This is a genomic window from Pasteurella testudinis DSM 23072 (genome assembly GCF_900176075.1).
Classification (GTDB): domain Bacteria; phylum Pseudomonadota; class Gammaproteobacteria; order Enterobacterales; family Pasteurellaceae; genus Chelonobacter; species Chelonobacter testudinis.
This window is the reverse complement of record NZ_FWWV01000005.1, coordinates 1-57,671: the sequence shown is the minus strand read 5'-3', so window position 1 is coordinate 57,671 and position 57,671 is coordinate 1. Positions and strand designations below refer to the sequence as shown.

General features: G+C 47.3%; 56 protein-coding genes, 1 pseudogene and 1 riboswitch (1 of these 58 running past the window's edge). Of the genes and pseudogenes, 22 read left to right on the top strand and 35 right to left on the bottom strand.

The features are described from left to right. From moaE to moaA, 4 genes are all read right to left on the bottom strand, one after another. Window positions 1-52: the 5' end (the start) of a molybdopterin synthase catalytic subunit MoaE gene (gene moaE / locus B8880_RS03855; RefSeq protein WP_084256103.1), read on the bottom strand. 404 nt of this gene lie to the left of the window's left edge; only the first 52 of its 456 coding nucleotides appear in the window; the start codon lies at window positions 50-52; its stop codon lies beyond the left edge, outside the window. A 1-nt stretch (window position 53) separates the two neighbouring features. Beyond that, the gene (moaD, locus tag B8880_RS03850; RefSeq protein WP_084256102.1) at window positions 54-299 is read right to left on the bottom strand and encodes a molybdopterin synthase sulfur carrier subunit; all 246 of its coding nucleotides are present in this window, start codon (window positions 297-299) and stop codon (window positions 54-56) included. A 33-nt stretch (window positions 300-332) separates the two neighbouring features. Continuing rightward, window positions 333-812 (bottom strand): cyclic pyranopterin monophosphate synthase MoaC, encoded by a 480-nt coding sequence (gene moaC / locus B8880_RS03845; RefSeq protein ID WP_084256101.1) that lies wholly within the window; start codon window positions 810-812, stop codon window positions 333-335. A 45-nt stretch (window positions 813-857) separates the two neighbouring features. Further along, window positions 858-1,889: a GTP 3',8-cyclase MoaA gene (gene moaA / locus B8880_RS03840; RefSeq protein ID WP_084256100.1), complete on the bottom strand. Its 1,032-nt coding sequence runs from the start codon at window positions 1,887-1,889 to the stop codon at window positions 858-860. After that, a riboswitch (molybdenum cofactor riboswitch) is annotated at window positions 1,880-2,021 on the bottom strand. (Overlaps the previous gene by 10 nt.) 179 nt (window positions 2,022-2,200) lie before the next feature. Here moaA and B8880_RS03835 point away from each other — a divergent pair. Then, the gene (locus B8880_RS03835) at window positions 2,201-3,121 is read left to right on the top strand and encodes a gluconeogenesis factor YvcK family protein (protein ID WP_084256099.1); all 921 of its coding nucleotides are present in this window, start codon (window positions 2,201-2,203) and stop codon (window positions 3,119-3,121) included. Window positions 3,122-3,257: 136 nt separating this feature from the next. Here B8880_RS03835 and hutZ (B8880_RS03830) read toward each other — a convergent pair whose 3' ends face one another. The 6 genes from hutZ (B8880_RS03830) to B8880_RS03805 all read right to left on the bottom strand — a co-directional run bounded on the left by hutZ (B8880_RS03830) (window position 3,258) and on the right by B8880_RS03805 (window position 11,252). Further along, the gene (hutZ, locus tag B8880_RS03830; RefSeq protein WP_084256098.1) at window positions 3,258-3,803 is read right to left on the bottom strand and encodes a heme utilization protein HutZ; all 546 of its coding nucleotides are present in this window, start codon (window positions 3,801-3,803) and stop codon (window positions 3,258-3,260) included. A gap of 3 nt (window positions 3,804-3,806) precedes the next feature. Continuing rightward, on the bottom strand, window positions 3,807-4,301 hold the full coding sequence (gene hutX / locus B8880_RS03825) for a heme utilization cystosolic carrier protein HutX (RefSeq protein WP_084256097.1): 495 nt from the start codon (window positions 4,299-4,301) through the stop codon (window positions 3,807-3,809). A gap of 1 nt (window position 4,302) precedes the next feature. Next, a complete protein-coding gene (gene hutW / locus B8880_RS03820) occupies window positions 4,303-5,619 on the bottom strand; it encodes a heme anaerobic degradation radical SAM methyltransferase ChuW/HutW (RefSeq protein ID WP_084256096.1) in 1,317 nt (438 codons plus the stop codon). A gap of 32 nt (window positions 5,620-5,651) precedes the next feature. After that, window positions 5,652-7,097: a surface lipoprotein assembly modifier gene (locus B8880_RS03815; RefSeq protein WP_244165598.1), complete on the bottom strand. Its 1,446-nt coding sequence runs from the start codon at window positions 7,095-7,097 to the stop codon at window positions 5,652-5,654. 66 nt (window positions 7,098-7,163) lie between these two features. Continuing rightward, the gene (locus B8880_RS03810) at window positions 7,164-7,964 is read right to left on the bottom strand and encodes a Slam-dependent surface lipoprotein (protein WP_084256095.1); all 801 of its coding nucleotides are present in this window, start codon (window positions 7,962-7,964) and stop codon (window positions 7,164-7,166) included. A 147-nt stretch (window positions 7,965-8,111) separates the two neighbouring features. After that, window positions 8,112-11,252, bottom strand: a complete 3,141-nt coding sequence (locus B8880_RS03805; protein ID WP_084256094.1) for a TonB-dependent receptor domain-containing protein — start codon at window positions 11,250-11,252, stop codon at window positions 8,112-8,114. A 384-nt stretch (window positions 11,253-11,636) separates the two neighbouring features. Here B8880_RS03805 and ansB point away from each other — a divergent pair, with 384 nt between their 5' ends. Further along, complete coding sequence (gene ansB, locus B8880_RS03800) at window positions 11,637-12,680, top strand: L-asparaginase 2 (RefSeq protein ID WP_084256093.1); 1,044 nt, start codon at window positions 11,637-11,639, stop codon at window positions 12,678-12,680. A gap of 80 nt (window positions 12,681-12,760) precedes the next feature. Here ansB and sohB read toward each other — a convergent pair whose 3' ends face one another. Genes sohB through B8880_RS03785 form a run of 3 tightly spaced genes read right to left on the bottom strand, consistent with a single transcriptional unit; the run spans window position 12,761 to window position 14,409 of the window. Beyond that, complete coding sequence (sohB, locus tag B8880_RS03795) at window positions 12,761-13,819, bottom strand: protease SohB (protein ID WP_084256092.1); 1,059 nt, start codon at window positions 13,817-13,819, stop codon at window positions 12,761-12,763. A 52-nt stretch (window positions 13,820-13,871) separates the two neighbouring features. Continuing rightward, window positions 13,872-14,159, bottom strand: a complete 288-nt coding sequence (locus B8880_RS03790) for a type II toxin-antitoxin system RelE family toxin (RefSeq protein ID WP_084256091.1) — start codon at window positions 14,157-14,159, stop codon at window positions 13,872-13,874. Further along, the gene (locus B8880_RS03785; RefSeq protein ID WP_084256090.1) at window positions 14,152-14,409 is read right to left on the bottom strand and encodes a type II toxin-antitoxin system Phd/YefM family antitoxin; all 258 of its coding nucleotides are present in this window, start codon (window positions 14,407-14,409) and stop codon (window positions 14,152-14,154) included. Before B8880_RS03785 ends, B8880_RS03790 begins: the two co-directional genes overlap by 8 nt. Before the next feature lie 170 nt (window positions 14,410-14,579). On the opposite strand from B8880_RS03785, the gene trpE reads away from it, so the two are divergent. The 9 genes from trpE to trpA all read left to right on the top strand — a co-directional run bounded on the left by trpE (window position 14,580) and on the right by trpA (window position 22,908). Continuing rightward, window positions 14,580-16,130 carry an anthranilate synthase component I gene (trpE, locus tag B8880_RS03780; RefSeq protein ID WP_084256089.1) on the top strand — a complete coding sequence of 517 codons (1,551 nt, stop codon included), beginning with the start codon at window positions 14,580-14,582 and terminating at the stop codon, window positions 16,128-16,130. Window positions 16,131-16,139: 9 nt separating this feature from the next. Further along, the gene (locus B8880_RS03775; protein WP_084256088.1) at window positions 16,140-16,727 is read left to right on the top strand and encodes an aminodeoxychorismate/anthranilate synthase component II; all 588 of its coding nucleotides are present in this window, start codon (window positions 16,140-16,142) and stop codon (window positions 16,725-16,727) included. Further along, the gene (locus B8880_RS03770; RefSeq protein ID WP_084256087.1) at window positions 16,724-17,107 is read left to right on the top strand and encodes a tautomerase family protein; all 384 of its coding nucleotides are present in this window, start codon (window positions 16,724-16,726) and stop codon (window positions 17,105-17,107) included. Before B8880_RS03775 ends, B8880_RS03770 begins: the two co-directional genes overlap by 4 nt. 3 nt (window positions 17,108-17,110) lie before the next feature. Next, on the top strand, window positions 17,111-18,118 hold the full coding sequence (trpD, locus tag B8880_RS03765) for an anthranilate phosphoribosyltransferase (protein ID WP_084256086.1): 1,008 nt from the start codon (window positions 17,111-17,113) through the stop codon (window positions 18,116-18,118). 1 nt (window position 18,119) lies between these two features. Further along, window positions 18,120-18,767: a glutathione S-transferase family protein gene (locus B8880_RS03760; protein ID WP_084256085.1), complete on the top strand. Its 648-nt coding sequence runs from the start codon at window positions 18,120-18,122 to the stop codon at window positions 18,765-18,767. Between the two features lie 32 nt (window positions 18,768-18,799). Continuing rightward, window positions 18,800-20,200, top strand: coding sequence for a bifunctional indole-3-glycerol-phosphate synthase TrpC/phosphoribosylanthranilate isomerase TrpF (gene trpCF / locus B8880_RS03755; protein ID WP_115306458.1), 1,401 nt, complete (start codon window positions 18,800-18,802; stop codon window positions 20,198-20,200). 129 nt (window positions 20,201-20,329) lie between these two features. After that, the gene (locus B8880_RS03750) at window positions 20,330-20,788 is read left to right on the top strand and encodes an REP-associated tyrosine transposase (RefSeq protein ID WP_244165597.1); all 459 of its coding nucleotides are present in this window, start codon (window positions 20,330-20,332) and stop codon (window positions 20,786-20,788) included. A 108-nt stretch (window positions 20,789-20,896) separates the two neighbouring features. Further along, entirely contained in the window at window positions 20,897-22,099 is a 1,203-nt protein-coding gene (trpB, locus tag B8880_RS03745; protein WP_084256082.1) for a tryptophan synthase subunit beta, read from the top strand. Continuing rightward, complete coding sequence (trpA, locus tag B8880_RS03740) at window positions 22,096-22,908, top strand: tryptophan synthase subunit alpha (RefSeq protein WP_084256081.1); 813 nt, start codon at window positions 22,096-22,098, stop codon at window positions 22,906-22,908. The genes trpB and trpA overlap by 4 nt, the downstream gene beginning before the upstream one ends. Window positions 22,909-23,016: 108 nt before the next feature. On the opposite strand, the gene mdh is transcribed toward trpA, so the two are convergent. Then, a complete protein-coding gene (gene mdh, locus B8880_RS03735; RefSeq protein ID WP_084256080.1) occupies window positions 23,017-23,952 on the bottom strand; it encodes a malate dehydrogenase in 936 nt (311 codons plus the stop codon). Window positions 23,953-24,171: 219 nt separating this feature from the next. Here mdh and argR point away from each other — a divergent pair, with 219 nt between their 5' ends. From argR to mrcB, 3 genes are all read left to right on the top strand, one after another. Continuing rightward, a complete protein-coding gene (gene argR, locus B8880_RS03730; RefSeq protein ID WP_084256079.1) occupies window positions 24,172-24,642 on the top strand; it encodes a transcriptional regulator ArgR in 471 nt (156 codons plus the stop codon). A gap of 79 nt (window positions 24,643-24,721) precedes the next feature. Then, window positions 24,722-25,621: a TIGR01777 family oxidoreductase gene (locus tag B8880_RS03725; RefSeq protein ID WP_084256078.1), complete on the top strand. Its 900-nt coding sequence runs from the start codon at window positions 24,722-24,724 to the stop codon at window positions 25,619-25,621. Between the two features lie 102 nt (window positions 25,622-25,723). Further along, a complete protein-coding gene (gene mrcB, locus B8880_RS03720) occupies window positions 25,724-28,186 on the top strand; it encodes a penicillin-binding protein 1B (RefSeq protein ID WP_084256077.1) in 2,463 nt (820 codons plus the stop codon). 84 nt (window positions 28,187-28,270) lie between these two features. On the opposite strand, the gene hutZ (B8880_RS03715) is transcribed toward mrcB, so the two are convergent. Beyond that, window positions 28,271-28,810, bottom strand: coding sequence for a heme utilization protein HutZ (gene hutZ, locus B8880_RS03715; protein ID WP_084256076.1), 540 nt, complete (start codon window positions 28,808-28,810; stop codon window positions 28,271-28,273). A 397-nt stretch (window positions 28,811-29,207) separates the two neighbouring features. Here hutZ (B8880_RS03715) and B8880_RS03710 point away from each other — a divergent pair, with 397 nt between their 5' ends. Next, window positions 29,208-31,502: a TonB-dependent hemoglobin/transferrin/lactoferrin family receptor gene (locus B8880_RS03710; RefSeq protein ID WP_084256075.1), complete on the top strand. Its 2,295-nt coding sequence runs from the start codon at window positions 29,208-29,210 to the stop codon at window positions 31,500-31,502. A gap of 64 nt (window positions 31,503-31,566) precedes the next feature. On the opposite strand, the gene B8880_RS03705 is transcribed toward B8880_RS03710, so the two are convergent. The 6 genes from B8880_RS03705 to thiI form a co-directional block, all read right to left on the bottom strand. Then, window positions 31,567-33,018 (bottom strand): NAD-dependent succinate-semialdehyde dehydrogenase, encoded by a 1,452-nt coding sequence (locus B8880_RS03705; protein WP_418889024.1) that lies wholly within the window; start codon window positions 33,016-33,018, stop codon window positions 31,567-31,569. Window positions 33,019-33,061: 43 nt separating this feature from the next. Beyond that, window positions 33,062-34,402, bottom strand: coding sequence for a replication-associated recombination protein A (locus tag B8880_RS03700; protein WP_084256125.1), 1,341 nt, complete (start codon window positions 34,400-34,402; stop codon window positions 33,062-33,064). Window positions 34,403-34,423: 21 nt separating this feature from the next. Then, window positions 34,424-35,035, bottom strand: coding sequence for an outer membrane lipoprotein periplasmic chaperone LolA (gene lolA, locus B8880_RS03695; protein WP_084256073.1), 612 nt, complete (start codon window positions 35,033-35,035; stop codon window positions 34,424-34,426). Window positions 35,036-35,154: 119 nt separating this feature from the next. Then, window positions 35,155-38,013, bottom strand: a complete 2,859-nt coding sequence (locus B8880_RS03690) for a DNA translocase FtsK (RefSeq protein WP_084256072.1) — start codon at window positions 38,011-38,013, stop codon at window positions 35,155-35,157. 12 nt (window positions 38,014-38,025) lie between these two features. Beyond that, window positions 38,026-38,517 (bottom strand): leucine-responsive transcriptional regulator Lrp, encoded by a 492-nt coding sequence (gene lrp, locus B8880_RS03685; RefSeq protein ID WP_084256071.1) that lies wholly within the window; start codon window positions 38,515-38,517, stop codon window positions 38,026-38,028. A gap of 177 nt (window positions 38,518-38,694) precedes the next feature. After that, window positions 38,695-40,143 carry a tRNA uracil 4-sulfurtransferase ThiI gene (gene thiI / locus B8880_RS03680; protein ID WP_084256070.1) on the bottom strand — a complete coding sequence of 483 codons (1,449 nt, stop codon included), beginning with the start codon at window positions 40,141-40,143 and terminating at the stop codon, window positions 38,695-38,697. 165 nt (window positions 40,144-40,308) lie between these two features. Between thiI and xseB the strand changes: the two genes are divergently transcribed. The 3 genes from xseB to dxs are packed head-to-tail and all read left to right on the top strand — an operon-like array spanning window position 40,309 to window position 43,346. Continuing rightward, window positions 40,309-40,545, top strand: coding sequence for an exodeoxyribonuclease VII small subunit (gene xseB / locus B8880_RS03675; protein ID WP_084256069.1), 237 nt, complete (start codon window positions 40,309-40,311; stop codon window positions 40,543-40,545). Between the two features lie 2 nt (window positions 40,546-40,547). After that, window positions 40,548-41,441: a (2E,6E)-farnesyl diphosphate synthase gene (gene ispA / locus B8880_RS03670; protein WP_084256068.1), complete on the top strand. Its 894-nt coding sequence runs from the start codon at window positions 40,548-40,550 to the stop codon at window positions 41,439-41,441. Between the two features lie 36 nt (window positions 41,442-41,477). After that, entirely contained in the window at window positions 41,478-43,346 is a 1,869-nt protein-coding gene (dxs, locus tag B8880_RS03665; protein ID WP_084256067.1) for a 1-deoxy-D-xylulose-5-phosphate synthase, read from the top strand. 189 nt (window positions 43,347-43,535) lie between these two features. Here dxs and B8880_RS03660 read toward each other — a convergent pair whose 3' ends face one another. The 5 genes from B8880_RS03660 to ribH are packed head-to-tail and all read right to left on the bottom strand — an operon-like array spanning window position 43,536 to window position 46,681. Then, window positions 43,536-44,174, bottom strand: a complete 639-nt coding sequence (locus tag B8880_RS03660; protein ID WP_084256066.1) for a LysE family transporter — start codon at window positions 44,172-44,174, stop codon at window positions 43,536-43,538. Beyond that, the gene (locus tag B8880_RS03655; protein WP_084256065.1) at window positions 44,174-44,677 is read right to left on the bottom strand and encodes a phosphatidylglycerophosphatase A family protein; all 504 of its coding nucleotides are present in this window, start codon (window positions 44,675-44,677) and stop codon (window positions 44,174-44,176) included. Before B8880_RS03655 ends, B8880_RS03660 begins: the two co-directional genes overlap by 1 nt. A gap of 35 nt (window positions 44,678-44,712) precedes the next feature. Beyond that, window positions 44,713-45,735, bottom strand: coding sequence for a thiamine-phosphate kinase (gene thiL, locus B8880_RS03650; protein ID WP_084256064.1), 1,023 nt, complete (start codon window positions 45,733-45,735; stop codon window positions 44,713-44,715). 39 nt (window positions 45,736-45,774) lie between these two features. Continuing rightward, window positions 45,775-46,191, bottom strand: a complete 417-nt coding sequence (nusB, locus tag B8880_RS03645; protein WP_084256063.1) for a transcription antitermination factor NusB — start codon at window positions 46,189-46,191, stop codon at window positions 45,775-45,777. Window positions 46,192-46,207: 16 nt separating this feature from the next. Then, a complete protein-coding gene (gene ribH / locus B8880_RS03640) occupies window positions 46,208-46,681 on the bottom strand; it encodes a 6,7-dimethyl-8-ribityllumazine synthase (RefSeq protein WP_084256062.1) in 474 nt (157 codons plus the stop codon). A 314-nt stretch (window positions 46,682-46,995) separates the two neighbouring features. Between ribH and potA the strand changes: the two genes are divergently transcribed. The 4 genes from potA to cdd all read left to right on the top strand — a co-directional run bounded on the left by potA (window position 46,996) and on the right by cdd (window position 50,902). Next, window positions 46,996-48,114: a spermidine/putrescine ABC transporter ATP-binding protein PotA gene (gene potA, locus B8880_RS03635; protein ID WP_084256061.1), complete on the top strand. Its 1,119-nt coding sequence runs from the start codon at window positions 46,996-46,998 to the stop codon at window positions 48,112-48,114. Further along, window positions 48,095-48,955, top strand: coding sequence for a spermidine/putrescine ABC transporter permease PotB (gene potB / locus B8880_RS03630; RefSeq protein WP_084256060.1), 861 nt, complete (start codon window positions 48,095-48,097; stop codon window positions 48,953-48,955). Before potA ends, potB begins: the two co-directional genes overlap by 20 nt. After that, window positions 48,955-49,722: a spermidine/putrescine ABC transporter permease PotC gene (gene potC, locus B8880_RS03625; protein WP_084256059.1), complete on the top strand. Its 768-nt coding sequence runs from the start codon at window positions 48,955-48,957 to the stop codon at window positions 49,720-49,722. The genes potB and potC overlap by 1 nt, the downstream gene beginning before the upstream one ends. A gap of 259 nt (window positions 49,723-49,981) precedes the next feature. Further along, window positions 49,982-50,902 (top strand): cytidine deaminase, encoded by a 921-nt coding sequence (cdd, locus tag B8880_RS03620; protein WP_084256058.1) that lies wholly within the window; start codon window positions 49,982-49,984, stop codon window positions 50,900-50,902. A gap of 51 nt (window positions 50,903-50,953) precedes the next feature. Here the strand turns inward: cdd and B8880_RS03615 are convergent, their stop codons facing one another. The 9 genes and pseudogenes from B8880_RS03615 to B8880_RS03575 all read right to left on the bottom strand — a co-directional run. Further along, window positions 50,954-51,286 carry a helix-turn-helix domain-containing protein gene (locus B8880_RS03615; RefSeq protein ID WP_084256057.1) on the bottom strand — a complete coding sequence of 111 codons (333 nt, stop codon included), beginning with the start codon at window positions 51,284-51,286 and terminating at the stop codon, window positions 50,954-50,956. A gap of 241 nt (window positions 51,287-51,527) precedes the next feature. Continuing rightward, window positions 51,528-51,743, bottom strand: coding sequence for a YgjV family protein (locus B8880_RS03610; RefSeq protein WP_084256056.1), 216 nt, complete (start codon window positions 51,741-51,743; stop codon window positions 51,528-51,530). A 306-nt stretch (window positions 51,744-52,049) separates the two neighbouring features. Beyond that, window positions 52,050-53,561, bottom strand: coding sequence for a glycerol kinase GlpK (gene glpK, locus B8880_RS03605; protein WP_084256055.1), 1,512 nt, complete (start codon window positions 53,559-53,561; stop codon window positions 52,050-52,052). A gap of 21 nt (window positions 53,562-53,582) precedes the next feature. After that, on the bottom strand, window positions 53,583-54,380 hold the full coding sequence (locus B8880_RS03600) for an MIP/aquaporin family protein (protein WP_084256054.1): 798 nt from the start codon (window positions 54,378-54,380) through the stop codon (window positions 53,583-53,585). 307 nt (window positions 54,381-54,687) lie between these two features. Next, window positions 54,688-55,008: a stress response translation initiation inhibitor YciH gene (gene yciH, locus B8880_RS03595; protein ID WP_084256053.1), complete on the bottom strand. Its 321-nt coding sequence runs from the start codon at window positions 55,006-55,008 to the stop codon at window positions 54,688-54,690. An 8-nt stretch (window positions 55,009-55,016) separates the two neighbouring features. After that, the gene (gene pyrF, locus B8880_RS03590; RefSeq protein ID WP_084256052.1) at window positions 55,017-55,709 is read right to left on the bottom strand and encodes an orotidine-5'-phosphate decarboxylase; all 693 of its coding nucleotides are present in this window, start codon (window positions 55,707-55,709) and stop codon (window positions 55,017-55,019) included. Window positions 55,710-55,808: 99 nt separating this feature from the next. Continuing rightward, window positions 55,809-56,993, bottom strand: coding sequence for a lipopolysaccharide assembly protein LapB (lapB, locus tag B8880_RS03585; RefSeq protein ID WP_084256051.1), 1,185 nt, complete (start codon window positions 56,991-56,993; stop codon window positions 55,809-55,811). A gap of 5 nt (window positions 56,994-56,998) precedes the next feature. After that, window positions 56,999-57,292 carry a LapA family protein gene (locus tag B8880_RS03580; protein WP_084256050.1) on the bottom strand — a complete coding sequence of 98 codons (294 nt, stop codon included), beginning with the start codon at window positions 57,290-57,292 and terminating at the stop codon, window positions 56,999-57,001. 239 nt (window positions 57,293-57,531) lie between these two features. After that, a pseudogene (locus B8880_RS03575) lies at window positions 57,532-57,671 on the bottom strand (IS200/IS605 family transposase); the annotation flags it as partial.

The window sequence follows — 57,671 nt, the reverse complement described above, 5'->3', positions numbered from 1 at the left end:
CACTTTGATCAAATTCCTCGTTTTGCACCGCAATCCGAACTTCACCGTTCATCTTATCCCCCCGTGACCGGCGGAAAAAACGCCACTTCGTCGCCGTCTTGAATCGGGCTGTCCAGCGGCATCAAGGTTTGGTTGATCGCCACCAACAGTTTTCCGCTTTGTAACGCCAACGCCCATTTGTCGCCTTTGCCGGCTAAATGTTGGCGTAGCTCTTCGGCGGTGGCAAATTCCGCCGCCAGTTGCAGTTCGTCGGTATCGATCAATTCACGCACTTGTGCAAAAAACAGCACCTTAATCATTTCGCTTCTCCTGTTTTTTCCATTGTTTTTTTATTATTTTTCAATCGAAAAATCGCCCGATTTGCCGCCGCTTTTGCTCAACAACCGCACTTGCTCAATCACGATGTCTTTTTGCACCGCTTTACACATATCGTAAATGGTCAGCGCCGCCACTGAAGCCGCTGTCAGCGCTTCCATTTCCACGCCGGTTTTGCCGCTTAAACGGCACAGGCTTTCGATCCGCACTTGGTTGCTTTGCGGAAGTGCGGTCAGGTTGACTTCCACTTTGGTCAGCAACAACGGGTGGCACAGCGGAATCAATTCCCATGTGCGTTTCGCCGCTTGAATACCGGCAATGCGTGCGGTGGCGAACACATCGCCTTTATGGTGATCGCCGTCCAAAATCATTTTTAGGGTTGCGGCCGCCATGCTGACCAACGCTTCGGCACGGGCTTCGCGCACGGTTTCCGCTTTGTTGCCGACGTCCACCATATTGGCTTCGCCGTTGCTATTGATATGGGTAAATTGTTGCATACATTCTCTTTAAGATAGGTCGGGCATTCGCCCGATATTGATAATTCAACCGCCGATCGACGCCAAGTGCGGTCGCACACCGCTGTCGCCTTGGTGTAAATAGTGATGCTCGCGTTTTTGCTGCAATGCCGAATACAGCCTCGCCTGCAACGGCGCTTGCTGCCAATCCTGTTGCAGCAGATCGCGCAACTCCACGCCCTCTTCGCCGAACAAACAGAGGTGCAACTGCCCTTTGGCGGATACCCGTAAGCGGTTGCAATCGGCGCAGAAATCTTTGGAATACGGCATTATCAAGCCGATAGATCCTTGATAATCCGCATGTTTCAGCACTTTGGCAGGTCCGTCGGTGAGTGCGCGTTTTTGCAGCTGCCAGCCGTTTTGCAGCAACTGCTCCATCAACACTGCGCCTGATAAATGGTGACGGCTGAAGAAGTGATCCATTTCGCCGGTTTGCATTAACTCGATAAAGCGCATTTCAATCGGGCGATCTTTGATCCACGCCAAAAAAGCGGCGAAATCCTTATCGTTCAAGCCTTTCATCAGCACCGAATTGACTTTGATCTGCCGATAACCGACCTCAAACGCCTTATCAATGCCGTTCATCACTTGGTGAAACAGGTTTTCACCGGTAATTTGATGAAACATTTTCGGATCGAGGCTGTCCACGCTGACATTAATCGCGTCCAAACCGGCAGCACGCCAATCGGCAACCGATTTCGCCATGCGGTAGCCGTTGGTGGTCAAGGCGATTTTTTGGATTTTATCGTTGGCACGCACGGTTTCGATAATTTGCGTGAAATCTTTACGCAAGGTCGGCTCGCCGCCAGTGACCCGCACTTTTTCCGTGCCCATGGCGGCAAACGCGTTGATCAAGCGCCGAATTTCGCTTAACGTCAGAAACGAGGGTTTATCCGCTTGCGGCCGATAGCCGTCCGGCAGGCAATAATTACATTTGAAATTACACACGTCCGTCACGGACAGGCGTAAATATTGGTATTGGCGTTGGAAGCGATCCACCAAAGACGGCGCTTCATTAACCCAATGAACGGGAATTTGTTTGTTAAAAGACGATTGCATTCTGACACCTTTCTAAACACGAGCGGACAGACCGTTTCCAGCGTATCCGGCGTAGCGCAAACAACCTGCGCTAACAGGCTTGCCGCCCTATTTTTTCAAACGTAGGCAAAACAAGCTCGGAGTAATATGCGTTGTTAAATTTGGATTGATTCTATCATTCCTATCGGCGAGCGCAATCCCCACAACGGCGTAAATTGCGGCTATTTTCGACATTTGTGATCTGACCACGTTTCAAAGTGCGGTTATTTAGCGGATAATACGGCAAGACAATAAAAAACACATGGATTATCACAACCTGATCAGGCATTTGCATGAATTATCACTCTGACCGTCTTCCTCATCTTACCGGATTACAACAGGTCGTTGCCATTGGCGGCGGGCACGGTTTAGGACGACTGATGTCCTCGCTCGGCTTTCTCAAAGAGCGCTTGACCGGCATTGTCACCACCACCGATAACGGCGGCTCGACCGGACGGATCCGCTTGCAACACGGCGGCATTGCTTGGGGCGATTTGCGCAATTGTATCAATCAGTTGATCACCGAACCCAGTACCGCTTCCGCCCTGTTTGAATACCGTTTCAGCGGCAACGGCGATTTAGCCGGACATAATCTCGGCAATTTGATGTTGAAAGCGCTGGAAGATATGAAAATCCGCCCGTTAGAAGGGGTGAATTTGATCCGCACTTTACTGCGGGTGCGCGCCCAGCTGATCCCGATGTCGGAAACGCCGGTGCATTTGGGGGCAAAATTACATTCGGGGGCGACTGTGGTCGGTGAGGTCAATATCGATAAACTGGACGAACTGCCGAAACGCCTGTTTTTGATTCCGCAAGTCAGCGCCACGCCGGAAGCGGTCACGGCGCTGCAACAAGCGGACTTGATTCTGCTCGGTCCCGGCAGCTTCCTCACCAGCATTATGCCGCCGCTGCTGTTGCCCGAAATCGCACAAGCACTGCAAAACAGTGCGGCAAAGATTATTTTTATCGATAATCTCGGCGTCGAGCACAGCCCTGCGGCGAATTTGTCGCTTAAAGATCGGATTGAGTGGATCGAAAGTGCGGTCAGTGCAACTACGGTGGACGGCGTGATCACCTACCCCGAAGCGGATTATCATAAATTAGCCGGCAAACAGGTTCTGGCACGGCAATTGAACGATGATGATATCAGCTACCGCCACAACCGCACTTTGCTGTGCCAAAGTCTGGATCAGCTATTGGCATTATTAACCTGAAGCGCATTAAAACCCTCGCCCTATATATCTGTCAGTTATGATAAATAGCGAATAAGTCTAATTATTGCGCTATTTATTCCCATTGTTATTATTCACTCTTTGCGCATTTTAATACTTAATTAACAAGTGAACAAAATCAGCGGATGATGCCTTGGTGCTCTGTATTTTCTCGAATTGAGTGTCCCTGCTGTAAATGAATTGCGCCAATCAAATCGTCTGCGCCAACTCGAAACGCCTGTCCGAAACCTTTTACAAATAATCCTTGCTGCGGAATTAAATTAAACAGAGTGAAGTCCTTCATTTCAGTTAAATTTTCAACAATTTTTCCGTGGCGTTCCAATAGTGCTGCCGTGCCATGATGCCATTCTGCGCTATCGTGCGAAATGATTTCCGATTTGGCATCAAACGAGAGGCGGCGGCGGGCAAAAATTTGACGGCTGTCGGCTTCATCTTCAATCAGCATTAGCGAAACTTGATTATTGCGTTTTAAATTGCGTGCATGGCGCGCAATATCGGAAATAAAAACGTAATACCCCTTTTCATTGCTGACAAAAGGCGCATAGCTCACGTTCGGTTTCCCCTCTTCATCAACGGTTGCCAACATAAGTGTGCGGCAGCGTTGTTTCAATTCCTGAATTTCAGGGCCTAAGCGATTTTGCAGGCGTTGTTGGCGATCGTCCATATTTTATTCCCCCTCAACAATGGTATAGTGTTGCATTTGCTCGAAATGCTGTAATTGCTCGTTTAACAGTTGGCGGTGCGAATCACGTCCGACAAAAATTTTGCACATTGCCTGTCCTTGATGGTTTAAAAAAATGACGCTCGCCGTCTCCGCCCCCATAAATTGCCGTTTTAAGAATGCAATCTTGGCACAATGTTCAAAGCGGATATGCCCTGAAAGCCCCTCTTTTGAACGTAAATTAAAAAATCCGTGGCGATAAGTACCGGTCGGCAATTTGCCACCCCATTCCCAGATGCCGTCGGCGGTATGCACGATTAACGTCATACAACGCCATTCGGCGATTTCATGCCATACACGATCAAATAACGCCCCTGAAATCATCGGGCAATCCAGCGCCTGTAAAATCTGTTCTAAACTCACCTGATGTTGCGAAGCAAACTCCTCTAACACCATCGGCTGCTCTTCGTTCAATTTTTGTTTTAAAATGTGTAAATCCATGTTAAGACCTCGATTTAATAAACGTTTGTAATGCGCCTAATAATTGGCTTGCCCAAAACCGCCCTTTGGTGGTCAAAACCAGACGGTTAATTTCTGAAAATTCATTGCTGTATTCACATAAACCGCACGATTGCCATTGCTCAAACAATGGGGACAAAATAGCCAGCTCGGTTTGATCAAAGTGTTGTTCGCAACGCAACACGCCTTTCTCGATCGCCCCCTGTAATTTGGCATTGCGAGTAGCATACGGTGGTCGCCGAAACAGCATCGCAATCGGTTTTTGCCCCAGCTCAACCTGTTTGTAATACTCATCCAATTGACGCTGTTGCATAAAATTCCAATTTCCGCTGTTGCCGCCCGCCCCACAGCCAAATGCCAAACAAGTTGCGTTGTCTTTGATCCAAAGGTTATACAGATTGCGCTCACGCGTAGTTTTCGCCCAATGACTGTTGCTTATTTGCTGCCAATGATATTCCGCCAACCAATCGCTACCACACTGATACATCGCGGCTCGCTCAACAAAATCAGCCACTTGTATCTTATTGTTCGCCACTGCTTTGCCTAAAATCGTCTTCGGCAGAATATTGAGCGCATAAAGATCAACACCATCCATTTGCAAATCATCAATCAATGCCAAATCATGCAATAGTGTCTGCTGCGTTTGATTCGGCAAACCGAACAACAGATCGCAAACAATTGCACCTTGATCTAATGCAATAAGATAGGCAATAAAATCAATAATCTGCGCCTCTGTTGATTTACGCCCCAATCCCCGTCGAATTTGAGTATCGAATGTTTGTAAGCCAATTGAAATCCGGTTTGCACCGGCTTCAAAACACGCTGCCAGCTTCTCTTTATTACTTTCGGCAACGCGTGTTTCAATGGTAATTTCACAATCTGCCGCCAACGGAAACCGCTGCTTCAATAACGTTAAAATTTTAACCAGCTGCGCTGCCGAAAGTGCGGTCGGCGTCCCTCCGCCAAAGTAAACCGCTTGAATCGGCGCACTCTGCGCAAAAACGCTGTCGCTCTCTTGTTCAATTTCACGACAAAGAAAATCGGTGTATTGCTGTGCCGCTCCTGCCGCATAGCGATTCTGATAAAAACCACAAAATGTACAATGCGTTTCACAGAACGGAATATGCAAATACAGTACACGCTTATTTTTCTGCGGCTGTTCATTTTGCAGTGCTGCCCATTGCGTTTGGATTAGATCAGGTTGAACCGGCACACTGTCGCCCCAAGGCATACTCGCTTGCCGGGAGGGAAACGGCAACTCTCCCTGTTGTGCAAAAAATGATGAAATATCAAACGGCATCTTTATTTTTCTCTATCTCATTCTTCTTAATATTAAAACCGAAATTCCAAGTTAAATTGAATTTCATTTTGTTTATAGGAATATAACCAGTCCACATTGCTGCGATTGCGCGTGTGCTTTAAGGTGAGGTTTGGCGTGATCCCATGATATTCCCACTTCGGCACTTTAAAAATCGCCATATAGATTTGTTGCCGATCTCGACGCTTGGCTTCTAATGCTGCGGAATAGCCCTGATAACCGGTAATGCGCCACAAACCGATTAACGTAGTGTTCAAGCCAAAGCGGAATTGGTGATTAATCCCTGCACGAATGCCGCGAAGATAATAACGGTTCACATCATCTGAGGCGTTGCGATAAGTCCAGTCTGCACCGGCAAACAGCGTGCTGCGCTCGGAAAGACTGTAATATAACGTGGCGTAAGCCGAATTTAACCGCACTTTGTCCAATCCCGAGCGGACAGTGGCATAACGCTGATATTTTTGTTCTAGCTGAAGATTGAAAAAATACCGCGCTGATAGCTCTTGGGACCACGCCACCAGCAGCCCGACCCCATGCTGATATTTATGGTTTGCCGACGTTTGATATTCCACAAGCGGCGCAAGGGTAAGTGCGGTTTTGGCATTTTGAAAATGATAGCCCCCATAAACCCGCAATGTATTTTCGCTATATTGGTGTTGGTGCGGATAAAATTGTCCGTAACTGTTGAGGCTAAACTGAATGCCATGATTGCCCGACACGGAAGTGTGTTTTTGCAGCGCCAAATCATAACGCCAGCCTTTTGCATTCAATGCCGTCGGCGCAGTGCGCTCTACCAAACAACGATGATTACTCATCAATAAGCAACTGTTTTTACGTGAAGATTGATTGATATTGGCACTATATTGATAGCCGACACTCAATGTCCCCTGCCATTCATCACGTTGTTTCACGCTGTATTGATACTGCTGCAGTGTCTGTTCAATGGTCGGCGGCAACCCGGCTTGGCGCAATTGGGTGAAAAGTGCGGTTGCTTCGCGGTTTTTATGGTTTTCAAATAAAATCCGTGCCAAATCAAGCTGCCCGCGCACAAAATCCGGTTGTGCATTCAATAACAAACGGTAGTAATGTTCGGCTTGATCCAACTGCTTTTGTTCTCTTGCCAAAGCGCCTTCGGCAAACCAAATTAACTCTTTTGTCGCGGTGGGAAAGGTTTTATATCGGCTTAAAAAAGGGGCGACATAGTGCCATAAATTTTGATTAAGTGCGATATACAGCGCTTGCCCGATGGCTTCCGCATTATTTTCCACCTCGAATGATTGCCCGTCTAGGGTGATTTCATCAGTTAGCGACGACTGTTCAGCAGGATTAGGTCGATTCAATTGCTGTTCGTGCTGTTGCCACAGGCGCACGGCTTGATCGTCCTGCGGGTTGGCGTAAACGCCCTGAACCGAGAAACAAGCAACAACCATAAAAGAAAGTGTACGAGCATTTTTTATCATCAGATCACCATAAAAAAGAAACACCAAAAATGCAGAAAAGGGGGAATCACTTTCCCCCTGTTGGTTTTATTGTTTTGTACCGCCAAATGCGGTGTCAAACTGGTTATTACCGTCAAATTTGGCAACACCGGCTAACGCCGCGGCATTATTGCCGAAGAAGTTACCTTCGGTTTGACCGTTAATGCCATTGGCTTTTGCATTACCTTTGAAGCTAGCCTCAGCATTATTAATGCCTGCATCAATAGAAATTAACAAACCACTCTTACGCATATTGCCTTTCAGCGTATTTGCATTAAAGTCAGCATTTAGAGACCCAGTTAGCAACGGTTGATTCAATTCAGTATTTTTATTAATACCACTCACACTGTAAGTTGCTTTTCCACCCGTCGGCATATTCGCCGTTTTGTTATTACCGGCATAGTAAACTACACGATCTTGATTAATATCGCCGTCGCGCACTAGCCATTCCCCGTAATACAGCTCTTCTGCCCCAACTTTTTTAAAGGCAAAATTGCCCAGTTTGTTATGGAAACCAGGCACCCAACTTGGCATATTATTCATTTTCAGCACAACCACATCATTATCATCAATACCACCAAATACACCTAAAAACTCTGTACGTTTGGTTACACCCGTTAATGATTTGAAACTACTTACTTTTGTACTTACACCTTTAATATCAACACCAGGTAATCCTTCCTGATCTGTATGAAACCAACCATTATGCTCCGCCGATCCTTTCTCAGGTAACGTGAACACCTTACCTTTATCGGTTGGCGCATTAATTCCGGCAGTGACCGTGGCTTGCGCTACGCCCATGCTAACCAGTGAAGCTAAAAGTGCGGTGGAAAAAATTACTTTTTTCATATCGTATTTCCTTATTTTTTGTGGGATAATCCCACGCTTCAATATCACACCAAAATGGTGTGGCTATTCAAGGCAGTAAAACCTGATTAACGGTCGTGGTTTTATTGCCTTTCTTATTTAGGAACAGGGCTTATTTATGCCATTTTCCTAAAATTTTGCTGTTAAACCCAATTTAACGGTTCTGCCCGGTGCAGGGATCATCGAACGGGTCATCGGATCTAAATAGTAACGGTTGGTTAAATTAGTGCCGGTTAATTCAAGGGTCAGGTTTTTATTCACGGCATATTTAATATAAGCGTCCAGTGTCAGCACCGGCTGCCAAGACATTGGACGATTCCAAACCCCCTCATTCAGCACTCCTTTCTCCCATAATCTGTCTTCATCACGGTTTTTGGCTTTGCTGTGATAGAGCCAGCGTGTCCCCACTTCCAGCTTACGATCGAAGAAGCGTGCCCCCAAATTGCTGCTGATCGAATATTTTGGTTGTAACTGAGTACGCAAATAGCCCCAGGCAAAACCACCTGTCATACAAGAGGGTACACGCAGCTCAACCGGATCCATTTCCATCGCGGCATTGACATCACACACTTGATTTTTAAGGTTATACACCACGCCTAAGTCGCCAAAAAAGCTGCCGTTGTCGTAACGCGCCTGCAATTCAATTCCCTCTAAAACCCGTTTATCCAGTTGATAAAAGCGGAAATCAGTACTACGGTCGATCACATTTTTGGTCACATTGTGGAAATAACTCAGTTTCAAATCTGCTTTACTTGGTCGACTGAAAAGAGCCGAAGCATCATATACATAACCCACTTCAATATTTTTCGCTTTTTCCGGTTTCAGATAGTTATCTTTAAAACGCGCTGAGGTGTCGCTACTGGAAGAAAAGCCGATCGTATCTTCAAAAATACTCGGCATGCGGGCATATTCGGTATAGCGCAGATAAACCCGATGTTGATCGTTGATAAATGCCGTGGCAGAAAATGCCGGTGAGAAGGCTCTGCCGCGACGTTTTTTTACTTCGGTCAATTGCTCTGATTTTTTCAACGTCGTGTAATACTCTCCACCACTACCGACTTGCTGATATTTGGCTTCACTTTTGCCGGTTAGCGGATTGATTACGGTTTCGTTTTTCAATGTACCATTCACAAATGGATTATCGGCAGCGCGTGGACGCCCATCACTGTGAAAAGGCAGCTTAAATGTTTGTACTTTGTCTTCCATACCAAACTTACAATTATTGCTGCACCCCATATCAGTCAGTTTTGTACGAATCTCTTTGCGCAATTCTCCATATCCTCCAGATTTTTGCTTATCTAATGCCCAAATTTGCTTGCTGATTTCATCAACTTCATCATCAGATAAATTAGGATCTAGAACTTTTTCCCATAATTCTGCTTCTTTTGCTTTAATCACTTCATTTTCTGCATCTTCCTTTACATAGGATTGATCATAATCACGAACAAGTGCACTTCGGGTATCCCATTCCTTCTGCGATAAAACACGCTCGTAAGCAATTGAGTGACCTGCCGCAGCTCTCGGCTCACGATAAGTGCCTCCTATTTGATAACCTTTATACAAATCTCCACTTGCAAGCAATTTATTTAAATAATCATCAAACGACCAATATTCGTTGTAACGCGCGCCGGCAGTGAGAATTAGCCAATTGGTCGGGCGGTAGTTGAAATTAAAGGCAATATCCCATTCTTGACGACGCCCCATGCGCGGTGGCGATTCCCATGTGCTGTTGGGATTCGGGGTCGACTTAAAATGGTTGCTGGTCAAACGCTCTTTCTGAAATGCGCCGGACAACGTGAGATCCAACTGTTCGGTTAAATTCATCGTGTTACTTAAATTGAAACCGCGTCGGGTGTTATAAGCATTCACTTGTGCCGCATTGACATAACTGTATTTGCCGTTGGTATTCGGATTTGCCGCAATCCAACGCCCTCCTTTGGCGGCTAAACAGGCATGGTCAATTAAAAAATAATCATGCGGTGTAGTGGGATTAGGATTAACCCGCACACAACCACTGGTTGCCAGTGTCCACTCTACATCGCGGTTTTCCATTTCACGCGGATTGCCGCCGGAGGTATTGGTGTCACTTTCGGTCTGGGTGTACCACACACCGGCTTTGAGATTGACCCAACGGTTGTCCTGCGGATTGTAGGCATAATCGGCATTAAACGCCTTTTGCTTGACGGTTGCCAACGGCCATTGCGGCACAAACCCGTGAAACGCTTTGAAATCCAAACGAGAAGGCATAATTTCACCGTAGGTGATTTTAGTGTCGCGATAACCCAATTTTAAATTCTGTTCCGGAGTAAAGTGCAGTGTCCCCTTTAATAAATAAGACTCCATCACGCTGGAGGTATTGGGAATTTCACTACCGGGGCGGTAAATTGAGGCGGCAAAAGGCAGATTCGGCTCCATTTGTTTCAGTGTACGCCCGCCGTCTTTCAGATCGATCTCGCCCTCATACTTATGTGCACCGCCTTTACCGGCTAAATAGTTGCCTTTGCTGCGGTAGCTGTATGCCGCCAATAGATCAAATTTCTCCTCTTTGACCCCCACCGCCAAACGCATTGCATTATCTTTGAAAAATTGCCCCTTTTGTTTTGGTTTCACCAAGGTTACCGCAGAAAAATCTCCCGGTGTGCCATCACCGGCTTCACGATAATCTTGCCCCCATTTAAAATCCGGAATCCGCTCTTTCACCGAATTATTCGCAGTCTCCAATTTCAGCTCCACACCGACTTTTTGCCCTTCACGAACAATATCATCGGCATCAAGGGTGCGCATTTTGATTGAACCGCCGATACCGGACGCATTACCGGAGGCGATATCCGGACCTTTTTCAACCGTAATATTGCTGATTAAATTCGGATCTAAATAGTTGCGGTTATTCGCTCCATTGTATCCACGCCAAGTCGTGATTGCCTGCTCTGTGCCGTCAATGGTCACCGGAATGCGCCCTTGTCCCTGCACCCCGCGAATATTTGGATCGACCGCACCGCTGTTGCGCGCATCACCGCTGTAAACCCCGTTAAATTCTTGTAATAAATCTGCCGGCGATGCGCCTTTATAACGCTCTACGGTTTCTTTACCGGCATACATATTGGTAATATTGCGGTAATAGACATCATCTTTACCCTGCTCGTCCTTTTGTTCCGTATTATTAGCAGTAACATGAATAGTATTGAGGGTTTCGGAGGAATTGGCTTGAGCCAGAGTGGCGCTAGCTAAAGCACAAAATAGCAACAACGTGACTGTAGTGGAATTATCCATTTTCTCATCCTTTCAACTTATTGACAGTATTGATAATCATTATTATTAAGAATAAGGAAAGATATAGATTTTTGTTTTTTTAGCAATAGGATTTACTTTGACATTCAAATTTTTGTGACTTGCATCAAAAAATGAAATAACTAGGCACTGAAATAATTATTCAATATAACTTCTTTTTAACCTTTTGTTTTCCAAGCCTTTTAGGCTTTTTCGGGTAAGGCAGTTTCCTTTGGTGACAAAAGAATTAATGTTTTTCAGCTACTGGATACAAAATAACAATAGATCACCCGCAAAATCCCTTATAAAAAAAGAGGGATTATCACTATTACTCCAACGCAACTTCATCTAAAATGGTGAAGGATTAACCCCGTTTGGAGAATACTTATGAAACTGAAAAAACTGGCTTTAACGCTTTTATGTGGATTCGGCCTCTCAGCATACGCCGAACTGCCTAATATTACCATTCTGGCTACCGGCGGTACGATTGCCGGCGGAGGGAAAACCGCTGTCAGCTCGGCCTATAAATCAGGCCAACTGACTGTTGACACGCTAATTGAAGCCGTGCCCGAGATGCAACAACTTGCCAATATCAAAGGGGAGCAGATCGTCAACATCGGTTCACAAGATATGAATGATCAAGTTTGGCTAAAATTAACAAAAACCATTAATCAGCAATGTGCCGACACTGACGGTTTCGTCATCACCCATGGCACCGATACCATGGAAGAAACCGCATACTTTTTGAATTTAACCGTGAAATGCGACAAACCTGTCGTCCTCGTCGGCGCCATGCGACCGGCAACAGAAAAAAGTGCCGACGGTCCACTCAATTTGTATAATGCGGTTGTCGTTGCCGCCGATAAAAAATCCGCCAATCGCGGCGTTTTAGTGGCGATGAACGGACAGGTTCTTGGCGCGCGTGATGTCACCAAAACCAGCACGACGGCGGTTCAAACCTTTACCTCGCCAAACTACGGGCCTTTAGGCTATATTCACAACAGTAAAGTAGATTATGAACGTTCCCCTGAAAGTAAACACACTCAGAACGCCGTTTTTAATGTCGATGATTTAACCGAATTGCCGAAAGTCGGCATTATTTATGCTTATTCCAATATGCCGGCCGAACCGTTACAAGCGTTACTAAATGCCGGTTACAAAGGTATTATCAGCGCCGGTGTCGGCAATGGCAATATCAATGCGGCGAATCTGGCGTTATTGGAAAAAGCGGCTAAAGACGGCGTTGCCGTTGTGCGTTCTTCCCGTGTACCAACCGGTTATACCACCCGTGACGCCGAAATTGATGATTCACAATTCGGATTTAGTGCGTCCGGCACATTAAATCCACAAAAGGCGCGCGTGTTGCTGCAATTGGTGTTAACAAAAACAGCTAATCCGCAAGAAATCCAACAATATTTTGATGATTACTAGTCGTTGAATGTAGCAGATTAAGCCGGCAGGTCATCATGATCTGCCGGCTTAAGATAAAACTATAGAGTTACATTTGAAAATTAGTACAAAGTGCGGTTGCTGCGCTGCAACCAACGCATTAACAGACTATCGCTGCTCTCTTCCGCCTGTTTGCCGATTTTTTGCAGCAGCGATTTTTTCTGTTTGAATTTCACTTCCAACACATCTTTGTCCACTAACGCCGCCAAAATCAGATCATCACTGGTGGCGATTTCATCAACCAAGCTCAAATTCAACGCCTGTTGCCCGAACCAATGCTCGCCGGTGGCGATTTTTTCCAAATCCAAATTCGGGCGATGGGTGGCGACAAAATCTTTAAACAATTGATGGGTTTCTTCCAACTCTTGTTGGAATTTCTCACGCCCTTTTTCGGTGTTTTCGCCCAAGATGGTCATGGTGCGCTTGTATTCACCAGCAGTCATCACCTCGACATCGACATCATGTTTTTTCAGCAAGCGGTGAATATTCGGCACTTGCGCCACCACCCCGACCGAGCCCAAAATCGCAAACGGCGCGGAAACAATTTTGTCCGCCACAGATGCCATCATATAACCGCCGCTGGCAGCCACTTTGTCCACCGCCACGGTCAATTTAACCCCTTTGGCTTTCAAACGGCGCAATTGCGATGCTGCCAAACCGTAGCCGTGCACCACTCCGCCAGGGCTTTCCAAACGCAGCAACACTTCATCATCGGCTTTCGCCACCGCTAAAATCGCACTGATTTCATTGGCAAGTGCGCCTGTGCCGCTGGCTTGAATATCACCGTGAAAATTCAATACATACAAACACGGCTTGGCTTTTTCTTCACTCGCCTCGCCATTCTTCGCCGCTTTTTTCTTGGCTTTCGCTTCCAGCTTGTCTTGTTTTTTACGCGCTTTTTCCTGCTGTTTGAATTGCTCATCCGTTAAGCGAAAACCCGCTAATTTTTCCTGATTTTCCTTGTATTGTTTGCCTAAATCGGTGATTTTCAGCTCACCGACCGCACTTTGCTCTTTTTGGCGCAAACTGACGATAAAAGCGAAAATCGCCGCAATCACCAATAAAATAGTAAGCACCTCGAGGATAAACACCCCGTAATTAATTAAAACTTCAGACCACATGGTTTTTCCTTATTATAGATTAAATAGTTAAATGTACGTTGATTAATAAGATTTATAAACGGGTTTTGGCTTTTTGATAAACCAAATTACGCTCCCGCTTTGCCACCGCGATCACACGAATAACAATTTTTTCATCAATCACCTGATAAACCAAGCGATAACCGACATTGCGTAATTTGATTTTGTAACAATCTTTCAAGCCGCTCAATTTTGCTTTGGCAACGTGTGGGTTACTCTGCCGTTCTTTGAGTTTGGCAACGAATTGTTTACGAATATCCAAATCCAATTTGCGAAACTCTTTTTCCGCTTGCGGGATAAATTCAACTGTATAATCAGTCATTTAACAAATCGTCCAAATCCACCGGATAACTCTTTTCATGCAAACGGGCTTGTACGATTTTCGCCAACTCAGCCTCATCTGCCAACTCGATTAAATACTCGTAGATATGTGGCGGCACGCAGTAAAACGCCGGCTCATTCCGATTTAAAATCGCAATTGCTTGCCCTCCGGCTGCGTTAAAGGTCGCCATTGGATTGGTTTTTAACTCAGTGATACTGGCGACGGTATCCGTTAGCACTAAATTCGGCATAACTGCTCCTTTATCGTTAATAGAAGTCCGATTATCCGCTCTTTTAATCGGTCTTGTCAATGCAAAGCCTTTGCTATTTTGTTATACTAAAACCCGTTTATAAAATAAATCAAAAAACCGCTTGACCAAATCCTTTTGTACTAGTTTAATAGTACAAAATAAAAAACTAAATGAGATTTCCAATGCCGTATATTGACATCACCCAACAAGCCGTCGATTATCACCCTGATCCGACGGCGATTTTTGCCACCTTATGCCAACATAAAACCAACACGCTATTGCTCGAATCCGCCGAGATCCAAAGTAAAAACAGCCTAACCAGTTTGCTGTTTATCGACAGCGCCCTGAAAATTACCTGCTATGATAAAAATGTCACATTTAGCGCCATCACGGACAACGGAAAGGCGCTATTACCATTAATTGAAAAAACGTTACAGGGTCTAGCGCAAACGTTGGTTTTTGAACAAGACAATTGTTTGACCGCACTTTTTGCCGAGCTTGATCCCAATCTGGACGAAGACAGCAAATTACAAGCGGCGACGGTGTTTGACGGGTTACGCGTGGTTAACCAACTATTTGGTAACCCTGAAAGTGCGGTTTATCTTGGCGGTTTGTTTGCCTATGATCTGGTGGCAGGTTTTATCCCGATGGATAATATCACACTGCAAGACGATCACATCACTTGCCCTGACTACTGCTTTTATTTAGCCGAACAATTATTACGCTTGGATCACCAGCAACAATCGGCAATATTGCAAACGTTCTGTTTTGCTGCCGAGCAGCAACCGCACTTGGCTTTAGCCGCTGAAAAAATCAAACGGCAACTGTGTCAAATTCAGGTTCAGCTTGCCATTCAAGCCGCGCCAACCGATGTTAGTGTGAATATCGAAGACCCTGAATTTAAACAAATTATCGAACAACTGAAACACCATATCTATATCGGCGATGTATTCCAAATCGTGCCGTCACGCCGTTTTTCGCTGACGTGTCCGAATCCGCTGGCGACCTATCGCCAATTGAAAATCAACAATCCAAGTCCGTATATGTTCTATATGCACGATGACGATTTTATCCTGTTCGGCGCTTCGCCGGAAAGTGCGTTGAAATACAGCCAAGACAGCCGTCAGCTGGAAATCTACCCGATTGCCGGTTCCCGTCCGCGCGGTTTTGATCAGCAGGGGCAAATCGATCCGGAACTGGACGCGCGCTTGGAATTGGAATTGCGCTTGGATAAAAAAGAGTTGGCGGAACATTTGATGTTGGTGGATTTGGCGCGTAACGATATCGCACGGGTCTGCCAAAGCGGCACGCGCCAAGTGAAAGAGTTGATGCAGGTTGACCGCTATTCGCACATTATGCACTTGGTTTCGCGCGTGGTCGGCAAGCTGCGCCCCGAGTTGGACGCCCTGCACGCCTACCAAGCCTGTATGAATATGGGTACACTGACCGGCGCGCCGAAAATCAAAGCCATGCAGTTGATTTACCAATTCGAAAAACAGAAACGCCACAGCTACGGCGGCGCAGTCGGCTATCTCAGCTCCGACGGCAATTTCGATACCTGTATCGTGATCCGCTCCGCTTTCGTACAAAACGGCATTGCCCATGTGCAAGCCGGCTGCGGCGAAGTGCTGGATTCCGATCCGCAAATGGAAGCGGACGAAACCCGTCATAAAGCGCGCGCGGTGCTAAACGCCATTATTCAAACTAATAAAAAAGCATAAGGATTTAACATGGCGAAAATCGTATTTATTGATAATTTTGACTCATTCACCTACAACTTGGTCGATCAGTTCCGCGTGCTGGGGCATGAGGTGGTGATTTATCGCAACGACAGCGCGTTGGATCATCTGCTGAAAACCGCACTTGCCGAGCCGAATACCATTGTTGCACTCTCGCCCGGTCCGGGCAATCCGTCCGAAGCCGGTAATCTGCTGCCATTAATTCGTGAGCTGAAAGGCAAAGTACCGATGATCGGCATCTGCTTGGGACATCAGGCGATTATCGAAGCCTTTGGCGGCAAAATTGTGCACGCAGGGGAAATCCTGCACGGTAAGGTGTCGCAAATTGAACATGATCAACAAGCGATGTTTGCCACTCTGCCAAACCCAATGCCGGTTGCACGCTACCACTCGTTAATGGGCACGGAGATTCCGGCGGCATTTGAGGTCAATGCACGGTACAATAACATCATCATGGCGGTGCGCCACCGCACTTTGCCGATTTGCAGTTTTCAATTTCATCCGGAATCGATCTTAACCGTGCAAGGTTCGCAATTGCTGGCGCAAAGCATCGACTGGTTACTGGGGGAACAACAATGATCGTGGTTTACGGCTTAAAACATCGGCTTGATCCGATCAAAAAAGAGCTGTCCGATATTATTCACCGCTGCATGATGTTCGCCTTGGATTTTCCCGAACATAAGCGGGTGCAACGTTTTATCGGATTAGACGCTGAAGATTATTACTATCCGTCCGATCGCAGCGACGCTTATACCATTATCGAAATCAATATGATGAGCGGCCGCAGCAGCGACGCCAAAAAACTATTGATTCGCATGCTGTTCGATGAAATTTATAAACAGCTGAAAATCAAACCGGTCGATGTGCAAATTACGATTAAAGAACAAGAACCGCACTGTTGGGGCTTTCGCGGCATGACCGGCGACGAAGCCAGTTTTAACTACAATATCAAAAGGTAACGTATGGAAACGCAAGCATTATTAGACACGCTATTCAGCAATCAGGCTTTGGATCAGCAGCAAAGCTATGCCCTGTTCAGCGCCGTGGTACAAGGAAAACTGAGTAACGAACAACTTGCCGCCGCCCTGATCGCGATTAAACTGCGTGGCGAAACCACAGCTGAAATCGCCGGTGCGGTAACCGCACTTCAACAAGATGCGCAACCGTTTCCCCGCCCTGATTACCCGTTCGCCGATATTGTCGGCACCGGCGGCGACGGCGCCAATACGATTAATATCTCCACTGCCAGTGCGATTGTGGCGGCGACGCTGGGCGCAAAAATCGCCAAACACGGCAACCGCAGCGTATCGAGCAAAACCGGCTCCAGCGATGTGCTGACCGCACTTGGGGTGGACATCAATATCAGTGCCGACCACGCACGCCAAGCGCTGGACGACATCGGCGTCTGTTTTCTGTTTGCCCAACAGTATCATTTGGGCTTTAAACACGCCATGCCGGTGCGCAATGCGTTAAAAACCCGTACCATTTTTAATATTCTCGGCCCGTTAATCAATCCGGCACGACCGCAACACCAACTGCTCGGCGTTTATACCCCTGATCTCATCAAACCGTATGCCGAAACCGCCCTGACCCTTGGACATAAACATTCGTTTGTAGTGCATGGCGCCGGTTTGGACGAGGTGGCGCTGCACGGCAAAACCCAAGTTGCGGAAATTCGTGATGGTGCGATTGAATATTACACGCTGACCCCGTATGATTTCGGTTTCGAACCGCAGCCGTTAGACGTATTGCGCGGCGGCGAACCGGCGGATAATGCGCGTATGATCACCGCTCTTTTACAAGGCAAGGGCGATAAATATCATGCGCAGGCGGTGGCGCTCAATACCGCACTTTTGCTGAAACTGTTCGGCCATGAAGATTTGAAACACAATGCGCAAATGGTGTTAGACTGTCTTGCCGGCGGCAAGCCGTTTGAAACGCTGGAAAAATTGTGCCGCTATAAGGATTGATATGTATACGCTGTTTATCGCCAACAAAACCAACTCCAGCTGGTCTCTGCGCCCGTGGATATTATTAACACAGTTGGGCATTCCGTTTGAGGAAGTCCAGCTCTATTTTCAGCCGGATAAACAGCTGCAAAAAATCGACTTTTTGCAAGCCTCGCCGATCTCGAAAGTGCCGGCACTCCATCACAACAATATGGTGATTTGGGACAGCTTGGCGATTGTCGAATATATCGCCGAAGATTATCCGCAAGTGTGGGCGAGCGATAAAGCCGCACGAGCGTGGTCACGTTGTGCGAGTGCGGAAATGCATTCGTCATTCGTTGCGTTACGCACGCAATGCAGCATGAACACGCAAAAATTTACACCGTTAAGCACACCGGATACCGCACTTTTAACCGAGCTACAGCGCATTGATCAACTCTGGACGGACGGTTTGCAGCGTTTCAAAGGTGAATTTTTGGCGGCCAACCAATTTACCGCGGTTGATGCGTTTTTCGCACCGGTGGTGATCCGTTTGATTCACTACGGATTAATGGATTATCTCAGCCCCGCAGCCAACGCCTACGCCAAACGGATTTACCAACTGCCCAGTATGCAAAAATGGCTAAAACTGGCGGAACTGGAAAAAGATCGCCCGATTCGTAACCCTTAAAAATGAGAGAAAATAAGGTAAAACTCGTGAATATGGATAATAAACCGACCATTCTGCAGAAAATCGTCAACGATAAAATCGAGTGGGTGAAAAATAAAAAAGCGGCATTGCCTTTGGCGCAATTTCAGGATCAAGTGCAGCGTGCGGATCGCGATTTCTATCAAGCACTAGGTCAAGGCACACATCAACGCCCTGCTTATATTTTGGAATGCAAAAAAGCCTCGCCGTCGAAAGGGCTGATTCGCGATGATTTCAACTTGGCGCAGATCGCCAACGTGTATAAACACTACGCCACTGCAATTTCGGTGCTGACCGATGAAAAATATTTTCAAGGCAATTTCGATTTTATCGCCCAAGTGCGATCGATCGCGCCGCAACCGATTTTGTGCAAAGATTTTATGATTGACGAATATCAAGTTTATCTGGCACGTTATCATCAAGCCGATGCGATTTTGCTGATGTTGTCGGTGGTGGACGATGCAACCTATCTTAAACTATCCGATTTGGCGCACGATTTGGGCATGGGTGTGCTGACCGAAACCTCCAATCAAGCGGAACTGGAACGCGCGATCCAACTCAATGCGCGTGTGATTGGCATTAACAACCGCGATCTGCACGATCTGAGTGTTGATCTGAACCGCACGCCGCCATTGGCGCAACAAATTCCGGCAGATCGGATCATCATCAGCGAATCAGGCATTTACAATCACCAACAGATTCAACAACTGAAACCGTATGTGCACGCATTTTTAATCGGCAGCAGCTTAATGGGCGAGGACGATCTGCAAAGTGCGGTGCGGCAAGTGATCTATGGCGAAAACAAAGTCTGCGGTTTAACCCGTGCGCAAGATGTCAAAGCGGTGTATCAGCACGGCGCGCTGTACGGCGGCATGATTTTCGCCGAAAAATCGCCGCGCAAAGTCAGCCTTGAACAAGCCAAAGCGCTGATTACCGCCGCGCCGCTACGCTTTGTCGGCGTGTTCCAAAATCAGGAACTGGATTATATCGCCGAAATCGCCCGTGAATTAAAGCTGTTTGCGGTGCAACTGCACGGCAATGAAAGCCACGAGTTTATGCAACAACTGCGTGACAAACTACCGACGGCGTGCCAAATTTGGAATGTGATTTCGGTCGATATCGACAACCACGAGCAGATCAACCTTGCCGATGATCCGTTAATCGACCGTTTCCTGTTCGACAGCAAAGTGCAAGGACAACAAGGCGGCACCGGCTTGATTTTCGATTGGACATTAATTCCACCGAATATCAAACAACGCACGATTTTAGCCGGCGGGATTAAACAAGAAAATATCGAACAAGCCCTGATTCAAGGCTGCTTGGGCGTGGACATCAATTCCGGCGTGGAAAGTGCGGCAGGAATTAAAGATGAAGAGAAAATCGCCACGCTATTCGACACGATTATTCGATTTTAATCTTGATCTCGAATGCTGGATATAACAAAGTAGGGGCGGATTATATATCCGCCCGTGTGCGAAGCTCGATATAGTTATCTTTAACTGAAAATGATAAAACAGCATAATCAAAAGCCTATAAGGCGTAAAATGCGCTTATCTTTCTATGATTATAATGAGGCCGGTTGCTACTTTATTACCATTTGTATTCATGAACGACGTAACTTATTAGGGCAAATACAAAATGGCATTATGCAATTAAATATAGCAGGAAAAGAAATTGAATCCATTTTAATCTCAATGGAATCAAAGTATAAAGATTGTAAATTAGCTGAATATATCATTATGCCGAACCATATTCATTTTATTTGGATTAATGAATTAGGAAAAACCAATCTGCCTGATGTTATAAAATGGTTCAAAATAGTATCAACAAACACCTATATCAAAGGTGTGAAAAATAATCATTGGCTGCCATTCAATCAAAAGCTGTGGCAGAGAGGATATTATGATCATATCATTCGCAATGAACAAGATTATGAAATTATTGCGGAATATATCGAAAATAATCCATTGCAATGGGAATTGGATAAATTATATCAAACTTAGAGATAAATGATCTAAATCCATAACGTAGAAGTATCACATTCCGTTCGGGCGGATATATAATCCGCCCCTACATTGACTAATAACTTATTAATTATTAGGATAAATAAGATGAGCAATAAAACCCTACTCGATCCCTATTTCGGTGAATTTGGCGGTATGTATGTGCCGGAAATTCTGGTGCCGGTGCTGCAACAGCTGGAAAAAGCGTTTGTGGAAGCCAAAGACGATCCTGAATTTATCGCCGAATTTAACGATCTACTGAAAAACTATGCCGGTCGTCCGACCGCACTGACCCTGTGCCGTAATCTGACCCAAGGCTCGAATACCAAACTCTACCTAAAACGCGAGGATCTGCTGCACGGCGGGGCGCACAAAACCAATCAGGTGTTGGGGCAAGCGTTGTTGGCAATGCGTATGGGCAAAACGGAAATTATCGCCGAAACCGGTGCCGGACAGCACGGCGTGGCGACCGCAATCGCCTGTTCGATGCTGGGCTTGAAATGCCGGATTTATATGGGGGCGAAAGATGTGGAGCGCCAATCACCGAATGTGTTCCGTATGCGACTGATGGGCGCAGAAGTGATTCCGGTCAACAAAGGCTCTTGTTCGTTAAAAGACGCCTGTTGCGAAGCGATGCGTGACTGGTCGGCGAATTACGATAAAGCGCATTATCTGCTCGGCACGGCGGCAGGCCCGCACCCGTTCCCGACAATTGTACGCGAATTCCAAAAAATGATCGGCGAAGAAACCAAACGCCAAGTGCTGGAGCGCGAAGGCCGTTTGCCGGACGCCGTGATTGCCTGTGTCGGCGGCGGCTCGAATGCGATTGGTATGTTTGCCGATTTTATCGAAGAAAGTGCGGTTCGCCTAATTGGGATCGAACCTGCCGGACACGGCATTGAAAGTGGCGAACACGGCGCACCGTTAAAACATGCCAATGTCGGCATTTATTTCGGTATGAAATCGCCGATTATGCAAACCGCCGACGGTCAAATCGAAGAGTCTTATTCGATTTCCGCCGGACTGGACTTCCCTTCCGTCGGCCCGCAGCACGCCTATTTGTACGCTATCGGGCGCGCGGAATACGAATCGATCACCGACGATGAAGCTCTCGATGCGTTCCAACAACTGGCGCAGCATGAAGGGATTATTCCGGCGTTGGAGTCCTCACACGCCTTGGCTTATGCCCTGAAATTAATCAAACAAGATCCGCAAAAAGAACAACTGTTGGTGGTTAATCTGTCCGGTCGGGGCGACAAAGATATTTTCACCGTCGATAAAATTTTAACTGAAAAAGGGGTGAAATCATGAGCCGTTTTGATCAACTGTTTCAACAATTACAGGCTAAAAAAGAAGGCGCATTCGTGCCGTTTGTGACCCTGTGCGATCCCGATTTAGACCGCTCTTTTGAGATTATCTGCACCCTGGTTGATAACGGCGCAGATGCCTTGGAACTGGGCTTTCCGTTTTCCGATCCGCTGTTGGACGGGCCGGTGATCCAAGCCGCCAATAACCGCGCACTGAATGCCGGTTGCAGCACCAAAGAGTGCTTTATTTTACTGGACAAAGTGCGGTCGAAATACCCTGAAATTCCGATCAGCCTGCTGTTATGTGCCAACCTGATTTATGCGCAGGGCTTGGATAATTTCTATCAGCAATGCCAACAAATCGGTGTTGACGCAGTGTTAGTAGCGGATGTGCCATTATTGGCTTGCGAACCCTATGTCGCCGCAGCGAAAAAATTCGGCGTGCAGCCGGTGTTTATCTGTCCGCCGAATGCCGATGCGGACACTATTCAAAGCGTGGCACAAACCAGCGAGGGTTACACCTATTTGGTCTCTCGAGCAGGCGTAACCAGTGCCGAAAACCAATCCCACGCCGCTAACTTGGACTGTTTGATTGCACAATTGAAAACCCACAACGCCCCGCCGATTTTGCAAGGCTTCGGCATCGCCCAACCGCAGCAGGTGATCGACGCGCTCAATAGCGGCACGGCGGGAGCGATTTCCGGCTCGGCAATTGTGAAAATCATCGAAACGCATTTGGATAATCATGCAGAAACACGGCGTTTATTAGGTGAATTTGTGCGCAAAATGAAAGCGGCGACTATCGCAGGATAAGTTGCTGCGACAGTGACTGTGCCGCAATCGGTCATGATTATGCGGCCGTATCAACAAACAGGGCGGATATCAAATCCGCCCTGCTTTTTTAACCGTCAATCCGGTTGATTAATTATTGACAAACTTCTCGCCTAACTCAATATCCGCTTTCAGTGTCGGTAACATCTCTTCGATCGCTTGTTGTTCAAAAGCGCTTAATGTGCCGATCGGCAGGATTTCTTCGACGCCGTTTTTACCCAAACGTACCGGTTCGGCGAAGAAGCGGGCGTATTTGCCGTCGCCTTCGACATAGCTGTACTCAACCGCACTTTCGCCGCTCAGGCCTTTCAACACCGAGATACCGAAACGGGCTGCCGCTTGTGCCATTGATAACGTGGCTGATCCGCCGCCGGCTTTGGCTTCCACCACTTCGGTGCCGGCATTCTGAATACGTTTGGTCAACGTCGCCACTTCTTCATCGCTCCAGCTTGCACCCTCCACTTGCGACAGCAACGGCAGAATGGTGACGCCGGAGTGACCGCCGATCACCGGCACTTTAATTTTGTCCAGCGAAATGCCTTTCAGCTCGGAAACAAAGGTTTCGGAACGGATTACGTCCAGCGTGGTCACGCCGAACAGTTTGTTTTTGTCATACACACCGGCTTTTTTCAACACTTCGGCGGCAATGGCAACGGTGGTGTTCACCGGATTGGTGATAATGCCGATACAGGCTTTCGGGCAAGTCGCCGCCACTTTTTCCACCAAATTGCGGATAATGCTGGCATTGATATTGAATAAATCGGAACGATCCATACCCGGCTTTCTCGCTACGCCGGCGGAAATCAGCACCAAATCTGCGCCGACCAGTGCCGGCGTCGGATCTTCGCCGGCAAACCCTTCGGCTTTAACCGGTGTCGGAATGTGGCTGATATCTTTCGCCACGCCCGGTGTCACTGGTGCAATATCATAAAGGGAAAGCTCTGTTCCTGCAGGGCATTGTAATTTCAGTAATAACGCCAATGCCTGACCAATACCGCCTGCGGCTCCTAAAACTGCTACTTTCATGTATAAACTCCTTGTTAATGTAATAAATTAAATGACTTATCTTTTATTAGTGTAAAAGGTTTAATGGCGTAATTCAAACAGATAAACTCAATATTGAGAGCTTGAGCATATTTTTAAAAAATAGCGGTTGCATATCGAAAATTTCGTAAAATTCCGTTGCTTTTTCATTGAATAATATGCAATATCTATGCAATTTTTCTGCATAGAGATTCTAATTTTATGGATATCGAGAATAAACCCGATTCGTTGACCAATGCCTTTCGCACCCTGCTGGCCGAAGAAAAATACGCTTCGCAAAGCGAAATCGTGACGGCGCTGCAACAACTGGGCTTTACCCAAGTCAACCAGTCCAAAATATCACGCATGCTGGCGAAATTCGGTGCGGTACGGATCCGCAATTCCAAAATGCAAACCGTCTATTGCCTGCCGCCGGAATTGAGCCTGCCGAATACCAGCAGTCCGTTGAAAAATCTGGTGTTGGATATTGATCACAACTCGGCGGTGATCGTGATTCGAACCAGTCCGGGCGGTGCACAGTTGATCGCGCGGCTGCTGGATTCGCTCGGTAAAAACGACGGTATTTTAGGCACGATTGCCGGTGATGATACCGTGTTTGTCACCCCGACCCGCGATATGGAGATGGCGCACTTGATGTCGAATATTCAACACTTATTTGAGACATCGCTTTAAGTTTTGCGTTTTGCCGCTTGCATTTTGCCGCTTAATTGCCTAAAACAGGGATATCTTTTCATCTTTTAGGGGGCGTAATATGCATATTTTTATCACCGGCGGCACCGGCCTTATCGGACAGTGTTTAACCCGCTCTTTACTGAAGCAAGGTCATCAACTCACCCTGTTGACACGCAATCCGACGCATGCCAGAACAAAATTTGACGGCTTGGAGATTGAGTTTCTCCCGACCTTAAACACCCTGTCGCACTTTGATCACTTTGATGCGGTGATTAATCTGGCCGGCGAACCGATTTTTGATCAGGCTTGGACTGACGAACAAAAAGAGCGTCTGCTCGACAGCCGAGTCACGCTGACACAACAGTTGGTCGAGTTGATTAACGCCAGCCGCAATCCGCCGCACACCTTCATTTCCGGCTCTGCCATCGGATATTACGGCGACAACGGCGAAAGTGCGGTCAGCGAAGACAATCCCAAAGGTTCGCAATTCCCTGCGCGGCTCTGTGCCCAATGGGAGCAAACCGCACTTCAAGCCGATTGCCGCACTTGCCTGCTACGCACCGCCACCGTGCTTTCGACGCGCGGCGGTGCGCTGACGCGTATGCTGCCGTTGTACCGCTGGGGCTTGGGCGGAAAACTTGGTTCAGGCAAACAATTTTGGGCGTGGATTCATCTTCACGATATGGTCGCCGGTATTGAGTTTTTACTCAACCACCCGACCTGCCAAGGGGCGTTCAATCTGTGCAGCCCGAATCCGGTGCGTAACCGCGAATTTAACCGCACGCTGGCAAAAATCTTAACACGACCGCACTTTGCTTTTGTGCCGGCATTCGTCTTGAAGTGGGTGCTGGGCGAACGGGCGCAATTACTGCTCGACAGCCAAAATATTCTGCCCTGCCGTTTATTGAAAGCCGGATTTACCTTCCGCTTTGAAAAAATTGATGCCGCTTTGCAGGATTGTATTAAACATTCCCATTAGCCGCCGTTTCCGATGGAATAATATTGCGGTTTCTATCATCGGCTATGGTACAATTTGCACACATTTACCTAAGACCAAGACGGAATAACAGGTTGTATCGGCATGACCGCAGCTAAAAACACAACGCAAAACGAGCAAAAGCGAAATAAACAGCAAAATAAAACCGCACCCTCGGCTAAAAATCACAAACGATTTACCCGACACAATTGCTTGATATTCGGTCTGAAATTGGGATTCACCGCCGTTTGCTGTTTTGTCTTTTATCTGATTTATCTGGACGGACAAATTCGTTCCAAAATGGACGGAAAACTGTGGCAACTGCCGGCGGAAGTGTACGGCAAGATTGAAAGCGTGCGCCTGTCCGACCGCCCCGCCCTAAATCAAATCAGAACACAATTGTTGGATAACGGCTATCGCCAGACCAATCTGTTAGGCACGCCGGGCGATTTTAAGATTGAAAATGATACGATTGTTTTAATCCGCCGCGCCTTTCCGTTTCCTGATAATGCCGAAGCGCAACGGGTGCTACGCCTGCGGTTTCAGCAAAATCAGCTGAGTGTGATCGAGGATTTGGTCAACCGCCGCGCCGTAGATGAATTCCGTTTCGATCCGAAACTGATCGCCATGCTGCAATCCAACAATGAAGACCGGCTGGCAACCCCCTTGCACCAATATCCGCGCTTGCTGATCGACACCCTGCTGCTAATCGAAGATCGCCGTTTTTATCAACATGACGGTGTCAGCCTGCTTGGGATCACCCGCGCCTTCATCACCAATATTCAAGCCGGACAAACGGTGCAAGGCGGCAGCACGTTGACCCAGCAATTAGTGAAAAATATCTTTTTAAGCAATGAGCGCAGCCTGACGCGTAAAATCAATGAAGCGTTAATGGCAGTATTGATGGACGGCCGTTACGACAAAAACCGCATTTTGGAAACCTACCTGAATGAAGTGTATCTGGCGCAAGACGGTGATACGCAAATTCACGGCTTTGCCCTTGCCAGTCAATTTTTCTTTGGCAGACCGGTGCAAGAAATCAGTTTGGATCAAATTGCGCTGTTGGTCGGCATGGTGAAAGGCCCGTCGCTTTACAATCCTTGGCGCAATCCGAACAACGCATTGCAACGGCGTAATGTGGTGCTGAAAACACTGCTTGAGCACGCTGTTATCGATCAAAAATTATATGATTTGCTCAGTGCCCGTCCGTTGGGTGTGCAGGCTCGCGGCTCAATCAACAAAGCGCAACCGGCGTTTATGCAACTGTTACAACAGGATCTGCAACAGCAGTTAGGCGAAAACAGAGCCAATAATCTGTCCGGCGCACGCATTTTCACCACCTTGGATATTCATAAACAACGGGCGGCGGAGCAAGCGCTCGCCCGTTCGGTACAACAGTTAAAATTAAAGCAGAAAATCGGCGATTTGGAAGCGGCTATTGTGGTTGCCGACTACCGTAACGGTGCAATTCAGGCGATGGTGGGCGGTGCGCAAACCCAATATGCCGGCTTCAACCGCGCTTTGCGTTCACAACGGCAAATCGGCTCCTTAGTCAAGCCGTCGGTCTATCTGGCAGCGCTGTCCGATCCGGATAATTTCCGCCTGAATACGCCGATCGAAAACCGCCCTTTAACCATTAAAATCAGAGGCAGCGCCGACTGGCAACCGCGCAATTATGACAACAAATTCAGCGGTTCGGTGATGTTGGTCGATGCTTTGGCTCGCTCGCTGAATGTGCCGACGGTCAATATCGGCATGAAAGTCGGTTTGGATAAAGTAATTGCCACGCAGCAGACAATGGGCTGGGATCAGATTAAAATCCCGAAAGTGCCGTCAATGCTGCTCGGCGCTTATGCCATCTCGCCGTATGACGTAACCAAACTGTATCAAGTGATCGCCAATGACGGTAAAAAAATTCCGCTCTCATCGATCGAAAGCGTATATCAACGCAACGGCGACATGATCTATCAACGGGCGTTTAACCCGCAGCAAGTGGTGGCGGAAGAGGCGGCGATTCAAACCTTATACGCCATGCAACAGGCGGTGGAACGCGGCACGGGTCGCAGTTTACAGCCGAATTTCGCCCAGTACCAACTTGCCGGTAAAACCGGAACGACCAATGATGCGCGTGATACTTGGTTTGTCGGTATTGACGGTGCGGACGTGGCTACGGTGTGGTTGGGACGCGACAACAACGGCAAAACCGGTCTGACCGGCGCAAGCGGCGCTTTAACCGTATATCGCGAATATCTGACATTGGTTCCGCCCGTACGTCTGACCTTATCCAAAACCAAACAAATTAAATGGATCGGCATTAATAGTCACGGCGGCTGGAATTGCAACAGTTCCCGCACTATTCCGGTTTGGGCTGATAAAAACCAAAACTTTTGCGCCTATGCCCCGCCGGCATCAAACGGTGCCGCTCCCGGCGCTGCTGCCTCGTTGCAGTCGTCCTCAAACCAAAACACCCAAAGTGCGGTTGAAAAACCAAGCAGTGTCTGGGACGCGTTGGAACTAAACCAAAGCAATGCCCCGGCACCGGTGGAAGATGCGCAACCGAGCCGTTAAAAAATCGCGTCTTCGGCAGTAGTAAGCCTCTTTCCCCCTTTTCTCTTTCCTCTTTTCTCCGAGGAAAGAGGCTTACTGATTTGATTAGCTCAAACTTGATTTACCCCTGTCTGATTCGAGATGACCTTGTTGCAGGTGAACGGCAGCAATCAAATCGTCAGCACTCACTTTAAATGCCTGTCCAAAGCCTTTAACAAACAGGCCTTGTTCAGGGATCAAATTAAATAATGTAAAATCCCTCATGTTCGTTAATCGACTGACAATATCACCATGCCGCTCACTCATCGCTTTTGTTCCTTGCAACCACTCCTCACTACCATACGCAACAATTTCTGCGGTTGCATCAAATGATAAACGGCGGCGCGCAAAAATCTGGCGGCTATTCGCTTCATCTTCAATTAACATTAATGATACTTTATTGCACGCTTTAAGATTACGTGCATGGCGTGCAATATCAGAGATAAAAACATAGTATCCCCGATCATTCAATACGAACGGAGCATAACTCACATTCGGATTACCGCTGCTATCCACTGTTGCCAATAATAATGTTCGGCATTGCCTTTTTATTTCTTGTACTTCTGGTTCTAATCGACTCTGTAAGCGCTCTTGACGTGTTACCATCTCACTTCCTATTTGTTAAAATTATACGTTTTCTCAGTTAAGCTTGTTGCATTATTTCGAATCGCACTAATTGCTCTGGCAATAATTGTCGATGTGAATCTCTGTCGATAAATATCTTGCACATTGCATTTCCTTGCCGGTTTAGAAAAAATTCCAAAGCTGATAAAAACATCACGCAGCTTAACCTAATGCCGTTGTGCAAAATCCTCCAGTAAAGCGGGTTTTTCTTCCTCTAACTTCTGCCTTAATTGTGTTAAATCCATATTTATTTTTTCCAATTAAATTAAAACTTACAACAAGTTACTTGACTCGCACACAAATATATTAATAATAATCAATCTCATTATCAATTATATTTTATTAAAAATAAGTGAATTTCTTTATTACAAGGTAAAACATGAATAATAAAATATTTCCTATTTTCTTTCTGACTTCGCTACTAGCCGCCACGACCAAAGCGGAAGAAGCCGCGTTGGAAGAGGTTCTCGTGACCTCAGAATACAGCACGAAATTAACTGAAATCAGTAAAAATCGGGAACAAATCCAAAAAGAGTTAATCGGCAGTTCGCAAGATTTGGTACGCTATACCCCGGATGTGGGAATAGCTGATCATGGGCGGCATAACAAAGGATTCACTTTGCGTGGTGTAGAAGGAAATCGGGTGGCGTTAAGTATTGACGGGATCGCATTACCCGATTCGGAGGAAAATTCCCTGTACAACCGATACGGCAATTTTAACAACTCACGCTTGAGTATCGATCCCGAATTGATCCAACGGATTGAAATCGGGCAAGGTGCCGATTCTTTCAATTACGGTAGCGGCGCATTAGGCGGTGTCGTCAATTACCGCACTTTGTCTTATCAGGATATTATCCAACTGGGTCGGCGCAGCGGCGTGTTATTAAAAAACGGTTACAGCAGCAAAAACCGTCAATTTACCAATACGCTTGGGTTTGCGTTAAATGAAAACGATATTGATGTCACGGCACTTTACAGCCAACGTCGCGGACATGAACTGAAAAGCTTAACCGATGGTGAAGATATTAACGGCTCCGCACGCGGCATTCCTGATCCTTCCAAACACCGCTATCATGCTTGGTTAGTGAAATTAGGCTACCGTTTCAATAATCTGCACCGTATCGCTTTTGAAACCCACGGGCAAAAAGGTTCAAATTACATTGACGAAAAATCTTACGTTTTGTTCGGCAGCCAGTGGCGTGAAGCTGATGATCAGCATCAACGTCAAAGCTACCGTTTATCTTATGAATTCACACCGAACTCAACCTACCTTGACACCTTAAAATTACACTACGATTTACAAAAAACCGATATCGCCTCGGTGAATTATAAAGGCGGAAGAGATTGGAAAACCGAGCAAAAGCGGTTGGACGAAGTCTATGATCGGAGAATGAAAACCAAATTTAACCAAGTTGCACTCGAATTGCACAGCCAACCATTGGCGTTTTTGGGGGCGCAACATGAATTTAAGCTAAACGGCGCATTGGGCAAACGCCGATTTGAAAACAGTAATTTAGATACGCTGATACTAGAGCGCGGATCAACCTTAATCCCCGGAACGATCCAACATCCGGTTAAAACAACACAGTTTCATATCGGGTTATTTGATCACATCAATTGGAATGAAAAGCTAACCAGCCGTTTAGGATTTCGCTATGACTCGACCCGATTAAAACCACAAGCGCTAAACGCCAAATGCAATAACTGCCAAGATACGATACCGCCCGCAAAAACCTTCAATGGATTAAGCCTGTTGATGGGAACCGATATCTTTTTAACGCCTTCATGGCTACTAAGTTATGATCTCACGTCGGGTTTCAGAACACCGTCCGCCTCTGAGATGTATTTTACCTTTGACAAAAACAGCGCTGGTCGTTGGTTAGCAAACCCCAAGTTACAGCCTGAAAAAAGCCTCAACCATGCCCTGACATTAAGTGGCGAGAGCAATCTGGGAAATTTAAAGGTGACGGTTTACCACAACCGGTATAAAAATTTTCTACATGAACAAGAAACCATTACCAAAGAGAAAAATCAATTTTATGACCCGTCCATGTGTTTTTATATCGGTGGTGATGTTTGCCGACAAGAACGGGAAATTTTAAGCCAGCAAATGGTCAATATTGATAAAGCAACAATCAACGGCATTAGCATTCAAGGCGAATTAAACTTAAGCGAAATCAGCCCTCTTCCTGAAGGATTGGTAATAAATGGTGCTTTAGGCTATAGCAAAGGAAAATTATCCAACCATTCCGCCCTACTCTCTATCCAACCGATAAAAATCGTACTAGGGTTGGGTTACGATCAACCAAAGGGTAATTGGGGATTACATGGCAAATGGAGTTACTTAGGTGCTAAAAAAGCGAAGGACGCCATGATTTATAAAAATAATTTTAACTATCGCACAAGAAACTATAGCGAAAGTCATGAGCCATATCCTTACCTCAATCAATCCGCAACACTGTTTGATCTTTATGGTTATGTGGCGCTCTCTAAAAATATCACGCTGAGAGGTGGGATATATAATGTCTTTAACCGTAAATATCAGACTTGGGATCGTTTGCGAGGAATCAATATCCATAGTACCACCAATACGATAGATCGAGACGGAAAAGGCTTGGCGCGTTTTAATGAACCCGGGCGCAATTATGTCATTAATCTAGAAATCAAATTATAACCGGATAAAACCATATAAAAGCGCCGGTGTGCTACCCAGCGCTTTTCCAATAGAGCGTAATCCCCTACTTATCCAATCCACCGAGCAAGATATATTTGATTTCCAAATAATCCTCTATGCCGTATTTCGAACCTTCGCGCCCTAAACCGGATTGTTTCACCCCACCAAACGGCGCGGCTTCATTGGAAAGAATGCCGCTATTCACGCCGACCATGCCGTATTCCAAATTTTCCGACACTCGCATGATCCGCCCGATATCACGGCTGTAGAAGTAAGACGCCAAGCCGAACTCAGTGGCATTGGCGGCGGCAATCACTTCCTCTTCGGTTTCAAATTTGAAAATCGGCGCCAACGGACCGAACGTCTCTTCTGTCGCCACTTTCATCTCGGCGGTGACGTTACGCACAATTGTCGGTTGGTAGAACAAGCCGCCCTGCTCGGCTAAAGCGCCGCCGCAAACGATTTCCGCCCCTTTTTGCAAGGCATCGGCGATATGATCCTCCACTTTGGCAACCGCACTTTGTTCAATCAAGGGGCCAAAGGTCACACCTGATTCTAAGCCGTTACCGATTTTTAAGCCGACTACCGCACTTTTAAAGCGTTCGATGAAAGCATCGTAAACCGCACTTTGCACATAAATTCGGTTGGCACAGACACAAGTCTGCCCGGCATTGCGGAATTTACAAGCCATCGCGCCCTCAACCGCTGCGTCCAAATCGGCATCGTCAAATACGATAAACGGCGCATTGCCGCCTAATTCCAACGACACTTTTTTGATGGTGGAAGAACATTGCTGCATTAGCAGGCGCCCGACTTGGGTGGAGCCGGTAAAACTGAATTTTTTCACCCGATCGTCTTCGGTCAGAACTTTACCAATTTGGGTGGCGCTGCCGGTAATCACGTTGAAAACTCCTGCCGGAATTCCTGCCCGTTGCGCCAATTCAGCCAACGCCAATGCCGAGAGCGGTGTTTGTGAAGCGGGGCGAATCACAAAAGTACAACCCGCCGCCAAGGCAGGAGCGGCTTTGCGCGTGATCATCGCATTCGGAAAATTCCACGGCGTAATCGCCGCACAAACGCCGATGGGTTGTTTAGTGACCAAAATCCGTTTGTCCGCACTCGGTGCCGGAATGGTGTCGCCGTAAATCCGCTTGGCTTCTTCGGCATACCATTCGATATAGGACGCACCGTATAAAATTTCCCCTTCGGCTTCTGCCAGCGGTTTGCCTTGCTCGATGGTCAGGATTTTCGCCAGATCCTGTTTGTGCTGTACGATCAGATCAAACCAGTTGCGCAGAATCCGGCTGCGCTCTTTTGCCGTTTTTTGCTGCCAGCCCTTAAGGGCTTGTTGAGCCGCCGCAACTGCCTCCAAGGCTTCTTGCGCCGCCATTTGCGGCACGTCGCCAATTTTATCACCCGTAGCCGGATTAAAAACCGCCACCGTTTCGCCGCTCAGCGCCGAGCGCCATTTCCCGTCGATATAACACTCGGTTTTGAGTAATTGAACATCATTCAGTTGAAACATACTTTGCTCCTTAATCGGGATCAGATTGGGAAAACTATTTATACCGCACTTTGTCGCTTTGTTGATCCAACTGGTTTAACCAGTCTAACTTTTGTTTGATTTTACCTTCCATGCCGCGCTCGGTCGGGAAGTAATAGCGGCTGTCTTTCAGTTCCGGCGGGAAATAATTTTCTCCGGCGGCGTAGGCGTTTTCTTCATGGTGGGCATAGCGGTATTCCTCGCCGTAACCGAGGGATTTCATCAGTTTGGTCGGCGCATTGCACAAGTGCGGTGGCACATCATAATCGGGAAATTGGGTCGCCTGTTGCTTGGCAGCGTTGAACGCCTGATAGACCGCGTTACTTTTCGGCGCAACGGCAAGATAGACAATCGCTTGCGCAATCGCCCGTTCGCCTTCGGCCGCGCCGACGCGGGTGAAACAATCCCAAGCACTGAGCGCAACCTGCATGGCGCGCGGATCGGCGTTACCGACATCTTCCGAGGCAATTGCCAACAAGCGGCGCGCAACATATAACGGATCACCGCCGGCGGTGATAATCCGTGCATACCAATACAGCGCCGCGTCAGGGGCAGAGCCGCGAATCGATTTATGCACCGCCGAAATCAGATCGTAATAGCGATCCCCTTGTTTATCAAAACGGGCTTGGCGTTCGCCTAACACTTCAACCAACAGCGCTTGGGTCAACTGTTTAGCACCGTCAATCTCTTGCGCCATATCAACCATCAATTCCAGACAATTCAACGCCAAGCGTGCATCACCATGCACATATTCCGCCAGAATCGCCAGCAGATTGTCTTCCAGTTGGATAGCTTGTTGTCCCAAACCGCACTTTTCGTCTTGCAAGGCGTGTTGCAAAATCGCCTGAATATCGGCTTCATTCAAGGCTTTTAATAAATAAACTCGGGCACGCGACAGCAAAGCGCTGTTCAATTCAAACGAGGGATTTTCGGTGGTGGCGCCGATAAAAATAATCGTGCCGTCTTCAATATGCGGTAAAAAAGCGTCTTGCTGGCTTTTGTTAAAACGGTGGACTTCATCGACAAACAGAATGGTGCGGCGATCCGCCAACTTGTTTTGTCTGGCACGTTCAATCGCTTCGCGAATCTCTTTCACACCGCCGGTGACGGCAGAAATCCGCTCCACCTCGGCGTTGATCCGCTGTGCCAGAATTTCCGCCAAGGTGGTTTTGCCCGTGCCGGGCGGCCCCCATAAGATCATCGAGTGGATATGTCCGGCTTCAATCGCTTTGCGCAACGGTTTTCCCTCGCCCAATAAATGCGCTTGCCCGAAGTAATTATCCAGCGTAGTCGGCCGCATCCGTGCCGCTAGCGGGCGAAAATCGCTTTCCGCAAAATCAAACGAGAGATTATTCACACCTTTTGCCATAATGACTTCTTAGCGTTGATCGTCCAATTCAACCCCTTTCGGCACGTTGAACTGGAATAATTTATTATCCAACGTCACGTTGTTCATATTGCGCAACATATACAAATTCGCCTGCCCGTCTTGTTCAATGGTGCTGAAATTACGCAACAGCCCGTTGCTGTCGATCCGCACTTCAAAGCGTTTGATGGCGCTGTTTTTGTCTTTCGGCGTCAAAGTAAAAATATCGCCTTTTTGGCTGACGCTATATTGCGCCCACTGTTTCGGATCGTTGGTGGTCAGCAAAATAAACGGGGTGTTGTCAATCGCTTCTTCCACCTTGCGCGCCGTCACCTGTTGCACAAATGGATCGTAGTACCATAAGGTTTTGCCGTCGGCAATAATTTGGGTTTCCTGCGGTTTTTTCGTGTCCAAACGGAACAGGTTCGGTCGTTTCACTTGAAACTTACCGCTGCCTTCTTGCACTAATTTACCGTTGGCTGTGGTGACGCGTTGGTTAAAATCGGCGCTGTAAGAACCGACTTCCGCCAAGCGTTGCTGTAAATCATCAATTGGCGCCGCCGCAGCGACATGAACTGCTGCCAGTAATAATGCGCCAAGTGCGGTTTTCATTAATGTTTTCATCTTTTTTCCTTCATGCATATTCCGTACGATATTTCACGCTGCTGTGATTAAGACCATGATTTTACACTTTGGTTCTTAAGCCGATCTTAACCGCACTTTGATCGCTTCACTGTTCGACATTATTCATAATTGCCGCGCGGCGCTAAAATTTCCCGCTTGCCGTTGCTGGCGGCAGAAACAATACCCTGCGCTTCCATTTGATCGACAATCCGTGCCGCACGGTTGAAGCCCAGTTTGAAATTACGCTGGATCGACGAAATTGAGGTATTGCCGGTAGTCAATACATATTCCGTCACCGCATCAAACAGATCGTCCAGATCGTCGCCACTGCCGCCGACCGCACTTTCCCCGCTTTCTTCCTCTTGTGAAACCACAATATCGTCCAAATATTGCGGTTTGCCGCGCGCACGCCAATCGTCCGCCACTTTGGAAACCTCTTCATCGCTCATAAAAGCACCGTGTACCCGAATCAGTTCGGACGAGCCTTGTCCCGAATACAGCATATCCCCGCGCCCTAACAATGCTTCTGCACCGCCTTGATCCAAAATCGTGCGCGAGTCGATTTTACTCGCCACGGTAAACGCAATCCGGCTTGGGATATTGGCTTTAATCAAGCCGGTGATCACATCGACCGATGGCCGTTGGGTCGCCAAAATCAGATGAATCCCCACCGCACGCGCTTTTTGCGCCAAACGGGCGATCAGTTCTTCCACTTGTTTACCGGCCACCATCAATAAATCGGCAAATTCATCGACAATCACCACAATATAACTCAATTTTTCCAGCGCCGGCGGCATATTGTCCATAGTATCGCCCGGCCGCCAGGTCGGATTCGGAATCGGCAGGTTCATCGCCTCCGCTTCGTCAATTTTACTGTTAAAGCCTTCGATATTGCGCACATATAACGAGGATAACAACTGGTAACGGCGCTCCATCTCGTCCACACACCAGCGCAGTGCGTTGGCGGCTTTTTTCATGTCGGTCACCACTTCGGTCAGCAAGTGCGGTATGTCGTTGTAAATCGACAATTCCACCACCTTCGGATCGATCATGATAAAACGTACTTCTTCCGGCTTGCGTTTATACAACAAGCTCAAAATCATACTGTTAACACCGACGGATTTGCCCGATCCGGTCGAACCGGCAACCAACAAGTGCGGCATTTTCGCCAGATCGACCACAATCGGCTCACCGCTGATGTCTTTGCCCAAGGCGAGCGGTAAAATGGCATTGCTTTGGTTGAATTGCTTGCTCGCAAGTACATCGCGCAAACTCACGGTTTGACGGCGTAAATTCGGGGTTTCGATACCGATATACGGCTTGCCCGGAATCACTTCCGCCACCCGAATTGAGCGGAACATCAAGGCGCGCGCCAAATCGGTATCCAAGCCACTGACTTTCGAGGCTTTGGTGCCCGGCTCTAATTCCAACTCGTAACGGGTGACCACCGGCCCGACCAATACGCTCTGCACTTTGGCTTTGACGTTGAAATTGCGCAACTGGTGTTCGATCTGTGCCGAAGTTTCATCGATCTCTTCTCGGCTAATATCCTGTTCTTCCGCTTTACGCTGTTCCAATAAATCCAAACTCGGCAACGGCGTGCTCGGTTTGCCGCTGTGGCTGACTTTCGGTTGCAAGAGCGGGTGAATCAAACTGTTTTCGTACGGTTTGTAATCCGGTACGGTTTTAGGCGCCGGATTCACCGCATTCTCATCACTCAAAATAACTTGCAGCTCTTTTTCGGCATTCAGCGCCCGCGCCGTTTTTTGCATTTCTGCCAACCGTTGCTGTTCACGTTCGGCAAACTGGCGGGCAAGCTCATTGATCATGCTATCATCTGGCTGTTCGTCATTTTCAGTGGCAGAGTTAACCGCCGACGCTACTTTTGTGGACACGTCTTGTCCTGCCGTGGCCAGACTGATCTGCGGCATTCCCTCAACAGCCGGAAGCGTGAGGTTGGTAAGCGCCATATTCGGATTTTGCGTTGCGGTTGCAATCGACACTTTTGGCAGCTCGATTGCCTGCTCAACCTGATAATTGCCAAAATCCGGTAAATCGACCGTTGTGTGAATCGCTTCAGCGTGGTCTGGTGTAGCCCGTTCAGTCGTGTTGTCGGCGGCTATTGCGTTTTCTGTTTCACGCTGTTCTGCCAAACCGACAATCACCGGTTGCGAACGGACGGGGTGCGAACGGTTTGCCTCCACGCTGTCATTTTGGTGGTTAACCGCACTTGCGCCCGATTCATTTTGCAAAACACGTTTGGTTGCGGTTTGTCTTGCCTGCAAGACGCTTTCCGGCAGGAAAATTTCTTCTAACTGCTCAACCGTTTGTTCTGCTTGGGCGGAGGCCTGCACATCCGAAGATTCGGCTTGTGCCATATTCATACCGTGTTCGCTGTCTTCCTCATCATATTTAGCCGTCAGCCACTGATAGCCGCTGACCAATAGCATCACCAAAGACATGCCCGAACTTAAGATGAAGCCAACCACCGCAACACAAAATGCCGCCATAAAACTGCCGAACATGCCAAAAGACGGATACAAACTTTTAATCAGCCAACCGCCCAACACGCCGCCGGCAAGGTAGGTATCGGTATTGGACAGCAGGAGGGTTGCCAGCGAAGTCAAACCGCACAACAGCAGTAGAAAACCGAATAAGCGCAAGATAACCCGCCCCTTGCTGAATTGATCACGCCAACGGTTGCGCAACAGCAAAATTGAGGCGATCACCACCACAAACGGAATGATATTCGCCACCGAGCCAAACAGGGCAAACAGTAAATCGATACACCACGCACCGAACGAACCGGCTTTATTTAACGGCGCTTGCTGCGGACTGGCGACGGTCCAAGCATTGTCATAAGGACTATAGCTTGACCAAGCTATAATTAAATACACGCCGAACAGTACCAATAGGCCTAAAATGATTTCAATCAGATACTGCTTGGCGGTGTATTGCGGTCTAAGGTTTCGAATCATGTTTTACGTCTTTTATGCTGTTTTTGCTTTTAATTGCAGGTAATTGGTTTGTTTCACTTCTTCCATCACCACATAAGTGCGGGTGTCGTTTACGCCGGGCAGACGCAGCAAGGTCGTGCCGAGTAATTTGCGGTATGCCGCCATATCGGCAACCCGTGTTTTCAACAGGTAATCAAAATCGCCCGACACCAAATGACACTCCTGAATTTCGTCCAAGCGCTGCACAGCTTGGTTAAACTCTTCGAACACGTCCGGTTTGCCGCGCACAAGCGTAATTTCCACGATAACCAACAAGGCGGAATCCAATAGCTCAGGATTCAATAAGGCACGGTAACCGGTAATAATCCCCTGTTTTTCCAAACGGCGCACCCGCTCCAGACAAGGCGTCGGCGACAAGCCGACTTTTTTGGAAAGATCAATATTGGAAATTTTACCGTTACGTTGTAATTCGTCTAAAATTTTTACATCAATCGCATCGAGTGTTTTGGTTAATTTTTTGGACATGCTTGCTGTTCCGTTCGCCGTGAAAAGGAATGTAATAGATTACCCGATTTTTGTGTTTTTTTATAGCGTTGCTTGCCAACATTGCGCGACATATAACAAAAAAACGAGCGGCACGCATGCTGCTATCAAACGCTATTGGGCCGCCCGTTTACTCATAAAAAATAGCAATTATGGCAATTAACGCCGCAATACCTTGACATTACGGTATCCCAACTGTTGCAGATATAACGCTTGCAGCTTGCTCATCACACCACGGTCGCAATACAGCAAATAGGTTTTTGCGGAATCCAACTCGGCAAAGGCGGTTGCCAGTTTGTAAAACGGAATGGTCAGCAGCGTTATGCCGTCAATCCGCAACGGGTTGTCTTCGCACTCTTCCGCACTGCGCACGTCGATGACGATATCGTTTTCGCCGATCACCTCGGCGGTTTCCACTTCGCTGATCTCTTCGGCGGTTTGTTCGCCGATTTGGCGGATATCCAAATATTGCGCGTTACTGACCGCACTTTCCAAGATGCTGAAATCAAAATGATTTTCTTCGGCTTCGATTTTCTCTTTAACTGCTTTCACCGTCGGATTTTTCGAAATCACGCCGCAGAATTCCGGCATCGATTTGGCAATATCGTCCGTACCGATCTGTTTTGCCAATTCGATAATCTGTTCTTTGTCATGGGTGATCAACGGCCGCAACACCAACGCCTGCGCCGCTTCATCGATCAAACGCAGATTAGTCAAGGTTTGGCTGGAAACTTGCCCCAATGCTTCACCGGTGACAATCGCCTGAATGCCGAAACGCGCCGCCACTTGCGAAGCGGCACGCACCATCATGCGTTTCAACACCACGCCCATTTGCCCGTTATCCACTTTCTCCAGAATCTCCGCCACCACCGGCTCGAAATTGATCGCCACAAACCGCACTTTGTGCGAAGCGCTGTAACGTTGCCAAATGTGATACGCCATCTGTTTCACGCCGATTTCATGCGCCGCACCGCCGAGATTAAAGAAGCAGTAGTGCACCCGTGAGCCGCGACGAATCAGCATATAACTGGATACGCCGGAATCAAAACCGCCGGAAATCAGTGACAACACATCTTCCTGCGTGCCGATCGGATAGCCGCCCAAACCGGCGTGGCGCTGTTTAATCAACATCATATGGTCGTTTTCAATATCGATCCGCACGGTGACATCAGGCTTGGTCAGTTTCACTTTCGCGGATTCAATCTGCTGATTCAAGCCGCCGCCGACATAACGCTCCACGTCCAGCGAGCTGAAATCATGCTTGCCTTTGCGGCGCACCCGCACGCAAAAAGTGCGGTTTTCCAGTTCGTCACGTTTGGCTTGCAGCACTTGTTCAAAAATATCATGCACCGAGCTGAACGGTGTGTCTTCCACTTCCAAAATATGGTGAATGCCCGGCGTGCGTTGCAGATAATCCAACAGCAGTTGCCGCTGAGTCGGATCTTTACTGCGCACTTCAATGTAATCCCAATGGCGCACCACGGCGACGGTTTCATCGTGTTTAGCCAGAATATTGCGGATATTGCCGGTTAAAATTTTGATAAAACGTTTACGCACCGAATCGCTTTTAATCATGATTTCAGGGAATAATTTGATAATAAATTTCATATAAACAGACTGTTTTTGTTGGTTGAGAGAAAATTTAGCGATATTGTACACGAAATTTATAAAAAAACACCGACAACAAATTGAATCTGAAGTACAATATTCGGCTTATAAATAGTGCAGGCTGCAATCAAAAACAGCGTAATTAAAAATAAAAGGAAGCGTGGAATGGATAAAACCGGCGGTGCAAAAAAAACGGATTTTGAATCGACCCTTTCGCAATTGGAAAACATCGTAACCCGTTTGGAATCCGGCGAATTGCCGTTGGAAGAGGCGTTAGGCGAATTTGAAAAAGGGATAAAACTGGCGCAGCAAGGTCAGCAGCGTTTGCAAAAAGCCGAACAGCGGGTGCAGATTTTATTAGAAAAAAGTGCGGTTGCGCCTTTGGCTGATTACGACGAATAATGATGAATTACTGCTTTGCCGATGATTTAACCACCCTGCGCCTACGGGTGAACACCTTTTTGCAGCAACGGTTACAGACGTTCGACAGCACGCCGGCACCGCTTGCCGCTGCCATGCGCTACGGAATTTTGCTGGGCGGCAAACGTTTGCGGCCGTTTTTGGTGTATGCCTGCGGACGAATGCTGCATGCCGATTTACACACGTTGGATTATGCGGCAAGTGCGGTCGAAGCGATCCACAGCTACTCGTTGATCCACGACGATCTGCCGGCAATGGACGACGACACCTTACGGCGCGGACAAAAAACCTGTCATATCGAATTTGACGAAGCCACTGCGATTTTAGCCGGTGATGCACTGCAAGCCTTTGCTTTCGAGTGTTTGAGCGAGGTGCCGAAGATCAGTGCCGAACAGAAAGTAGCGTTGGTTAAAGCGTTAGCCGTCGCCTCCGGCGGCCAAGGCATGTGTTTGGGGCAAAGTTTGGATCTGCTGGCGGAGCAAAGTGCGGTCAGTCTGGATTTTTTGCAGCGGATTCACCGCAATAAAACCGGCGCGCTGATTGCGGCGGCGGTGGAACTGGGCTTTCTTTGCTCACCGCACTTTAAAAACCACGCCCTGAAACAGCACTTAATCCGCTATGCGCAGGCGATTGGCTTGGCGTTTCAGGTGCAGGACGATATTTTGGACATCACTGCCGACAGCAGCACGCTAGGCAAAAACGCCGGCTCCGATTTGGCACTGGACAAAAGCACCTACCCGAAACTATTGGGATTGGACGGCGCAAAACAAAAAGCAGAACAATTGATTGTCGAGGCAAAAGCCGAACTGCAAGATTTAGAGTTTAATACCGAGCCGTTGTTACAACTGGCGGATTATATTGTGCAACGAAATAACTAAAACCGCACTTTGATTATTTAACGATTTATTTTAACTATGCAAAACTACCCGATTTTATCTTTAATCAACACCCCTGACGATCTGCGCTTGCTCAGTCGCGATCAGTTGCCGCAGCTCTGTGACGAATTGCGAGGCTTTCTCTTGGAATCCGTCAGCCGAACCAGCGGCCACTTGGCTTCAGGCTTGGGCACGGTGGAGTTGACCGTTGCCCTGCATTATGTGTATAACACTCCGTTCGATCAGCTGATTTGGGACGTGGGACATCAAGCCTATCCGCATAAAATTTTAACCGGCCGCCGCAAGCAAATGCACACTATTCGCCAAAAGGACGGTTTGCACCCGTTTCCGTGGCGTGAAGAGAGCGAATATGACGTGTTGTCGGTCGGGCACTCCTCCACCTCGATCAGTGCCGGCTTGGGGATTGCGGTGGCGGCGGAAAAAGAGAATGCCGATCGCAAAACCGTTTGCGTTATCGGCGACGGTGCGATCACCGCCGGTATGGCGTTTGAAGCGATGAATCACGCCGGTGCGCTGCATACCGATATGTTGGTGATTTTAAACGATAACGAAATGTCGATTTCAGAAAATGTCGGCGCATTGAACAACCATTTGGCACGCCTGCTGTCCGGCTCGTTCTATTCCTCCATTCGCGAAGGCAGTAAAAAAATTCTGGAAAATCTGCCGCCGATTAAAGAGTTTATGAAAAAAACCGAAGAGCACGTCAAAGGCTTCGTTTCGCCGGGCGGCACACTGTTCGAAGAGCTCGGTTTCAACTATATCGGCCCGATTGACGGGCATAACGTCGATGAATTGGTGTCGACCTTAAAAAATATGCGCAATCTGAAAGGGCCGCAATTTCTGCATATTATGACCAAAAAAGGCAAGGGCTATGCACCGGCGGAAAACGATCCGATCGGTTTTCATGGCGTGCCGAAATTCGATCCGACACTGGGAAAATTACCGAAAAGCAAAGCGGCGATTCCAACTTATTCCAAGATTTTCGGCGACTGGCTATGCGATATTGCGGCACAGGATCCCAAATTGGTCGGAATCACACCGGCGATGCGCGAAGGTTCGGGCATGGTGGCATTTTCCAACCGTTTTCCCGAACAATATTTTGATGTTGCAATCGCCGAACAGCACGCCGTCACCTTTGCCGCCGGTTTGGCGATTGGCGGTTATAAGCCGGTGGTGGCGATCTATTCCACCTTTCTGCAACGGGCTTACGACCAATTGATTCACGATGTGGCGATTCCGAATCTGCCGGTGCTGTTTGCGATTGATCGTGCCGGCATTGTCGGGGCGGACGGGCAAACCCATCAAGGCGCATTCGACATCAGTTTTATGCGCTGCATTCCGAACCTCGTGATTATGACGCCGAGCGACGAAAACGAATGCCGCCAAATGCTGTACACCGGTTATCGTTTGAATGCACCGGCGGCGGTGCGCTATCCGCGCGGTTCGGGCGTCGGTTGTGAATTGCAGCCGTTGGCAGAAATTCCGTTAGGGCAATCAAAGTTAATTCGTCAAGGGCAAAAAATTGCCATTCTGAACTTTGGCACATTATTGCCAAGTGCGGTTGCGGCAGCGGAAGCGTTGAATGCAACGGTGGTGGATATGCGCTTTGTCAAACCGTTGGACAAAGCCTGTCTTGCCGCTGCGGCGCAGGAGTATTCATTACTGGTCAGTCTGGAAGATAACGCCGTACAAGGCGGCGCCGGAAGTGCGGTCGCCGAATATTTAAACGAATTGGCACTACATGAAAAAATCTCAATCCCGCCGCTACTGCAACTGGGCTTTGCCGACGAGTTTATCGCGCAAGGCGAACAGGAGGAAATATTGGCGGAATTACAGTTAAATGCCGAAGGCATTGAACGGCAAATTCGTGCCGTTTTAGGCGGCTAAATCAGTTTTTGTAAGAAAAAGAAAAATTTTTTGCAATTTTTATGAACTTTTTACCCGCCGCTCAGTCTTAGTTAATGCTAGTGCACTGCAACTGCAGTTGTCTTTTTACATTTTACTTATTGTAAGACCTCCCCCGATATTTATTCATTGAATATCGGGTTTTCTTTTTTAGAGAGGCTGCCCGACAAATCAGATAATCAGCTGCAACGCACTGTAGATCAAAAACAGCCCGAAGCCGATAAACACCAAACCGGATAGATTATCAATGTAACGGCTGTAGTTGAGATAGAAAGATTTGACTCGCGGTTGAGAAAAAATGCGGGCGATAATGTAGAAATACAAAAAACTCTCCAGCAAAATCATCACCGCAATCAAACCGATTTGCAGATAATCACTCAGGCTGGCGACCAACAAAGAAAAAATACCGCTGAAATAGATAATCGCTTTGGCATTGGCAAGGTTGACCAAAAATCCTTGCCGCACATTTGCCCACGGCGAGGTGTCTCTGACCGCACTTTTGCCGCTGATTTGCGCCACGCTGATATTCTGCTTCACCCGCAACATCAAACTGCCGAGATAAGTCAAATAACCGCCGCCCAACAGTAAAACCGCACTTTCGATCGGTGGATAAAGTTTGAACAGAATGGCTAATCCGAGCAGGCTTGCACTCAGCCAAATCACCAAACCCAAGATAATCCCCACAATGCCCAACACCGCATTACGTTGATTCTCGGTGATCGCTTTGCGCGCCACAAAGAAAAAATCCGGCCCCGGACTGGCGAGGGCAAACAGATGGATAAAAAACAATTTGATAACGAGGGCAAACATTACAACCCCAGTCTAATCAGGCAGAACAACGCTAACATTGACAATATCGTATAAATTGCCGCCAATAAGTCATCAAGCATGATCCCGAAACCGCTTTTGACATTTTCATCAAAATAGTTAATCGGATAGGGCTTAAAAATATCAAACAAACGAAATACGACAAAGGCTAGGCAGTACCAGAGCCAATTTTGTTGCGGGATGAAAGCCAAAACCAACCAAATGGCGGCGATTTCATCCCAGACAATGGCGCCGTGATCATGCACGCCCATATCTTTGGCTGTTTTTTCACACAGATAAATCCCAAGGACAAAAGCGGAAATCGCCACAACCACTAATGTCAGCGGCGCGATAAATTGCAATAAACCGATCCCAATCAGCCAGCCGGCCAGTGTTCCCCAAGTACCGGGCGCAGGGGAAATTAAGCCGGAGCCGAAGCCCAGCGCCAAAAAATGCACCGGATCACACATGTTCACTTTTGTTAATGCCAGCTTGTTGTCATTCATCTTGCCGTCCTTGTATTCCTGTCTGTCCTCTATGCCTATTCAGGAAAGTGTTCAAAGCCTTTTAAATCGGGTAAAGCCACTTTTTCATTGAAACGTTTTAATCGAATGCTGTTCTTGGTGTTTTGGCCACGAATTTGTCCGATACAGGTATAATCCACGCCAATATGGGTTAATTCCCGCTCCAATCTCGTACAATTTTTATCGGCAACGGTAAAGCACAGCTCATAATCTTCGCCGCCGCTCAATGCCAACTGCTCGGCTTTTTCTTGACCGAATACCTCAAGCAGTTGTGGCGACAACGGTAACTTTTCCAGTTTGATACTGGCGGCAACTTGACTACGCTGCAAAATATGGGACAGATCCGCCAATAACCCGTCGGAAATATCAATCGCGGCACTAGCATAAGGCGCAATGCTTTGCCCGAATAATACGCGCGGCGTTGGACGCAAATGACGTTCAATCAAATATTGTTGCGCCGGAGTTAATTGGTTGACGGCGGCAGGATCAGATTTCTGTTGCGCCATACGTTGTTGCAATAACAGCAATCCGGCGGCGCTGTCACCCAAATTTCCGGTCACATAAATCCAGTCGCCTTTTTCCGCACCGTGACGGCACAACGCTTTATCGCGCGGCAATAATCCATGCGCAGTAATGGAAATAGACAACGGACCTTTGGTGGTATCGCCGCCGATTAAATCCACATTGTAATGATCAAGAATCTCGAAAAAGCTCTGACTGAACTTCGCCAACCAACCGTGGTCTACTTTCGGCAAGGTTAACGCCAAGGAGATCCAAGCCGGTTCGGCGCCCATTGCCGCCAAATCACTTAAATTGACGGCAACGGATTTATACGCTAAATCCGCCGGATCGATACTGTGGAAGAAATGCGTGCCCTCCACCAAAGTATCGGTGGTGATGGCTAAACGTTGATTGGCTTTGATTTCGGTGATTGCACAATCATCACCGATCGCTAAAGAAACATCTTTACGCGGCGATCGGGTTGAAGCATTAAAATATTGACGAATAACATCAAATTCACCACTTTTTTGTCGCTTCACACCCAACCTCCCTACACCCTGCCTGGTTGATAAAACCGCTTATTTACGCTTAAGCGCCGGCGCCAATTTATCCAGTACGCCGTTGATATATTTATGACTTTCTTCCGCACCGAACACTTTTGCCACCTCAATCGCTTCGTTAATCACGACTTTGTACGGCACATCAGGCTGATATTTGAGTTCATAGGCTGCCATCAGCAAGACGGATTTTTCAATCGGATCCAGTTCTCCGGTTGCGCGATCCAAGTGCGGTGCCAAGGTTTGTTCCAAATCGTCGCAATATTCGGCGCTACCTTGCAGTAATTTGCGGAAATACGGCATATCGACGCCTTTCATTTCCTGATCGGTGATGAAAGACAATTCGACTTCGGCAATTTCGTTTTTAGACACCGCCCAAGAATACAACGCTTGCACCGCACACTCTCTGGCGCGGCGACGTGGGGATACTTTACTCATTTTTCACCCTTGTCGACTATGCGTTGTCAATTGCAGTCAGCAAATTGATCATTTCCAATGCCACCAACGCCGCTTCCGCACCTTTATTGCCGGCTTTAGTGCCGGCGCGCTCGATCGCCTGCTCGATGTTTTCGGTGGTTAACACCCCGAAAGCAACCGGAATTTCCGCTTGCATCGCCACCTGTCCCAATCCGCTGCTGGCTTCGCCCGCCACATATTCAAAATGCGCCGTGCCGCCGCGGATAACCGTCCCCAATGCCACAATCGCATCATATTTTTTACTGTCTGCCAAACGGCGGGCGACTAACGGTAACTCATAAGCCCCCGGCGCACGCACCAATGTGATGTTTTCATCTTTGATTTGCCCGATACGTTTTAACGCATCAATCGCGCCTTCCAGCAAACTTTCATTGATAAAGCTGTTAAAACGGGCAATAACCACTGCCACTTTGGCATTTGGCGCAGCCACTGCGCCTTCTAAAATTTTCATATGCTACCTTGTGATAAGAAAAATGTTTATGAATTTCGACGGCGGATTCTATCACATTATTTGCCTTTATTCAGTAGTAAATCCGTTCTTGTTCCGCTTTATTTACCGTCGGCTTTTATTTCTACCGCAAAGTGCCGTTTTTTAGCCAAATCGGCTAATTTCTCTTTTCAATCTATAAACCAAGTGTGGTATTCTTAGCCCCGATTTTATTGATTTCGAGGGGCTGTTTATCTTTTCGCATTGCAAAAGGACGGGAAGATAGGCAGACCCTTTATCTTCTATTATGGCTATGCGGCAGGAGGAAAACAAAGCTAGTGGAAAGCATTGCTAAAGCAAAACCGGTGATTGAGCTGAAATCAATCCGTAAAGAATATGACGGCAAAGCCATCATCAATGATTTTAACCTATCCATCAATCATGGTGAATTTATCACCATTTTGGGACCGTCAGGTTGTGGTAAAACCACCATTCTGCGCCTGATCGCCGGTTTTGAGGAGCTGAATGGCGGACAGATTATTCTGGACGGACAAGATATCAGCCAAGTTCCGGCAGAACAGCGGCCGGTGAACACCGTCTTTCAAAGTTATGCCCTGTTCCCGCACTTGACGATTTTTGAAAACGTCGCTTTCGGTTTGAAAATGCAAAAAGTGCCAAGTAGCGAAATTAAGCCGCGGGTGTTGGAAGCCTTGCGTATGGTGCAACTGGAAGAGTTTGCCGAGCGCAAACCGGCGCAGCTGTCCGGCGGACAACAGCAACGGGTGGCGATTGCCCGCGCGGTGGTGAACAAGCCAAAAGTTTTGTTGCTCGACGAATCCTTGTCGGCGCTGGATTATAATCTGCGTAAACAAATGCAGAACGAACTGAAAGCATTACAACGCAAATTGGGCATCACCTTTATTTTCGTTACCCATGACCAAGAAGAAGCCCTGAGCATGTCGGATCGGATTATTGTATTGCGTTCAGGCAAATTGCAACAAGACGGCACGCCGCGCGAAATTTACGAAGAGCCGAATAACCTGTTTGTGGCGCAATTTATCGGTGAGATCAATATTTTTGACGCTACCGTGATTGAGCGTTTAGACGAGAAACGGGTGAAAGCCAATGTCGAAGGGCGAATTTGTGATATTTACGCCACACAAACCGTCAGCGCAGGCAGCCGGTTAAAAGTGCTGTTGCGGCCGGAAGATTTGCGTTTAGAAGAGGTTAACGAAACCGAAACCGTCAACGGCATTGTCGGTTATGTGCGCGAACGCAACTACAAAGGCATGACGCTGGAATCCACGATTGAGCTGGCAAGCGGCAAAATGGTGCTCATCAGCGAATTCTTTAACGAAGATGATCCCGACGTCGATCACTCGCTAAATCAAAAAGTAGCGATCACTTGGGTTGAAAGCTGGGAAGTGGTATTGGAAGATGAAGATAACAACGCGTAATTTCCAGAATATCACCGTTGCGGTGATATTCGGCTGGCTGATCTTTTTTGTGCTGGTGCCGAACGTTTTGGTGTTGGGAACCAGTTTTTTAACCCGTGATACCAGCAATCTGATCGATTTCACTTTCTCGTTAGACAGCTACAAACGCTTGTTTGATCCGCTGTATGCGCAAGTGATGTGGAACTCGCTATATATGTCGGGTTTGGCGACCATTATCTGTTTGCTGATCGGCTATCCGTTTGCCTTTATGATCGCCAAATTGCCGAGCAAATACCGCCCGATTCTGCTGTTTATGGTGATTCTGCCGTTTTGGACCAACTCGCTGATCCGTATTTACGGTATGAAAATTTTCCTCGGTGTGCGCGGCGTATTAAATAATACCCTGATCTCGCTCGGCATTATTGATTCGCCGATTCGGATTATCAACACCGAAATGGCGGTGATCATCGGGTTGGTATATATCCTGCTGCCGTTTATGATCCTGCCGCTCTACTCGGCAATTGAAAAACTGGACGGACGTTTGCTGGAAGCCGCCAAAGATTTGGGTGCAGGCACGGTGCAGCGTTTCGTGCGGATTATTCTGCCGTTGACCATGCCGGGCATTATCGCCGGTTGCCTGTTGGTATTGCTGCCGGCAATGGGTATGTTCTATGTGGCGGATCTGTTGGGCGGTGCCAAAGTCTTGTTGGTCGGTAATGTGATTAAAAGCGAATTTTTGGTTTCACGCAACTGGCCGTTCGGCTCGGCGATCAGTATCGGTCTGACGATTTTGATGGCGTTACTGCTGTATATTTACTACCGTGCAGGTAAATTGTTGAACAAAAAACCGGAGTTGGAATAATGGGTCGTTTACTACGCAGCGCATTTATGTTTGTGGTATATGCCTATTTGTATATACCGATTATTATCTTGATCGTCAATTCGTTCAATGCGGATCGCTACGGGTTAAGCTGGAAAGGTTTTAGTTGGAGCTGGTACGAGCGCCTGTTCAACAATGATACCCTGATTCAGGCGGCAATCCACTCGGTAACGATTGCGTTCTTCGCGGCGACGTTGGCGACCGTAATCGGCGGACTGACCGCTATCGCCCTCTATCGCTACACCTTCAAAGGCAAAAAATTCGTCGGTGGCATGTTGTTTATCGTAATGATGTCGCCGGATATCGTGATGGCAGTTTCGTTATTGGCATTGTTTATGATGTTCAGTATCAAACTGGGCTTTGCCTCGCTGTTGTTGGCACATATCACCTTCTGTTTGCCGTATGTGGTGGTGACCATTCTTTCCCGTTTGAAAGGCTTCGATGTCAAAATGTTGGAAGCGGCGAAAGATCTGGGCGCAAGCGAACTGACGATTTTAGGCAAAATCATTCTGCCGTTGGCACTGCCGGCAATCGTTTCCGGCTGGCTGCTCAGCTTCACCATCTCCCTTGATGACGTGGTGGTGTCCTCATTCGTCACCGGTGTGAGTTATGAAGTGTTACCGTTGAAGATCTTCTCGATGGTGAAAACCGGTGTCACACCGGAAGTCAACGCATTGGCAACCATTATGATTCTGCTCTCCTTGTTGTTAGTCACCTTAAGTCTGTTTATCGGACGCAAAAATAAATAATGTTTAATTGCCTGTATCTCGCTTGAAATACAGGCATTTTTTTACACTGTTTCTTGCCCGATAGCGTCCGATGAAAATCAAATGGGCACTTTACCCTCAATTAAAAACCGTTAAATAATAAACAAGCTGACGCGCAACAGCATAAAAATTAACAATTAGTTGATTAATCTCACAAAAAAAGGCTTCTGCGCAAGATCTTTTGTACGTTATGACATATAGTAACGACAATTCACGGCGTGTTATTTATGGAGGATTACTCATGCCTAACCACTATCATTCCAACTTGCATATCTCTGAAAAAGTGCGGTCTGCCTGTGCCAAATTACCGAATCAAGAGCTGGCAAAGACCATTCTCACCATTCTGACCGAACAGCGTTTTGTCGGGCGCTTACCGCACTTTACCGTGCAACACCTCTGCAATAAATTCAAGTTAACCGCACGAGAGCTGTCAATTGCCCTGCTGCCGATTGCGGCGGCTTATTCCCTTGCCCCGATTTCCCGTTTTTACGTCGGTGCGATTGCCATCGGCAGCAGCGGGAATTTTTATTTCGGTGCCAATATGGAATTTGTCGATACCGGCATGCAACAAACCATTCATGCGGAACAGAGCGCCATCAGCCATGCTTGGATGCAGGGCGAAACCAGTGTTAACGAAATTTCCGTCAATTATGCCCCCTGCGGACACTGCCGCCAATTTATGAATGAATTGGACAGCGCAGAGAAATTGGTGATCAACTTGCCGCAAAGTAGCAATAATCCGTTACACAGCTATCTGCCTAACCACTTCGGCCCGAAAGATCTGAATGTCAGCGAATTACTGCTTGCCCCCCGTCATCACGGCTTGAGCCTGCTCAATACCGATGACTTATTGATTGATACCGCACTTGAAGCGATCAATATCAGCCATGCGCCGTACAGCCACGCCTACGCCGGTGCCGCACTGGAGACCGAAGATCATTTCTATTTTATCGGCAGCTATGCGGAAAATGCCGCCTTTAACCCGAGCTTACCGGCATTACAAGTCGCGATTAACAACCTGATTCTGAATGGTTTTGAGCTGCAAAACATCAAAAGAGCGGTTTTAATTGAGAAAAAAGCCAACATCAGCCAAAAAGTGATGGCAAAGCAGTTGTTGGCAACATTATGCAAACTCCCGTTGCAATATATTGCCATTGAATAACATCGCACAAAAAACCGCTTTGCCGTCACGGGCGGCAAAGCGGTTTGCTGACTAACCTAATTCGGCAATCAATTCCGGACGCTTATCCAGTAATGTCAATAAAGCCGCCGCCGCGCCACTGGGTTTGCGTTGTCCTTGTTCCCAAGAGCGTAACGTATTAACTGAAATACCCAACTTCTCTGCAAATTTTTGCTGAGTCAGCCCTGCTCGGTTTCGGGTATGCACAATCGGAGAAACGGCAATATTGGTTATTCTTCCGCGCTTACCTTCTCGCATCTCGCCAATTGCTTTTCTCAATTCAGCAGCCTGAGCCGCCAATTCAGGCTCATCAATGATAAGTGCTTTTACAATATCATCTATATCCATCTCTTTCATATTCATCATTTACCCCCTTAATATTTTAGAAAATGTTTTTATTAACACATTCTCAATAATCGTATACATACCCCACCAGTTAATACATTGTATTATACAAATATCCGATAGTATAGCTACGCCGCACAAACTGTCATTGATACGGTTTTTTTATTTCGATCCCGATCGCAATTTAAAAAATATTGCTACAAAAAAACCTCTTTGCCGTCACGGGCAAAGAGGCTGGTTTTTTAACATGGTCGGTGTGTGATTATGCTTGGCGCTTTAATTTAATTATCTGATAAACATTCACCGCCGTGATAAACACATTCAGCAACACCACCGGCATCGAAGCGATCAACGCACCGTACACAATATATAAAACGGCACCGATGGAATTCACGATTCGCAGGTGCAGAATAGAACTTAACAAAAACGAACCGGCAACAAATGCCGTTGCAATATAACCCAAAATTTCAATTGACATAATGATTCACTTATAAAAATAATGATAAGGGTATCACAACCCTTTTACGATGATTTATCCCATCAAAAGCCCTGTTTTTAGGGAAGCGCGAAGAATAGCAAATCCGGTGGGTTTTAAAAAGGCCTTTCCTTCTTTTGCAGCATAAAACGTTGAAAACTTTGCGTCTGATCACATTTTGTCCCGTGTCTTAACTCTCTCGTTTAACCGCACTTTCAGCCTTGACAAAAATCCGCCTTGACGAAAAATAGCCGCTTACCCAAAGAGCGGTAAGCGGCTATGGCATATCAAATCACAGTCAAATCCAATCTACTCTTCGTCGTCTTTTTCCCAAGCCAGTGCGCGTTTTACCGCTTTCTTCCAGCCTTTATAACGACGGGCACGTTTCTCTTCGCAGCCGTCCGGAGTAAACGTGCGTTCGATACTGGCTTTATCTTTCAGCTCTTCCAGATCTTTCCAGAAACTGGTCGCCAGCCCTGCCAAGTACGCTGCGCCCAGTGCGGTCACTTCTTTCACTTGCGGACGTTCTACATCGGCATTCAGAATATCTGCTTGGAATTGCATTAAGAAGTTATTCGCCGTTGCGCCGCCGTCCACCCGCAGTTTTTTCAACGTATCCCCGGAATCGGACTGCATTGCTTCCAATACGTCACGGGTTTGGTAGGCGATCGATTCTAAGGTTGCACGCACGATGTGGTTGCGGTTGGCGCCGCGCGATAAGCCCATAATCGCCCCGCGCGCATACGGATCCCAATAAGGCGCGCCCAAACCGGTAAAGGCCGGCACGACATACACGCCGTTACAATCCGACACTTTTTGCGCAAAATATTCGGAGTCATAGCTGTCATGTACGATTTTCAATTCGTCACGCAGCCACTGGATCGACGCGCCGCCCATAAAGATCGAACCTTCCAAGGCATAACATGGCGAACCGTCGGCTTTACAACCAATCGTGGTCAACAAGCCGTTTTGTGAACGCACCGCTTTGTCGCCGGTATTCATCAATAAGAAGCAGCCGGTACCATAGGTGTTTTTCGCCATTCCGGCATTGACACATAAATGGCCGTAAAGTGCGGCTTGCTGATCGCCGGCAATGCCTGCGACCGGAATCCGCACCCCACCTTGGCCACCGATATTAGTTTGTCCGTAAACTTCAGAGGATTTTTTCACCTCCGGCAACATCGAGCGCGGAATGCCTAAAATTTCCAGCATTTTCTCGTCCCATTGCATGGTATGGATATTAAACAGCATGGTGCGCGACGCATTGGTATAATCGGTGACATGGGCACGCCCTTGGGTCAGTTTCCATACCAGCCAGGTATCCACTGTACCGAATAACAATTCGCCTTTTTCCGCTTTTTCGCGCGCACCGTCAACATTGTCCAAAATCCATTTAACTTTAGTGCCGGAAAAATACGGGTCAACCACCAATCCGGTTGTCGCTTTGATATATTCTTCATGTCCGTCCGCTTTCAGCTGCTCGCAAATATCGGCAGTACGGCGGCATTGCCACACGATTGCATTATAAACCGGCTTGCCGCTCTCTTTTTCCCACACAATCGTGGTTTCGCGTTGGTTGGTAATCCCAATCGCCGCGATGCTGTCCGGTTTGATCCCTGCCATTGCCACCGCTTCGTTTAAAGTAGAGCTTTGCGTCGCCCAAATTTCCATCGGGTTATGCTCCACCCAGCCGGCTTGCGGATAAATTTGCGTGAATTCCCGCTGTGCCACGCTGACCACATTGGCATCATGATCCAAAATGAGCGCACGAGAGCTGGTTGTTCCTTGATCCAGCGCGATAATGTATTTTTTGTCAGACATAATCATCTCCTTTTACTTTAATTAGTCAATTTGGCAAGTATTGCAAGGTAAGTTTTTATTAATCAGTCTTTGATAGGAATAAGCCCCGATCAGCGCCCCGACAATCGGTGCCAGAATTGGTACGATAACATAAGGAATTTGCTGTCCGCCGGTTAACGCGACATCGCCCCAACCTGCCAAATAAGCAAAGAATTTCGGTCCGAAATCACGCGCCGGATTCATGGCAAATCCGGTCAACGGCCCCATAGCGCCACCGATAACCGCGATTAAAATCCCGATTAACAAAGGTGCTAAAGGCCCTCTCGGCAAGCCGTTACCATCATCGGTTAAGGCTAAAATCAACGCCATCAGAACAGCGGTGATCACCATTTCTACCGCAAATGCCTGTGTCAGCCCCAACGCCGGATGCGGATAGGTCGAGAATGTTCCGGCTAAGCTCAGACTTTCTTGGCTGCCGCGCACAATGTTGTTAACGGTTTCGAATTCGATAAATAAGTTACGATATAAGAAATAGACCAGCGCCGCGGCACAAAATGCACCGGCAACTTGCGACAGAATATAAGGCAAAACTTTTTTACCGTCAAAGCAGGCAAATTTCCACAAGGCAATGGTAACCGCCGGATTCAAATGCGCTCCGGAAACGCCCGCCGTGGCATAAACCGCCAAGGCAACCCCCATTCCCCACATGATGCTGATTTCCCATTGTCCGAAACCGGCACCGGCGACTTTCAAGGCAGCCACGCAGCCCACCCCGAAGAAGATTAATAACCCCGTTCCCAAGAACTCGCCGATACAAGCGGCTTTAAGTGACTTTTCCATTCGAATCTCTCCATGTCATTAGTAAAACAACCATTAAAACGAACATATAAATTTTCCTTTTAGAAAATTTAGAGGTAATTTATCGAATATTGTTACTTTTAGAAAGGGTATTATTATCAGATTGTGATAACCATCAAACTATTTATTTACTATCACTATGAATTAATTAAAAATAATAACCAAGAGTTATTGTTGAAACTGACAGAAACCATTATTTCAATAACGAAAATAAAAATATATTTATCTTGCAATAAAAATCCCCTCTCCATGCGTAAGCCGAAGAGGGGAACAAGCAGCTTGGTTTGGCTTAACCACCGGCCAATTTAACCGTATAGCCTTTTTGTGTTAATAACTGTTTTAATAATTCGCGGTTTTCGCCTTGGATTTCAATCGTTCCGTTTTTTACCGAACCGCCGCAGCCACAGCGCTTTTTAAGCTCGGAGGCGATTTTTTCCAATTCGGCACTTGGCAAAGCCAAGCCGGTGATCACGGAAACCCCCTTGCCTTTACGACCGCTAACCTGACGCTGAATCCGCACGATACCGTCGCCTTTTGCTACAACTTCCTGCGGTTTTTCTGCCTTAATCCGACCGCCGTCGGTGGAATACACTAAAGGATTATTCGACATTTTCAACCTTAGGCAATTGCGGCATTAATGCTTTTTAACACGCCCACCGGATCTTCCGCCAAGGTGATCGGACGCCCGACCACCAGATAATCCGAACCGGCTTCGATGGCTTCTTTCGGGCTCATTACACGGCGCTGATCACCGAATTCCGATCCTTCAGGGCGAATGCCCGGAGTAATCAATTTGAAATCTTTACCGCAGTTGGCACGCAAAATCTCGACTTCTTGCGGCGAACATACCACTCCGTCCAATCCGGCACGCTGGCTCAAACGCGCCAAGCGAATCACCTGCTCCATCGGCGAAGCATTCAACCCGATTTGCAGTAAATCCACATCTTCCATGCTGGTCAACACCGTGATAGAAATCAGAATCGGCGCCTCTTTGCCATACGGCTCAAGGATTTTTTTCGCCGTTTCCATCATACGCAAACCGCCGCTGGCATGCACATCAACCATCCACACGCCCAAATCCGCCGCCGAGCGCACCGCTCTTGCCACCGTGTTCGGAATATCATGGAATTTCAGATCCAGAAACACATCGAAGCCACGGCCATGCAGCCGTTTAACAAAATCTGTACCCAATGTGGTGAACATTTCCTTGCCGACTTTTAAGCGACACAAGCTCGGATCAATTTGATCCACCAAGCTCAAGGCTTGCCGTTCCGTTTCATAATCGAGTGCAACAATAACTTTACTGTCCATACTGTTTCCTTTTTAACTGAGATAATATAAAAATCGAGGTGCTATTTTAACAATGTCTTTTATTTTTCATATCTAACCAAGCTCTTTGAAGCGGATGATTTACTGATACTGCCCGTCCACTGGCTTAATCGTTTCCCACTTATTGCACGACGGGCAATTCCATACCAAACGGTGGCTGCGGTAGCCGCAGTGGGAACAGCGGTACGAAAAACTTTGCCCGATTTTATTCTCCACCAGTTGTTGCAAGCGCACCAAACTCTCTTTGGCTCGCCCATTTTCGGCTTCATCAATATCGTATTGGATCAAACGGTTGAAAATATCCATACTGGGAATATCGTTCAGTTGCTGATATAAATTGGCCTGTGCCACCGCCGAACCGCTCTTTTTATCAATTAACTCCGCCAGAGCCAATTCAATCGCGCCACTTTTATAGTGCTGTTTGGCCTTGATCAAAAATAACTCATAGTCATTCTCTTCTTGCAGTTGCTGATAGCACCATTTCAAGTGCGGTAAGACTTCGGACAAAAATGCCGGATTTTGTTGCAACACATTTTGGAAATGCGTTATCGCGCTGTGGAATTCTTGTTCGCGCATATACAGGTAGGCCAATTCAATCGAAGCTCTGACACAATTTTTTGATACTTCTAAGGCACGATTTAACAGCGCCTTGCTCTCTTTGCTCGATAACTCTTCAGTCGCGATATATTCACAGTAATAATGTGCCAATTCGGTATTATTTTCTTTTGGAAAGACTTTTTGCCGCTTTTCGGTGACATCTATCGCTTTTTTCCATTCTTTGGTTTTCTGATAGATTTTTGCCAGTTGTTTCAAGGCATTATTGGCGAATTCCGGTTCATCGACCAGACTGATATAAATATTTTCCGCCCGATCCAAAAAACCGACTTTCATATAATCAAATGAAAGTTGCTGCTTCGCCAATAACTTCTGATCAAAACTGAAATTCGGATCTTCGACTAAATTTTGGTGGATACGAATCGCACGATCCACTTCGCCGCGCGAGCGGAAAAGATTGCCGAGGGTTAACGAGGCTTCAAATTGCGAGTCGCTGTGAATGTCATTTTCATTTTCCTGTTTTTGCAGCATATCCAAAAACAGATCAACCGCCTTTTCCTGTTGGTTAGAAAGCAAAAAATTTACTCCGGTGACATAATCACGGGACAACTTGTTGCTGACTTCGTCCTGCCCTTTTTTGGCATTACGATAGCCCATATACCAGCCGTAAAGCGCGGCAACGGGCAATAACAGGAAAAGTAATTCAAGCATTTGTCTTAAACGCTTTTATCACGGCTTAAGGTAAGCTCGCTGATTTGTTGGGTTTGGCGCTTGATTTGACGGTTCAAACGCATATTTTTGACTTTCAGGCGCAAAACGAAAAAAGCGCAGATAACCCATCCTAACAGCAACCCTAGACCAAATAAAATCGCGGCAAGTGAGGACAATTGCAATTCACTTTTGGCGATAATGTAGTTAAAGGAAATCACCTGATCATTATCGGCGCCAATGGTAATGGCGACAATCGCAATAGCCAAGACGATGACAAAGCCTAAAATGTATTTAATCATTCTATTCTCCTGAATTTTATAGCGAATAGCACCTATTATGCCAAAAATCATATCAAGCATATAGATAAATCAGCGATTTATTTCCGTTTAATCGCAAAAGTGCGGTTCGCTGAATGACAGGCAATAACAATCCGCACGTGAAACGTGCGGTTTTTCGGCTACCCTATAAGGGCCTAGTACTTCACATGCCCCTCAAGGGGCATGTGAAAAGACTGACAACTGCACAATAACTCTGTGGCTTACCCCTTAAAGGGGTCCACATATTCTTTCTTCGATAAATTATCTTGAATCATGTCTTCTTTTTCCTGATTCCTGATATATTCCTCTACCACTTTTGTATTTAAACCCACTGTACTTACATAATAACCCTTTGCCCAAA

Bases quoted from the DNA above. Each gene is read 5' to 3' on its own strand.
- hutZ (WP_084256098.1), bottom strand. From the start codon at position 3,803: ATGGACGATCGCCAACAACGCCTGCAAAATCGCTTAGGCCCTGAAATT.
- ispA (WP_084256068.1), top strand. From the start codon at position 40,548: ATGAATTACTGCTTTGCCGATGATTTAACCACCCTGCGCCTACGGGTG.
- potC (WP_084256059.1), top strand. From the start codon at position 48,955: ATGGGTCGTTTACTACGCAGCGCATTTATGTTTGTGGTATATGCCTAT.
- trpCF (WP_115306458.1), top strand. From the start codon at position 18,800: ATGGATAATAAACCGACCATTCTGCAGAAAATCGTCAACGATAAAATC.
- B8880_RS03580 (WP_084256050.1), bottom strand. From the start codon at position 57,292: ATGATTAAATACATTTTAGGCTTTGTCATCGTCTTGGCTATTGCGATT.
- hutZ (WP_084256076.1), bottom strand. From the start codon at position 28,810: ATGGTAACACGTCAAGAGCGCTTACAGAGTCGATTAGAACCAGAAGTA.
- B8880_RS03690 (WP_084256072.1), bottom strand. From the start codon at position 38,013: ATGATTCGAAACCTTAGACCGCAATACACCGCCAAGCAGTATCTGATT.
- B8880_RS03835 (WP_084256099.1), top strand. From the start codon at position 2,201: ATGAATTATCACTCTGACCGTCTTCCTCATCTTACCGGATTACAACAG.
- dxs (WP_084256067.1), top strand. From the start codon at position 41,478: ATGCAAAACTACCCGATTTTATCTTTAATCAACACCCCTGACGATCTG.
- lolA (WP_084256073.1), bottom strand. From the start codon at position 35,035: ATGAAAACATTAATGAAAACCGCACTTGGCGCATTATTACTGGCAGCA.
- sohB (WP_084256092.1), bottom strand. From the start codon at position 13,819: ATGTGGTCTGAAGTTTTAATTAATTACGGGGTGTTTATCCTCGAGGTG.
- mrcB (WP_084256077.1), top strand. From the start codon at position 25,724: ATGACCGCAGCTAAAAACACAACGCAAAACGAGCAAAAGCGAAATAAA.
- B8880_RS03610 (WP_084256056.1), bottom strand. From the start codon at position 51,743: ATGTCAATTGAAATTTTGGGTTATATTGCAACGGCATTTGTTGCCGGT.
- B8880_RS03775 (WP_084256088.1), top strand. From the start codon at position 16,140: ATGGCGAAAATCGTATTTATTGATAATTTTGACTCATTCACCTACAAC.
- lapB (WP_084256051.1), bottom strand. From the start codon at position 56,993: ATGCTTGAATTACTTTTCCTGTTATTGCCCGTTGCCGCGCTTTACGGC.
- trpE (WP_084256089.1), top strand. From the start codon at position 14,580: ATGAGATTTCCAATGCCGTATATTGACATCACCCAACAAGCCGTCGAT.
- thiI (WP_084256070.1), bottom strand. From the start codon at position 40,143: ATGAAATTTATTATCAAATTATTCCCTGAAATCATGATTAAAAGCGAT.
- B8880_RS03805 (WP_084256094.1), bottom strand. From the start codon at position 11,252: ATGGATAATTCCACTACAGTCACGTTGTTGCTATTTTGTGCTTTAGCT.
- ansB (WP_084256093.1), top strand. From the start codon at position 11,637: ATGAAACTGAAAAAACTGGCTTTAACGCTTTTATGTGGATTCGGCCTC.
- moaD (WP_084256102.1), bottom strand. From the start codon at position 299: ATGATTAAGGTGCTGTTTTTTGCACAAGTGCGTGAATTGATCGATACC.
- B8880_RS03770 (WP_084256087.1), top strand. From the start codon at position 16,724: ATGATCGTGGTTTACGGCTTAAAACATCGGCTTGATCCGATCAAAAAA.
- lrp (WP_084256071.1), bottom strand. From the start codon at position 38,517: ATGTCCAAAAAATTAACCAAAACACTCGATGCGATTGATGTAAAAATT.
- B8880_RS03600 (WP_084256054.1), bottom strand. From the start codon at position 54,380: ATGGAAAAGTCACTTAAAGCCGCTTGTATCGGCGAGTTCTTGGGAACG.
- ribH (WP_084256062.1), bottom strand. From the start codon at position 46,681: ATGAAAATTTTAGAAGGCGCAGTGGCTGCGCCAAATGCCAAAGTGGCA.
- B8880_RS03660 (WP_084256066.1), bottom strand. From the start codon at position 44,174: ATGTTTGCCCTCGTTATCAAATTGTTTTTTATCCATCTGTTTGCCCTC.
- moaC (WP_084256101.1), bottom strand. From the start codon at position 812: ATGCAACAATTTACCCATATCAATAGCAACGGCGAAGCCAATATGGTG.
- yciH (WP_084256053.1), bottom strand. From the start codon at position 55,008: ATGTCGAATAATCCTTTAGTGTATTCCACCGACGGCGGTCGGATTAAG.
- nusB (WP_084256063.1), bottom strand. From the start codon at position 46,191: ATGAGTAAAGTATCCCCACGTCGCCGCGCCAGAGAGTGTGCGGTGCAA.
- B8880_RS03810 (WP_084256095.1), bottom strand. From the start codon at position 7,964: ATGAAAAAAGTAATTTTTTCCACCGCACTTTTAGCTTCACTGGTTAGC.
- B8880_RS03790 (WP_084256091.1), bottom strand. From the start codon at position 14,159: ATGACTGATTATACAGTTGAATTTATCCCGCAAGCGGAAAAAGAGTTT.
- mdh (WP_084256080.1), bottom strand. From the start codon at position 23,952: ATGAAAGTAGCAGTTTTAGGAGCCGCAGGCGGTATTGGTCAGGCATTG.
- potB (WP_084256060.1), top strand. From the start codon at position 48,095: ATGAAGATAACAACGCGTAATTTCCAGAATATCACCGTTGCGGTGATA.
- hutW (WP_084256096.1), bottom strand. From the start codon at position 5,619: ATGCCGTTTGATATTTCATCATTTTTTGCACAACAGGGAGAGTTGCCG.
- B8880_RS03615 (WP_084256057.1), bottom strand. From the start codon at position 51,286: ATGATGAATATGAAAGAGATGGATATAGATGATATTGTAAAAGCACTT.
- trpA (WP_084256081.1), top strand. From the start codon at position 22,096: ATGAGCCGTTTTGATCAACTGTTTCAACAATTACAGGCTAAAAAAGAA.
- B8880_RS03710 (WP_084256075.1), top strand. From the start codon at position 29,208: ATGAATAATAAAATATTTCCTATTTTCTTTCTGACTTCGCTACTAGCC.
- B8880_RS03655 (WP_084256065.1), bottom strand. From the start codon at position 44,677: ATGAATGACAACAAGCTGGCATTAACAAAAGTGAACATGTGTGATCCG.
- moaA (WP_084256100.1), bottom strand. From the start codon at position 1,889: ATGCAATCGTCTTTTAACAAACAAATTCCCGTTCATTGGGTTAATGAA.
- argR (WP_084256079.1), top strand. From the start codon at position 24,172: ATGGATATCGAGAATAAACCCGATTCGTTGACCAATGCCTTTCGCACC.
- trpB (WP_084256082.1), top strand. From the start codon at position 20,897: ATGAGCAATAAAACCCTACTCGATCCCTATTTCGGTGAATTTGGCGGT.
- trpD (WP_084256086.1), top strand. From the start codon at position 17,111: ATGGAAACGCAAGCATTATTAGACACGCTATTCAGCAATCAGGCTTTG.
- B8880_RS03785 (WP_084256090.1), bottom strand. From the start codon at position 14,409: ATGCCGAATTTAGTGCTAACGGATACCGTCGCCAGTATCACTGAGTTA.
- xseB (WP_084256069.1), top strand. From the start codon at position 40,309: ATGGATAAAACCGGCGGTGCAAAAAAAACGGATTTTGAATCGACCCTT.
- glpK (WP_084256055.1), bottom strand. From the start codon at position 53,561: ATGTCTGACAAAAAATACATTATCGCGCTGGATCAAGGAACAACCAGC.
- pyrF (WP_084256052.1), bottom strand. From the start codon at position 55,709: ATGGACAGTAAAGTTATTGTTGCACTCGATTATGAAACGGAACGGCAA.
- B8880_RS03815 (WP_244165598.1), bottom strand. From the start codon at position 7,097: ATGATAAAAAATGCTCGTACACTTTCTTTTATGGTTGTTGCTTGTTTC.
- B8880_RS03750 (WP_244165597.1), top strand. From the start codon at position 20,330: ATGCGCTTATCTTTCTATGATTATAATGAGGCCGGTTGCTACTTTATT.
- B8880_RS03725 (WP_084256078.1), top strand. From the start codon at position 24,722: ATGCATATTTTTATCACCGGCGGCACCGGCCTTATCGGACAGTGTTTA.
- cdd (WP_084256058.1), top strand. From the start codon at position 49,982: ATGCCTAACCACTATCATTCCAACTTGCATATCTCTGAAAAAGTGCGG.
- B8880_RS03760 (WP_084256085.1), top strand. From the start codon at position 18,120: ATGTATACGCTGTTTATCGCCAACAAAACCAACTCCAGCTGGTCTCTG.
- hutX (WP_084256097.1), bottom strand. From the start codon at position 4,301: ATGGATTTACACATTTTAAAACAAAAATTGAACGAAGAGCAGCCGATG.